Source organism: Paenibacillus sp. FSL K6-3182 (assembly GCF_037976325.1).
In the GTDB taxonomy this organism is placed as follows: Bacteria; Bacillota; Bacilli; order Paenibacillales; family Paenibacillaceae; genus Pristimantibacillus.
On sequence record NZ_CP150265.1, the window covers coordinates 6,875,001 to 6,931,242 of the forward strand.

Below are 56,242 nucleotides of genomic sequence, written 5' to 3' on the forward strand. Positions count from 1 at the left end.
CTCTCGGCTTACATTCCCTGTCTTAGATCTTGCAAATACAAGAGATCCGACCGCTTTGAAGATGAGTACTCCAAAACGCATGCCATAAGCACATGCAAAAATAATCGCGGGAATTTCCAGAATTCCGTGCGGCAGCAAACCTTTAACAATAAGCTCCATCACATACCCGCCGCCATGAAGCTCAGCTGTCGTTTTCAGTAAATAACCGATCATCATTCCATTTACAACTAAGAAAAAGAAAGGCAATACCCCAAACAAAGCACCTAAGTACATAACCAGTATCGATTTAACCGCATTATTCAAAAAAATGAAAATCATCATCGTTAACGTTGGATTTTTGGAATCATCGATCATTTCAGCGAGCTGTCCTAGCCCCTTCAGCTGTTCATCAAGAAAAGCTCTGAACGCTGGGTTCGTGCCTCCGATAACCATACCTGCTAAAAATAGTATGGATCCAAACGCTATATAGGGATTCATTTGTTTAAAATGCTCCCAAATCAAACGCCATTTAAACATTTTATCCCCTCCGCAGCTTGTAAGTTCGCAAGATGGATGAATATCTCTGTAGTACGAGCATAGATTGTACTACAAGCGTAAACGACGGCAGCCTTCGTTGGAGGCAAATACTCGTTTCGCAATTAAGGATAAGTGAAGTATAAAGGTCGGATTTATACTTTCTTATCTTTGTACAAGCTTCCATTAGAGAGGAGTGCCCTTCCCAATGAACGTTTTTTATGTTCTGAATGGCCGAAAGTTGAAAAGGTATTTCTTAATTGCTATCGCTGTCGTATTTTCAATTGGCATTATTTATGCCGAACGTGACAACATCACCGTCTTTGCTCCGCAGCAGCCGGCTGCAATCTACAGCGTACCCACTGACAAAAAGGTTGTTGCTCTTACCTTTGACATTAGTTGGGGCGATAAACGCACGGAACCCATTCTTAATGTGCTAAAAGAGAAAAACATTAAACAGGCTACCTTCTTCTTATCTTCACCATGGAGCCAGTCCCATCCCGAGATCGTCAGAAAGATTCAAGAGGCTGGTTATGAAATAGGCAGCCATGGCCACAAACATGATAATTACAGCAAGCTTAGCGATGAAGAAATTCGCAAACAAATTACGACTGCACACACCATTTTATCCGACGTAACGGGAAAACAACCGAAATTGATCCGACTTCCTAACGGAGATTTTGACAAGCGGGTTCTGCGCATTGCTGAAGAGCTGCAATATAAGGTAATTCAGTGGGATACGGATTCACTCGACTGGATGAACATCGGCACCGACAAAATTATTAATCGGGTCGTTACGCGTGCTCATCCTGGCGACATCATTTTGTTCCATGCGAGTGATTCCGTAAAGCAGACACATGAGGCGCTTCCGATCGTTATTGATCAGCTGCGTGAAAAAGGCTATGAGTTTGTTACGGTAACCGACCTCATCACACAAACTGAGGTTGACGGCAAAGCGGTGCAGGACAAGACATCCTCTACATTCCCGCAAATTAATGCTGCTGAACTAGAATATTAAGTTAAACGACCGGCTTCGCAGCAATCGCTGCTGAGTCGGTTGTTTGTTTTTTGACCAAACGGTGCATCATCATAATTTGGTATGCATTGCAGACGAATAAAGGAACCATCATAAATACAATAGCAGATACGTTCGTTTCACCTTGAAGTGCAGGCCAAGACTCAATGAATGTAATGAAGAACATCAAAAACATGGTTGGCACAAAAGCGGTTTTGTTCGTTTGCTTAACCTTGAACCATGATACTGCAACAGAAAATAGAAGCAGGGCAAGCGGCAATGTCCAGAAAAACCAGTTGTTCAGGCGCTGCTCATACAACATATACCCCAGTCCTATTGCTGCGAATAACGTCGTATAGCCTTGTAGCGCGTTCCATAAATATTTTTTGCCAAATACGCTAAGAGCGATGTAGTTTAACGTTAAATAAGCGAAAAAGCCCATTTGGCTAAATGCTCCAATCATTAAACCGACCAAACCCATCATTAATGCATTAAAGCCGACAGCTTTAAAACCTAAGAACCCAAACTCCGGATCTACCCAAGCCATCAACGCACCGGTAATTACGCAGGCAAGCCCGCCTACTACCATGCCGCTCCAAAATAAAAAGAACCACTTTTTTAAATTCACGTTCATTATCCTCCTGTTATCCACATTACCCTTTATTTTACCACGTTCACAATAAAAAGCTAAAGTCTGTCCATGATAATCCGGTGAACTTTGTACATAATAACTATACGATCCATCACTTTTCGAACGATTTGTTTATCCAAACGGTATGCAGCAGCAATGACATAGGAAGGAGCTTGCGAATCATGCGTAAGAGCTTTGCTTTATTTTCGATTATTTCAGCCATGTTATTTGTTTTATCCGGCTGTGGCGCCGAGTCCTCTGGAGGTAGTAATGAGCAGGTCAGCTACAAGGATTTAAAAACGATGGTTATTGATATCCTCAAAACGGAGGATGCCCAAAAAGCACTGCAGGAGTCATCACAGCAAATTTCCGGTTATAGTGGTCAAACCTCCAAGCTGCTGTCTGTGCAGGATCAAGAGGAGGTTCGCTTAGCGGTTAAGGATGTCCTTATTTCTCCTCAGTACGACAAGGTAATCAAAAAGCTTATGGTTGATCCACGTTTCGCGGGGGAATTTGCCAAATCCGTTAATAAGCAAAATAAACAAATCCATAAAGAACTAATAAAGGACCCCTCCTATCAAGCTGATTTAATTAAGGTGCTTAAAAACCCTGAAATGGACAAGATGATTCTTGAGGTGCTGCAAAGTACGCAATACCGCAAGGAAGTGATGTCCCTTATGCAGGATGCGATGCAAAATCCATTGTTTCGACTTGAAGTGCTTGATCTGATGAAAAAAGCGGTACAAGAGGAGCTTAAACCAAGCCCAGACCAGAAAGTAGATAAAAAGAAGGAAGAATCGGGCGGTGAGCAAAAATCCGATGAGGAAGGCGGCGGCGGGGACGATTCAGGCGGCGGAGATGAACAAGGCGGCGATTCGGCTATGTAGCGGTAGAAGTATTGTTTTCATCGCATAAAATGAATTCAAAAAAGCCCGAACAGGTTGTCCGCATGGCAGCAAGGATTAGCTGCCTTAGACAATGGTTCGGGCTTTTGTTATTTGACTATTTGCCGCATTTCGCTAATACGCTGTCTGCAAGCTCCAAGTACATCTTCCCTGTTTCAGTATCGGCTTTGTATACCGACGGTGCAAAGTCAGGCTCAGATACATGATTGTCTGGAGCCCCCAATGGAATTTGAGCAAGCAGATCTGAATGAAGCGTCTCTGCGAGGCGTGCGCCGCCACCGCGGCCAAATACATATTCTCTCTCGCCGGTAACTTTAGATTCGAAATAGGACATATTCTCGACGATTCCAATGATTTCGTGTTCCGTCTTAATCGCCATTGCTCCTGCCCTAGCTGCAACGAATGCTGCTGTAGCATGCGGGGTAGTTACGATAATTTCTTTGCTTTGCGGAATAATCTGATGAACATCAAGCGCTACATCTCCCGTACCCGGCGGAAGGTCTAGCAGCAGGTAGTCAAGCTCGCCCCATTCAATCTCTTGGAAGAAGTTGCGCAGCATTTTGCCAAGCATCGGTCCGCGCCACACGATTGGGCTGTTGTCCTCTACGAAGAAGCCCATGGACATCACCTTAACACCAAACTTCTCAATAGGGATGACCCGTTCATTCACAACATCCGGGCGCTCTTCGATCCCCATCATATCCGGCACGCTGAAGCCGTAGATATCCGCATCGATGATGCCGACACGCTTGCCCCTGCGGGCTAAAGCGACCGCCAAGTTGACGGTCACTGTCGATTTGCCGACGCCGCCCTTGCCGCTCGCGACGGCGATGAACTGCACCCCGCTGGCAGGATCCAGCAGCGGGTTAGCTAGGCCGGCCCCGTGCCCCTGAACGGGCGCTGGGCCGCTAGATTTGCCAGCACCGGCGCTAGCCGCAGCCGGTGCTGCAGCTGCCGCTGGCGGCGGCGTAGACGCGCCTGCGCCTGCGGCAGGCGCTGCCTCGGCCCGAAACCGGAAATGCACGGTTTCGGCGCCCAGGCGCGCCAGCGCCTCGCGGAGCGAGGCTTCCAGCGCGGGCTCCATTGCCGCGCCAGACCCAAGGACCGTCATCGAAACTTGACGGTCCCGAACCATTACATCGCGGATGGTAACCCCATCCGCTTTATGCTGTGCCGTCACGATTTCAACGGCCTCTATAACTTGCTCTCGTGTCAACATAGGTTGTGTCCCACCTTTATATAATTAAAACTATATAATAGTTAGTATAACACAGTAAGCCCATGAACCAAGTCATAGGGTGCAGCTTTGCTTCATTTTCGGCGAAAGGTTTCTTACTTGTCGGTTACCTCGTCTTGCAGCACGCTGCCGCTCAGCTTCTCCCCTGCAGTATATCTTAGAATCCCCTCATAGATAGAGGCAGCTACCGATCTTTGGTACTCCGTATCCGCAAGCCGCTGTGATTCCCCAGGGTTAGATAAAAAGCCCACCTCAACGAGTGCCGTCGGGATGTTCTCGATTGCTTTCAGCACATAAACATCCTTCACGGTAGCGGCAACTCTTGTCGTATTTTCTAAATTGCGTTTAATCTCATCTTGAATGAAGGTTGCGAGAATCCGATTGTCTGGGTGATTGTCCGGATGAAAAAAGGTTTGTGCACCCGTCCACTTAGCTGAAGGGATACTGTTCATATGTATGCTTATGACTGCGGCCGGATTGCTGTTTTTAATAAGGGACACTCGCTTCTTTAAATCCTCTGTCTTGCGCTTGCTATAGGCTCTTGAATCCCCTGTTGCAAGATCGTAATCCCCTTCCCTTGTCATAACGACGACCGCTCCAGCCTGCTGCAAATAATCGCGCAAATACAGTGCAATCGCTAAGTTTAAATCCTTTTCGATAATGCCCTGCTTACTGACCGCACCGCCGTCTGCCCCGCCATGCCCGGCATCAATGGCAATAGTCTTGCCCGACAAAGGCAGCGTCCAATAAGACCATGCTTTTTTTGAAGGCATCGATTGTGTAAGCAGTATGCCCGTTAGTGCAATAACCAGCAATCCGATACTGATGCGAATTAAGCCTTTATACGTCAACCAAATGACAACATGCCGATCAATTCGGCGCATAAAAAAACCACCCCGTTTTCCATCAAATGAATACATAGCAGCAAGCAGCTCAATCAAGCCAGATGCACACTTTCATTTATATGGGACGAGATGGTCGTTTATGAGACAAACCTTATGTTATTCGGTTAATTAAACTACTGGCTGCTCAGACATGCCTTCAATCAGTATTTTAGCAACCTCAGGACGGGAAAACTCAGGCGGCGGGCAAATGCCATCGCGCAGCAATGCGCGTACCTTCGTACCCGAAAGCGTCAAATGATGCTCCTTGTCATGAGGGCAAGTTTTTAATGTAGCCATGTTGCCGCACTCTTTGCAGAAGAAGCTGTGCTCGAAATAAAGTGGAGTAATGCCTAGATCTTCTACTGGAATCGTTTTGAGCAGATCCTGTGCTTCGTATGTTCCATAGTAGTCGCCTACACCGGCATGATCGCGTCCAACAATAAAATGCGAGCAGCCATAGTTTTTACGAACGAGAGCATGGAAGATCGCCTCACGAGGTCCAGCGTAACGCATAGCTGCCGGGAATACGCCAAGGAATACACGATCCTTCGGGTAATAGTTATCAAGCAGTGCGAGATAGCTCTTCATCCGTACATTCGCAGGAACATCGTCCGATTTCGTTTCACCAACGAGCGGATTGAGGAAAAGCGCATCAACGATTTCCATTGCTGTTTTTTGAATGTATTCATGCGCGCGGTGAACCGGATTGCGAGTTTGGAAGCCAACAACGGTTTTCCAGCCCTTTTCTGCAAATAGACGACGCGTTTCCGCTGGGTCAAAATAAAACTCGTTAAACTTCTCAGGCTGAGGACGGTTCAGCACCGTAATTTCTCCGCCTACATTTATGGAAGAGCGTTCGAACAGCTTTTGAACACCTGGGTGCTCCAAATCATCTGTCTTGAACACATTCACTGCTTCAACTTTATGGTCAACCGAATAAATGCTATCAATGCTGATAATGGCGTATGTTACGCCATCTTCACCGACTAACGCTGCGCGTTCCCCTGCGGACAACTCTGCTGCCTTCGCTTCTTCTACAGCAAGCGTAATAGGAATGCTCCATACCGTGCCATTTGCTAGACGCATGTCTTTCACAACGGACTGGTAATCAGCTTCGTTCATAAAACCAATAAGTGGGGAAAATGCTCCAACTGCGATCAAATCAAGGTCAGATATAGCCCAAGTGTTGATCGTAATCGATTTAAGGGTAGCAGCTTCAGCTAGTAATGCTTCACGTTGTTCGCCCGTAGCGACACGGTTAACGAGTACGCCGCCGTGCGGTAGAATTTGACTCATTGATATTGCTCCTCCTCGAGAGTGCTTATTTATGCAATCCGCATTCTGTTTTTTCTTGACCTGCCCAGCGTCCAGCGCGTGGATCTTCACCAGGCATTACTTTGCGCGTGCATTGCTCGCAGCCGATGCTCGGGTAGTTTTGATCATGCAATGGGTTGTAAATAACATCATTCTCGCGAATATAGTTCCATACGTCCTCGGATGTCCAGTGAGCGATTGGATTAAATTTAACGAGCCCGAATTTTGTGTCGTACTCAATTTTTTTGGAATTCGCACGAGTAGGTGCTTGATCGCGGCGAATACCTGTAATCCAAGCATCATATTTCGAAAGAATTTGGGTTAATGGTTTAACTTTACGAATGTTGCAGCATGCGTTCGCATCGGATTTCCAAAGCTCTTCACCAAACTGTGCAGCTTGCTCCTCAGGTGTAATTTCAGGCTTAACTTCTACGAATGGAATGCCTGGGTAGCGCTTAGCCATCAAATCACGAGTTTCATACGTCTCTTTGAAATGGTAATCCGTATCTAAATAGAAAATGTCCGTTTTTGGGCTAATTTTTTGCAGCATATCAACAAGCACAACATCTTCAGCACCAAAGCTGCATGCAAAAGTAATATTAGGGAAAGTTTCTACCGCAAACGCAATAATTTCTTCCGGTGTTGCGTTTTCCAGTTCTACTTCCTTTTGTTTGATAAGCGCTTCTTTTTCAAAAAGGTTCATTTTTTTTGCCCTCCGTTTTTAATTCCTAGTAAATTGCTCTGTATAAAAATTATACGTCCAAAAAGTGAAATGTTCAATATAAGTTTTAACCAAAATGAAATAAAGTTTGAAATTTTATTGGACACACCAAAAAACACCTTATGCGTCTTCCGATCAGCAAAGGTGTTTTTAAGGGAATAGCAGTAAAAAAGTCTACATTGGTTGTAGCTTTTCTTCTTTAAACAAAAAAATGCCCTCTCTGGCAAGCAGAGAAGACATTTTGAAGTATTAACGTTTCGAGAATTGTGGAGCGCGACGAGCCGCTTTAAGACCGTATTTTTTACGCTCTTTCATACGCGGATCACGAGTTAGGAAGCCAGCACGTTTTAGAGCCGGACGGAATTCAGGGTCTGCTTTAAGCAAAGCACGTGAAATACCGTGACGGATAGCGCCTGCTTGACCGGACATACCGCCGCCGTTAGCAATTACTAGTACATCGTAGTTAGACAATGTGTCAGTAAGGTTAAGCGGTTGTTTTACGATCAGCTTCAATGTTTCTAGACCAAAATATTCATTAAGGTCGCGTTTGTTAATAATGATTCGTCCTTCACCCGGCACAAGACGTACACGTGCAACAGAGTGTTTACGACGACCGGTTCCATAGTATTGCACTTGAGCCATGAAACTTGTCCTCCTCTTTATTACCCGCGAAGTTCGTAAACTTCAGGGTTTTGTGCTTGATGCGGATGTTCAGCACCTGCGTATACTTTAAGTTTAAGCTTCATTTTGTTACCAAGACGGTTCTTAGGCAACATGCCGTGTACAGCCAGTTCGATTACGCGTTCTGGCTTGTTTTTAATCATCTCTTGAGCCGGAGTGGATTTCAATCCGCCGGAGTACATGGAGTGACTGTAGTAAATTTTATCTGACATTTTCTTACCTGTCAGATGGATTTTTTCAGCGTTGATAACAACAACGAAATCGCCTGTATCAACATGTGGCGTAAATGTCGGTTTGTGTTTGCCGCGGATCAGGGCAGCAACTTCACTCGCCAAGCGGCCTAGCGTTTTGCCTTCCGCATCGACGACGAACCATTTACGATCAACTTCAGTTGATTTAGCCATATAAGTGGTACGCATGGATGATCCTCCTTAATTTCATACATTAATCGTTTTTATAACAACGTAAACGTTGATTTGTTTGTTCATTGTTGATAGCCAAGTTTGTGACAATCTCAGTCGGGGCTGTGGGTTAGCCACTTCGAAAGCACAAGTTATATTCTACTATAAAGAATAAGTAAGTGCAAGTAATTTATAGTGATTTATCCCTGTATTTCGCTGGAATATTCAACATCCATCAACATCAATCCATGCGGCATTGCCGTAGGACCAGCAAGCGAACGATTTCGCCCCTCAAGGATGTTTTTGATCTCCGATGAAGCCATCTTCCCTTCGCCAACCCATAATAAAGTTCCCATAATGACTCGAACCATATTGTACAGAAAACCATTGCCTGTCACGTACATATGCACGATTGGGCCTTCCTGAACAAAATCTGCTTCATAGATCGTACGAATATGATGAGGCTTGGTTGAATGTATCGATGTGAAGGAAGTAAAGTCATGTTTACCTACTAGGTAGCTGAGACCCTCCCGCATCGCATCCACATCAAGCGGCGTCGGATGATGAAAGCGATATTGTCGGCCAAATACATCAGGAAACTTACCAGTATCAATCGTATAGCGATACGTTTTGCGCTTAGCGGATCTTCTTGCATGAAAATGTTCTGGCACATCGAATGCTTCAATAATGACGATATCCTTCGGCAACCGCGTATTAAGCGCAATCGCCCATCTCTCTGTCGGAATCGTAGATTCCGTATAGAAATTGAATATTTGTCCCCGCGCATGCACTCCCGCATCTGTGCGACCCGAGCCAATAATAATGGTCGTCTCGCCCGTCAGCTTCTTTATAGCCTTCTCTATTTCACCCTGAACCGTTCTGCCGTAAGGCTGCGTCTGAAAACCGTTAAAGCCTGCCCCGTCATAACTGACCTTTACGCATATATTCCTCAACCTATCCCCCCCTTTAACTATAGGGATACCTAAACGTCCAAAATTCCCTCTTGCTAAGAGAACCTAAGATGCTAAGCCTTATGGACACCTGTAGGTATCACACAAGCTCATCTATTGCCCCTGGCATGAATAACAAATCATTCTTTTCAAACAAAAAAAGGTGGCCGCAAGGGTCCACCCTTTTCATTAAAATATAAGAAGTATAGGGAGACCCTAATACTTACTTATATTTTATTGCGTTGGCAGCTCATCCCCCACGTTGGCAGGCACAAGCCGTTTACCGCTCGCGTATAAAGCTTGGACAAGGTTTAACGCTGTGGACAAGCTTATACATTTCATTTATTAGGTAACCTACGCGCGGTCAACCAATTCTAGGTAAACCATAGGCGCAGCATCGCCGCGACGGGGTCCTAGTTTTAGAATACGCGTGTAGCCGCCTGCACGCTCCGCATAGCGAGGTGCTAGATCGGAGAATAGCTTTTGAATAGCGTCTTGTGTACCATCGACAGTTTCGCGACGAACATAAGCAGCTACTTGACGACGAGCATGAAGATCACCTTGCTTAGCTTTAGTGATCAGCTTCTCAGCGATTGAACGAACTTCTTTCGCTTTAGCTTCAGTCGTTTGAATACGCTCATAAAGGAACAAGTCAGTAACGAGGTCACGGAACAAAGCTTTCCGTGCACTAGCGTCACGTCCTAATTTTTGATATGCCATCTTGTTTTCCCCTCCCTTGCTCTTAAGTCTTCACTAGTTGGTTACTACTCTTCCATGCGAAGGCCCAAACCAAGCTCTTCAAGCTTCTCTTGAACTTCCTCGAGGGATTTTCGGCCTAGGTTACGGACCTTCATCATATCCTCTTCGGATTTCGTAATTAGCTCTTGAACCGTGTTGATTCCAGCGCGTTTCAAGCAGTTGTAAGAACGGACGGAAAGATCAAGTTCCTCGATCGTCATCTCTAGAACTTTCTCTTTCTTATCTTCTTCCTTCTCAACCATTATTTCAGCGTCTTTGGCTTCATCGGTCAATCCAACGAACAAGTCCAAATGCTCGGTCAAAATTTTAGCGCCGAGGCTCACAGCCTCTTCCGGTCTAATACTACCGTCAGTCCATACTTCAAGCGTTAGCTTGTCGTAGTTAGTTACTTGACCAACACGCGTATTTTCAACGCTATAATTTACACGAGTAATTGGCGTGTAAATCGAATCTACAGGAATTACACCAATCGGTTGTTCGTCTTTCTTGTTGCGATCCGCTTGCACGTAACCGCGTCCCCGATTAGCAAATACCCGCATATGGAGCCGCGCGCCGGAGGCCAAGGTTGCGATGTGAAGATCAGGGCTTAAAATCTCGACATCGCTGTCTGCTCGAATGTCGCCCGCTGTAATATTCCCTTCGCCATCCGCGTCGATTTCCAACACCTTTTCTTCATCGGAGTGGATTTTCAACGAGAGGCCCTTCAGGTTCAGAATGATTTCGGTAACATCCTCAATCACTCCGGGAACCGTAGAGAACTCGTGAAGCACTCCATCGATTTGAACCGAAGTTACTGCTGCACCCGGCAACGACGACAACAAAATTCGGCGAAGCGAATTCCCAAGCGTCGTGCCATATCCGCGTTCAAGCGGCTCGACGACGAAACGTCCGTAAGTTCCCTCATCATTCAGTTCTACGGTTTCGATTTTCGGCTTTTCGATCTCAATCACTAATAGTACCCTCCTTCAAACGTCGCTCCGTTAGCTTACGTTATTTTAAGTCAAACCTTGTAGTATGCCAAACCTTCACAACCATTATTCACAAGTTGTTGATATTTGATACCACATCAGATCCAACTATACGCGACGACGTTTCGGAGGACGGCATCCGTTATGAGGAACTGGTGTTACGTCTTTAATGAGGTTAACTTCCAATCCAGCAGCTTGAAGCGAACGAATCGCAGCTTCGCGGCCAGCGCCTGGTCCTTTTACCATCACTTCGACAGTTCTCATGCCATGCTCCATCGCAGCTTTAGCAGCTGTTTCAGCAGCCATTTGCGCTGCGAAAGGCGTGCTCTTACGTGAGCCTCTGAAGCCCATGTTGCCAGAGCTTGCCCATGAAATTGCATTGCCGTGAGGATCCGTGATCGTAACGATCGTATTGTTGAATGTCGAGCGAATGTGCGCAACGCCAGTCTCAATATTCTTCCGGTCGCGGCGTTTTGTACGAACGACTTTTTTTGGTTTAGCCATTGTCCATTATCCTCCCTTCTTATTTCTTCTTGTTAGCTACAGTCCGACGAGGACCTTTACGCGTACGTGCATTTGTCTTAGTACGTTGACCGCGAACAGGCAAGCCGCGACGGTGACGAAGTCCACGGTAGCATCCGATTTCAGTCAGACGTTTAATGTTAAGTGAAATTTCACGACGCAAGTCGCCTTCTACTTTAACAGATTTATCAATTGCTTCGCGAAGGCGAGCAAGTTCGTCTTCTGTCAAGTCACGAACACGAGTGTCGTAGCTAACTTCAGCTGTATTCAAAAGTTTTTGCGACGTTGTTTTGCCGATACCGAAAATGTATGTCAGGGCGATTTCGACGCGTTTGTCACGCGGCAAGTCTACACCAGCTATACGTGCCATAGGCTATATTCCCCTCCTTCTATCCTTGTTTTTGTTTGTGTTTCGGATTTTCACAAATCACCATAACGTTGCCTTTGCGACGAATGACTTTGCATTTTTCGCAGATCGGCTTTACCGAAGGTCTAACCTTCATTGTGATTACCTCCCGAATCTTTCGTAATAAGCTCCAAATTGAGCCTATTTACGATAGGTGATGCGCCCTTTTGATAAATCATAAGGCGATAACTGTATAACCACCTTGTCTCCTGTCAGGATGCGAATAAAGTGCATTCTGAGCTTACCGGAAACATGTGCGAGAATTTGATGACCGTTCTCCAGCTCCACCTTGAACGTGGCATTCGGCAACGGTTCAATAACCGTACCTTCGACCTCAATGATGTCTTCCTTAGCCAACCGTCATTCTCCTTTCGCATTTAAATACTTCTGAATTGCATAACGTAACTTTGCGTTGGTCACCCTGCCGGTCTCTTGCATACTGCTTGAAACCTCAGAACTAATTGCAGGCTGTAACTCGAGATGCAGAACGTTCTTTTTCTTCGGTCCATCGAATCGGCGCTTATGGCCATCGGCAATCATGACGAATCGCTCATCAACAATTGCGAGGATAACAGCATAGCTTTCCTCATCTTTACCGCGAAGTACTTTGACGAACTGACCAATCTGGGGACGAGCTTCCATCGTCATACTATGGTTGCTGCGGCAAAATGGTCAATATTTCAAAGCCGTCCTCTGTAACAGCTACTGTATGCTCGAAATGAGCACACCATGAGCCGTCTTCCGTTACAACCGTCCAATTGTCTTCGAGCGTCCGGACATATCGTTCACCGATATTAACCATTGGTTCGATTGCAAGCACCATTCCGGTCTTCAGACGAGGTCCGCGATCTGGTATGCCGTAGTTCGGTATTTGTGGTTCCTCATGGAGGTCCGCGCCGATTCCGTGCCCTACGTATTCCCGTACTACGGAGAATCCTGCATCTTCAATTACCTTTTGAATAGCATGCGAAATTGTATATAGCCTAATATCCGGTTTGACGAGCGCAAGCCCCGCATAAAGCGATGCTTCCGTCACATCGAGCAACTTCTGAACTTCAGGGGTTACAGCTCCTACCGCATAGGTCCAAGCTGAATCACCGTGATAGCCTTCAAATTGCGCACCGATATCGATACTAATTATATCGCCTTCGTTCAACTTGCGTGACCCAGGGAAGCCGTGCACCAGCTCATCATTCACAGAAGCACAAATGCTGGAAGGGAAACCATTGTAACCTTTGAAGGAAGGAATCGCATTTTGACTCTTAATGTACGTTTCAGCGATTTGGTCAAGCTCACGAGTAGTGATGCCTGGTTTCACAGCCTGCGCCATCAATCGATGCGTTTCCGCAACAATGCGTCCTGCTTCCCTCATATAACGCAGCTCCGATTCGGATTTGCATATAATCATTACAATGAACCTCGCAAGCAGGAAACGATGTCTGATGTTACAACATCAATGTCCTTCTCGCCGTCGACTTCGCGAAGGAGACCTTTAGCACTGTAGTAATCGAGTAGAGGTGCGGTTTTGGATGTATACTCATCCAAACGAGTTCCGACCTTTTCCTCTGTATCATCAGAACGCTGATACAATTCTCCGCCGTCTTTGTCGCAGATACCTTCGACCTTAGGTGGATTAAAGATTACATGATAAGTCGTACCAGTCGTTTTCGATATGCGTCTGCCCGTCAAACGAGCAAGCAGCAAGCTGCGATCAACTTTTAAATTTACAACATGGTCAATACTGCGTCCGAGCTCCGCAAGCATAACATCAAGTGCTTCTGCTTGCTGCAGTGTGCGAGGAAACCCGTCGAGCAAGAATCCATTTTTGCAATCGGCTTGTTCAAGTCTTTCCTTTACAATGCCGTTCGTGATCTCATCGGGAACGAGCAAGCCTTGATCGACATACTCTTTCGCTTTGATTCCAAGTGCGGTTCCTTGTTTCATAGCGAGGCGGAATGCATCACCAGTGGAAATGTGGGGAATACCGAACTCTTCTACGATCCGTTCAGCTTGTGTACCTTTACCGGCACCCGGAGGGCCCATGAATAAAATGTTCATTGCTGAGTTCCTCGCTTTAAGCACAATAGGCTCGGGCGGGCTGCCGCAGAGCGCCTGTTGACGAACGCGGAAGCCCGGTCAGAACCTATTGTTATTTATTGATAAACCCTTTGTAATGGCGTTTGATCAACTGGCTCTCGATTTGCTTCATCGTATCAAGTGCAACACCGATAACGATTAGTAATGAAGTACCACCTAGCTGCACTGACTTAGGTAATCCAGCAAGTGTCCCGAAGAATACCGGAATGATTGAGATAACGGCCAAGAAAATTGCACCTGTCAACGTAATACGCGACATAACGCGTGTTAGGTAAGACGAAGTTGGCTTTCCTGGACGAATACCTGGAATATATCCGCCATTTTTCTTCATTTGATCGGCCATTTGAACCGGATTAATCTGAACGAAAGTGTAGAAGAAGGTAAACCCGATGATTAACAATACGTACAATACCATACCAAGCGGCTGGTCATAGCTCATATTCTTAATAATCCAGTCTGCCCAACCCTGAGTGGACCAAAACTGAGCAATCGTAACCGGGAACATGATGAGTGAAACCGCGAAAATGACCGGAATAACGCCTGCGCCGTTCACTTTCATCGGAATGTGCGTCGATTGTCCGCCGTACATTTTCCGTCCAACAACACGTTTTGCGTATTGAACAGGAATTTTACGAATACCTTGCTGTACGAATATAACACCGACGATGATTGCGATAATCGCAATCAGAATCAGTACCATTTTGATAATGTTCAGGAACAGTTGGTCTTGAGCACCTACGAACTGATCTTCGACGATCGTACGAATGTGTCCAGGAATACCAGCTGCAATTGCTGCAAAGATAAGAATGGAAATACCATTTCCGATTCCTTTTTCCGTAATTTGCTCACCCAGCCACATCAAGAAAGCAGTACCTGCTGTCAAGATAATAGCGATAAGCAAGTAATCAACGAATGTTGCACCAACGATCATTTCATAACCGTATTGACGGTTAAAGCCGATCGCTGTTGCGAAACCTTGGATCATACCAAGAACAATCGTACCATAACGAGTGATTTGTGCGAGCTTACGTTTACCGTTCTCGCCTTCCTTTGCCCACTCAGCAAATTTCGGGATAACATCCATAGACAACAACTGTACGATAATCGACGCTGTAATATATGGGGTAATTCCGATTGCAAAGATAGAGAATTGGAACAAAGCACCGCCGGAAAACGTGTTAAGCAAGCCGAACAGTTCCGAACCGGCTGTATTAACTTGCTTAAACACATCTTTGTTTACATCAGGTACCGGAATAAAAGCACCGATGCGGTATATTAATAGGATGAAAAGGGTGAAGAGGATCCTTGTACGAAGATCCGCCACTTTCCAAATATTGGACACGGTCTTGAACAATTAGATCACCTCGGTTTTACCGCCGGCAGCCTGGATTTTCTCTACCGCAGATTGAGAGAACTTGTTTGCTTTAACAGTAAGTGTAACGCTAACTTCACCATTACCCAAAATTTTGATTCCTGCGAGCGGGTTCTTAACGATCCCAGTCTCGATGAGAACTTCTGGAGTGACTTCAGTACCTGCTGCAAAAGCATTTAGCTCTTCAATGTTGACAATTGCGTACTCTTTGCGGAACGGGTTGTTAAATCCGCGTTTCGGCACTCGACGATACAAAGGATTTTGTCCGCCCTCGAAACCAGGACGAACGCCGCCGCCGGAACGAGCGTTTTGACCTTTGTGACCTTTACCGGCGGTTTTACCGTTACCGGAACCGATACCGCGACCTTTGCGCTTTGGCGCTTGGGTTGAGCCCGGTGCTGGTGCTAGCTCATGCAATTTCATCGTTCGTGCACCTCCTTATTTAATTCTTAGAACAGCTATCTATTCTTGTACTTCTTCAACTTTTACCAAGTGACTAACAGTGTTAACCATGCCGCGGACAGCTGGGCTATCGTTCAAAACAACTGCTTGACGAATCTTCTTAAGACCGAAAGACTCAACCGTTGCACGTTGTTTCTCGTTGCGACCGATTAAACTGCGAACGAGGGTGATTTGCAATTTTGCCATCTTATTTCCCTCCTTAGCGTAACAGCTCTTCGACTGTTTTTCCACGAAGCTTAGCAACTTCTTCCACGCGTTTAAGACGGGAAAGACCTTCAAGCGTTGCATTAACCATATTCATGGAGTTCGAAGAACCTAGCGATTTCGTCAAGATGTCGCCGACACCAGCAAGTTCAAGTACTGCACGAACTGGGCCGCCAGCGATAACGCCAGTACCTTCTGAAGCTGGCTTCAAAAGAACTTCACCTGCACCGAAATGTCCGAGTACAAGATGGGGAATAGTCGTGCCAACGATTGGTACGTGGATCAGGTTTTTCTTAGCATCTTCAATACCTTTGCGGATTGCATCAGGTACTTCGCCTGCTTTACCGATCCCTGCGCCAACGTAGCCTTTACCGTCGCCGACTACTACTAGTGCACTAAAGCTGAAACGGCGTCCGCCTTTTACAACTTTAGATACGCGATTGATATTAACAACTTTTTCAGTCAGTTCTAACGTATTTGGATCTACACGCAAGTCGTTTAACCTCCTTATAAATAAAGTCGATTAGAATTCTAGGCCAGCTTCACGAGCTGCTGTAGCAAGTGCCTGAATTCTGCCGTGATACAAGTAACCGCCGCGATCAAATACTACTTGGGTTACACCCTTAGCTTGAGCGCGTTTCGCAATCAATTCTCCGACTTTGCTAGCTGCATCGATGTTACCACCGTTGCCAATTGCTTCAGTCAATTCTTTATCCTGTGTGGATGCAGAAACGATTGTTACTCCTGAAACATCGTCGATTAATTGAGCATACATATGCTTGGAGGAACGGAATACAGATAGACGCGGACGTGCAGCTGTACCGTTAATTTTTTTACGAACACGAAGGTGTCTTTTCAGACGTGCCTTGTTTTTGTCGCCTTTCGTAATCATACAAAGTTCACTCCTTTCTTTCAGCCTTAAGACGCTATCTTAAGCAAACGAACCGTTTGCTTATTTTTTCTTACCAGCTTTACCTTCTTTGCGGATGATGCGTTCGCCTTCATACTTGATACCTTTACCTTTATACGGTTCTGGTTCACGTACGGAACGAATTTTCGCTGCAGTTGCGCCAACTAGTTCTTTATCGATACCACGAACAGTAATCTTAGTGTTCGCAGGAACGTCGAACTCGATGCCGCTATCTGGAGTGATCTCAACTGGGTGAGAGTAACCAACGTTAAGTGTGATTTTGTCTCCAGTTTTGCTTGCACGGTAACCTACGCCAACTAGCTCCAAGTTTTTGGAGAAGCCTTCAGTAACGCCGCTCACCATGTTAGCGATGATGCTGCGAGTTGTTCCGTGCAACGAGCGATGCAATTTATTATCGGAAGGACGTTCTACTAGGATTTCAGTTTCAGTTACATTCACAACCATATCTTTGTGAATTTCACGGGAAAGTGAGCCTTTCGGTCCTTTTACAGTAATAACTGTGTTGTCCAAGCTGATTGTTACGCCGTTAGGCACTTGGATTGGTTTGCGACCAATACGGGACATTGTTACACCTCCTATCTTTGTGACTTGTTACTTACCAAACGTAGCAAACTACTTCGCCGCCAGATTTAACTTGGCGAGCTTCTTTATCAGTCATAATCCCTTTGGAAGTGGAAATAATTGCAATTCCAAGTCCACCGAGTACACGAGGGATTTCAGTTGATTGTGTATAAACGCGAAGGCCTGGTTTTGAAATACGTTTCAAGCCAGTAATAACGCGTTCTTGGTTAGGGCCGTATTTCAAGAAAATACGGATAATCCCTTGTTTGTTGTCTTCGATATATTCAGCGTCGCGGATAAAACCCTCGCGCTTCAAAATCTCAGCGATTTGCTTCTTCATTTTCGAAGCGGGCATTTCCACGGTCTCGTGACGAACGACATTCGCGTTACGAATACGCGTCAACATATCTGCAACCGGATCAGACATAACCATTGTGTTAACCTCCTTCCCAAACTAGGCTGATTACCAGCTTGCTTTTTTAACGCCAGGAATCTGGCCCTTATGTGCTAACTCACGGAAACAAATCCGGCAAACTTTAAACTTTTGCAAAACAGAATGCGGACGGCCGCAACGCTCACAGCGCGTATACGCGCGCACTTTAAATTTCGGTGTGCGTTGTTGCTTCACTTTCATCGAAGTTTTTGCCACTGGGTATTACACCTCCTAAAAGTGGATTACTTCGTAAACGGCATGCCCATTTGGGTCAGCAGTTCACGAGATTCTTCGTCCGTTTTTGCCGTCGTGACGATGACGATGTCCATACCGCGCACTTTATCGACTTTGTCGTACTCGATCTCTGGGAATATCAATTGCTCTTTCAAACCAAGCGTATAGTTACCGCGGCCATCAAAAGCTTTGTTTGATACACCGCGGAAGTCACGTACACGCGGAAGAGAAATGTTGAACAGTTTATCAAGGAAATGGTACATACGCTCACCGCGCAAAGTAACTTTAACCCCGATTGGCATGTTCTCACGAAGCTTAAAGCCTGCAATAGACTTCTTCGCACGAGTAACGACTGGTTTTTGACCGGAAATGATACGTAGTTCTTCAACAGCTACATCAAGGATTTTCGAATTGGAAACCGCTTCGCCTACCCCCATGTTGATAACTACCTTCTCAATTTTCGGCACTTGCATAACAGACGTATAGTTGAACTTCTGCATAAGAGCAGGAGTTATTTCGTTTAAGAAACGACCTTTCAATCTTGCTGCCATTGATCATGGACCTCCTTTCCTACCGTAACGATTAGTCGATTACTTCTCCGGAACGTTTCGCGATCCGAACTTTCTTGCCGTTGTCTAGCACTTTGTATCCGATACGTGTTACTTTACCGCTCTTCGGATCGATATGCATAACGTTTGATACGTGAATTGGTGCTTCTTGTTCGATAATACCGCCCTGTGGATTAGCTTGTGATGGACGAGTATGTTTCTTAACAGTATTTACACCTTCTACAAGAACGCGATTTTCACGCGGGTATGCAGCGATAACGCGGCCCTTCTTACCTTTATCTTTACCGGTAATTACGATAACCGTATCGTCTTTTTTCACGTGCAATTTGTTGTTATGGGATTCGAGTACTTTTTTCAGCCTTGGCATGAGTTACACCTCCTGCACGCTTGTGCTTTCAAGCTTATATAGGTTGTTAGATTACTTCTGGAGCAAGCGATACGATTTTCATGAAATCTCTATCGCGAAGTTCACGGGCAACTGGTCCAAAGATACGTGTGCCACGTGGGCTTTTGTCTTCTTTAACGATAACAGCTGCGTTTTCGTCAAATGCGATGTACGAACCGTCTTTACGACGAACCGAACGTTTTGTACGAACGATAACCGCTTTAACAACGTCACCCTTTTTGACAACGCCGCCTGGTGTTGCTTGTTTTACTGAGCAAACGATCAAATCGCCGATGTGTCCAACGCGACGTCCCGTTCCACCAAGTACACGGATACACATCAATTGTTTTGCGCCAGAGTTGTCAGCAACCGCTAAGCGCGAAAATGGTTGAATCATTTCAACGTCCTCCTTTCGGAAAAATGCTCAGATACTGCATACGCTCATTAGATAATTACAGCAACTTCAACAACTTCCACAAGTCTGAAGCGCTTATCTTTCGATAGCGGACGAGTCTCCATGATTTTCACGATGTCGCCAATCTTCGCTTGGTTATTTTCATCGTGCGCCTTAAATTTTTTCGTAACTTTAATGCGTTTATGGTACAATTCGTGTTTTTTATATGTTTCAATAGCAACTACGATTGTTTTATCCATCTTGTCGCTTACCACTTTGCCAATTAACACTTTGCGGGCATTGCGTTCGCTCATGTTCTTCCTCCTTCCTTCAGCCATGATTATGCATTCATGTAAGGGATTTACTAGCTGCTAATTCCGAGTTCTCTTTCACGCAAAATCGTTTTAGCACGAGCGATTCCTTTACGCACATCACGGATCCGAGTCGGGTTATCCAATTGGCCAGTAGCCAGTTGGAAACGAAGATTGAAAAGCTCTTCTTTAAAACCAGCGACCTGTTGTTCAAGCTCAGCAGAGGTTAGGTTTCTAAATTCACTAGCTTTCATTTGCTTCACCACCCACTTCTTCACGCTTCACGAATTTAGTCTTGATTGGCAATTTATGAGCCGCAAGACGCATCGCTTCACGAGCGGTTTCTTCGGATACACCAGCAAGTTCAAACAGGATTTTACCTGGTTTAACTACGGCTACCCATTTCTCAACGTTACCTTTACCACTACCCATACGCACTTCAAGAGGCTTTTGAGTAATAGGTTTTGCAGGGAAAATCTTGATCCAAACTTTACCGCCACGTTTGATGTAGCGAGTCATAGCGATACGAGCCGCTTCAATCTGACGGTTTGTGATCCATGATGGTTCTAGAGCTTGTAGACCGAATTCACCGAATGCTACTGTAGTGCCGCCTTTAGCGCGACCCTTCATATGACCGCGTTGTTGTTTGCGGTGTTTGACACGTTTAGGTACCAACATGATTAGTTGCCTCCTTCCTGGGGAGCTTTCTTCTTAATCGGAAGGACTTCGCCGCGATAGATCCATACTTTAACGCCGATACGGCCGTATGTTGTAGCCGCTTCAGCCGTGCCATAATCGATATCTGCACGTAGTGTATGAAGTGGTACTGTTCCTTCGCTGTAGCCTTCCGAACGTGCGATTTCCGCGCCACCGAGACGACCGCTAACTGCGGTTTTGATCCCTTTAGCACCTGAACGCATGGAGCGTTGAATTGCTTGCTTCAATGCGCGACGGAAAGATACACGACGCTCAAGTTGTTGTGCAATGCTTTCAGCTACAAGAATAGCGTCAAGATCTGCATGTTTGATTTCAGAAATGTTGATGTGAACTTTTTTGCCTTTAGAAATTTTACCAAGCTCAGTACGTAGGTTTTCTACCTCAGAACCGCCTTTACCAATAACCATACCTGGTTTTGCGGTTTGAATCGTAACGTTCACGCGGTTAGCTGCACGTTCGATCTCGATGTGAGAAACTGCTGCGTCTTTCAGCTTGTTTTTCAAATATTCACGGATTTTAACGTCTTCCATAAGAAGATCGCCGAAATCTTTGCCAGCGAACCATTTGGACTCCCAATCACGGATAACACCGACCCGGAAGCCTATTGGATTTACCTTTTGACCCACACGTATTCCCTCCTTATTTTTCAGATACCACCAAGGTAATGTGGCTGGTTCTTTTATTGATCCGGCTTGCGCGACCCATCGCACGTGGACGGAAACGTTTCATCGTTGGCCCTTGGTTAACAAAGGCTTGCGAGATAACCAATTTGTTCACGTCAAGCTGGTAGTTATGCTCAGCGTTAGCAATCGCAGAGTTCAACAGCTTCTCCAAAATTGGGGATGCAGACTTAGGCGTGTGACGCAAAATCGCGATTGCTTCGCCAACTTGTTTACCGCGAATCAAATCCGCAACAAGCTGTGCTTTACGAGGTGCAATACGAATATATTTAGCGTGCGCTTTAGCTTCTGGCATGTAGGAACCTCCTCTCGTTCAGTTAGAGATGTTTAAGGGCAAATTAACGTCTGCCCGTTTTTTTGTCTTCACCGGCATGGCCTTTATACGTACGAGTTGGTGCAAATTCACCAAGCTTGTGTCCAACCATATCTTCCGTTACATATACAGGCACGTGCTTGCGTCCGTCATATACCGCAAACGTGTGACCTATGAATTGTGGGAAAATGGTCGAGCGGCGGGACCAGGTTTTGATAACGACCTTTTTCTCAGCTTCGTTCAATACCTCGACTTTTTTAAGCAGGTATCCGTCAATAAACGGACCTTTCTTTAAACTGCGACCCATTTGTGTTCCTCCCTTCAAATAAGCGGTAGCGATACTTTCGTATCACGCGGTTTTTATCAAGCAGCTATTATTTCGTGCGACGACGAATAATGTATTGGCTTGATGCTTTTTTCTTCTTACGTGTTTTGTAACCAAGAGTTGGTTTACCCCATGGTGACAACGGAGATTTACGTCCGATTGGAGCACGGCCTTCACCACCACCGTGTGGGTGATCGTTAGGGTTCATGACAACACCACGTACAGTAGGACGATTGCCTAACCAACGGTTACGGCCGGCTTTACCGATTTTCACGAGTTCGTGATCTTCGTTACCAACAGAACCAATTGTTGCACGGCAAGTGTTCAAGATACGACGAACTTCACCTGAAGACAAACGAACGGATACATAGTTTTCTTCTTTACCAAGAAGTTGAGCACTAGTACCAGCTGCACGAACAAGTTGTCCGCCTTTGCCTGGTTTCAATTCGATGTTGTGGATAACTGTACCGACAGGGATATTAACAAGCGGCATTGCATTGCCGGGTTTAATATCAGAGCCTACTCCAGATACCACTTGATCTCCAACTTTCAAACCTTTAGGAGCGATGATATATGCTTTTGCACCATCAACATAATGGATCAAAGCGATGTTGGAAGAACGGTTTGGATCATACTCGATCGTAGCTACGTTACCAACGATACCGTCTTTAGTACGTTTGAAGTCGATGATACGGTATTTACGTTTGTGTCCGCCGCCATGGTGACGAACCGTAATTTTACCTTGGTTGTTGCGTCCAGCTTTTTTGAAAAGTGGAGCAAGCAACGATTTCTCCGGTGTACTTGTCGTGATCTCTTCGAAAGTCGAGACCGACATGTTACGACGTGCAGGAGAGGTCGGTTTGTACTTTTTAATAGGCACTTTGATTTCCTCCTTTTCTAAACAGACGTTTCAAAGAATTCAAGTTCTTTGCTATCAGCGCTCAATTGAACGATGGCTTTTTTCCAATCCGGTCTGTATCCGCTATGTTTACCATAACGTTTCGGTTTACCCGCAACACGCATTGTGTTAACGCCGGTTACTTTTACTTTAAAGATTGATTCAATCGCAAGTTTGATTTCAGTTTTGTTTGAACGAAGATCAACTTCGAAAACATACTTTTTATCAACCATGTAATCGCTCGTACGTTCCGTGATAACCGGGCGCTTGATAATATCGCGTGGATTTTTCATTACGCAAGCACCTCCTGTACTTTCTCTACTGCTTCTTTAGTGATGATAAGGTTGTCATGCACCAAAACATCCAGAACATTGATGCCGTCAGCTGCAACGAACTTCACACCTGGGATGTTACGAGCAGACAATGCTACGTTATCTTCATAATTAGCCGTTACTACAAGAGCTTTGCGGCCAACTTTAAGGTTGCTTAGAATTGCTGCGAATTCTTTCGTCTTAGGAGCTGCAAATGTCAGTTGATCCAAAACGATAATCTCGTTTGCAATCACTTTCGAAGACAATGCTGATTTAATCGCTAGACGACGAACTTTCTTAGGAAGTTTGAAGCCATAAGAGCGTGGAGTAGGTCCGAAAACCACACCGCCGCCAACCCATTGCGGGGAGCGAATACTACCTTGACGAGCACGGCCAGTACCTTTTTGTTTCCAAGGTTTACGACCGCCACCACGTACTTCGGAGCGTCCTTTAGTTTTGTGATTGCCGAAGCGTTCAGATGCTTGTTGATTAACAACAGCACTGTGCAAAACGTGAACATTTGGTTGAATTCCGAAAACCGTTTCAGCCAGTTCAAGTTCGCCCACTTGCGCGCCACTCACGTTATATACTGTTACTTTTGGCATTTCCTGTTCCTCCTTTCTTTAAGATCAATTATTTCTTAACAGTTTGCTTAACTTTTACGAATCCGTTTTTCGGGCCCGGAATCGAACCTTTTATTAGAAGAACGTTACGTTCTACATCTACACGGATAACTTCAAGCTTTTGAATCGTAATTGTTTCGTGACCCATATGTCCTGGAAGGCGTTTGCCTTTCGGTACACGGTTCGCTTGGATAGAACCCATCGAACCTGGTCCACGGTGGTAACGGGAACCGTGAGACATAGGACCCGTGCTTTGTCCCCAACGTTTGATAACGCCGGCAAAGCCTTTACCTTTTGAAATACCTGTTACGTCAACGAATTCGCCTTCTGTGAATAGGTCAGCTTTAACTTCTTGGCCAACTTCATAATCACCTAGATTAATTCCGCGAATTTCACGAACGTAGCGCTTAGGTGTTGTGTTAGCTTTTTTAGCGTGACCAGCTTCTGGCTTGTTCGATCTGCTCTCCTTCTTATCGGAGAAACCGAATTGAACTGCTTCGTAGCCATCGTTTTCTTGGTCTTTCTTTTGAAGTACTACGCAAGGTCCAGCTTCGATAACCGTTACAGGAACGACATTACCTTCAGCAGTAAACACTTGAGTCATACCAAGTTTTTTTCCTAAGATACCTTTCATGTTGACACCTCATTTCCTTTCTATAATCGCATATGCTGATATTACAGTTTGATTTCGATATCTACACCGGATGGTAAATCCAGGCGCATCAACGCATCAACCGTTTGCGGCGTTGGGTTTACAATGTCGATCAAACGCTTATGAGTGCGTTGTTCGAATTGCTCCCTAGAATCCTTGTACTTGTGTACCGCACGGAGAATGGTGATGATTTGCTTTTCCGTTGGCAACGGAATCGGCCCGGATACGCCTGCACCGGAACGTTTTGCAGTTTCAACGATTTTCTCTGCGGATTGATCAAGAATCCTGTGATCGTATGCTTTCAAGCGGATACGAATCTTTTGCTTTGCCATATAAGTCCCTCCTTCTTTCGCCCAATTTATTATCGGACATACTCCGTGAGAAAACCCTGCACATGCCCCATGGCAAAGGGGCCGGGTGTGTCGGCAACCTCTCACATCATCGCAACGTCAGACCAACAGTCAATATTATACCGAATCTAATAGGCAAATGCAACATAAAGTTTCTTCTTTCTTTATACCCTCATACAACTGCGGAAAGATCGTCAATAATGCATTGCAATCTATCCTTACATTCGCCCATTATGTCCCTTATTACAAGTATCTAGTACACTATCATTATAATAACGGACTTAATGGGCGCTATATGATTATATACATCATCCGGATGAAAATACACCACCAAATAACGCCAACCTTCACATTTACAAAAAAAACACGCAGCGACCACATGTCGCTGCGTGTTTTCCTTCTATAATAACAGAGTTGAAGTGAAGTATCCGCAGGCTCTGATTCTACTTGTTTAGAAGGTGCAGGCAGCTATGACTTTTCTAACAGAGCTGCACACTCTCCATCCAACACTTCATATTCAGAGTTATAACGCCCTAACCAAGTACGATACGATCATCCGCAAGTTTCTTTCCGCTTATCAACTCAAACTCACCTAGCAGTTGTTGTACAGTAAGATCCTTTTTGCGTTCTTCTGGTACATCAAGTATAATCCGGCCTTTGTCCATCATAATAAGTCGATTGCCTAGGCGTATAGCCTGCTCCATATTATGAGTAACCATAAGCGTGGTCAAATTCATCTCGCGAACTAGGTTTTCCGTTAAAGTCGTAATGAGCTCCGCTCTTGAAGGATCAAGCGCTGCCGTATGTTCATCAAGCAATAAGATTTGCGGTCTTGTAAAGGTAGCCATTAATAGGCTTAACGCTTGGCGTTCTCCACCTGACAATAAACCCACCTTTGCCCCAAGTCGATTTTCGAGACCTATACCGAGGCGCTGCAGCTCTTTCTTAAAAATGGCACGTTTTGCGCGTGTTACACCAAAGGAAAAACCACGTGACTTTCCACGAGCATAAGCTATCGCTAAATTTTCTTCAATGGACATACGTGGCGCTGTTCCTGCCATCGGATCCTGAAATACTCGGCCAATCCAGCGGCTGCGCTCATATTCCGATAGATGACTTATATCGTTGCCGTCAATTCGCACTTCGCCCGCGTCCGGCTTCATCACGCCGGATATAATGTTCATTAATGTAGATTTGCCTGCTCCGTTACTACCGATAACCGTAATAAAATCGCCTGGCTTCATAATAAGATTGGCACCTACGAGCGCTGTCTTCTCATCAACGGTACCAGGATTAAACAGCTTGGACACTTTAGCGATCTCCAACATTAGCGTCCACCTCCAGGTTGAATATTATCCAAGGATGCCAGCATTTCTGCCGTTCGTCTTTTGGCTATATTCTTTTGCTTCCATGTTCTTCTTATCGTAGGTATGATCAATGCAAAAATGATAATTACTGCTGTAATAAGCTTCATATCAGAAGCATCCAACCATTCAACACGTAGTGCAAATGCATAAATAATTCGATAAATAATCGAACCAAGTATAACAGCCAAAGTTGCTCTAAAGATTGTGCGGGATCCGAATATCGCTTCACCAATTATTACGGATGCAAGACCAATAACGATCATTCCAATACCCATGCTATTATCCGCATATTTATTGTAATGTGCGACTAATGCACCTGAGGTTGCAACTAGTGAATTCGACAAAGCTACGCCAAAAATCGTCGTAACATCTGTATTTGCACCAAAGCTGCGAATCATTCGAGAGTTATCCCCAGTTGCACGAAGACTCAATCCGAGATCCGTTCGGAAAAATAGATCGAGAACCAACTTAACCACAACGACAAAAATGATCATAACAACTAATGTGGATACATTACTAAATAGATTTTCCTGTCCCCTTAAGGAAACGTTTGGTTTTCCCAAAATTCTTAAATTGATTGAATACAGTGCTATCATCATAATAATGCCTGACAATAGTCCGTTTATTTTACCCTTTGTATGGAGTAAGCCTGTACATGTACCCGCTATAGCCCCACCTGCAAATGCACACAATACCGCAATCCATGGAGCTGTTCCATTAACCGTCATAACCGTACCGATAGCTGCGCCTGTTGTAAAGCTGCCATCTACCGTCAAATCCGGAAAATCAAGAATTCGAAACGTTATATATACTCCAAGTGCCATAAGCGCATACAATAATCCACTCTCTAAAGCTCCCTGCATTGATACGAGCATATGACATACCTCCTTTTTCATAACAAGGGGGTGAACGAGTAGCCCGGTCACCCCTTTTGAACTTATGAGCCTATTATTTTTAGCAAATGAATTTTAATTTACTCGATAATGTTGTTTGCTTGATCTTTAACGAATGCTTTCATCTCGTCAGTAACTGTAATGCCTTGCTCAGCTGCTGCTTTCAAGTTGAAAATGAAGTCAAGCTTCTGTGGCACTGTAACATCCATGTCTGCTGGTTTTTTACCATTTTTCAAAATCTCTACTGCCATTTGGCCAACTTCATAACCATGATCGTAATATTTGAAGCCTACTGCCGCAAAAGCACCTTTTTCTACCGTATCACGGTCAGCAGAGAAGAATGGAATATCATTTTTATTAGCCACTTCAATAATAGCATCAACGCCGCTAACAACCATATTATCCAAAGTGATGTAGATAGCTTCTACACGGCCAACTAGTGATTCTGCCGCTTGTTTAACATCTGAAGAGTTCGCTACCGAAGCTTTAACGAGCTTAATGCCATGTTCAGCAAGTGCCTTTTCAGCAATGTCGCCCATTACAACCGCATTTGGTTCTCCTTCATTAATAACAAGGCCCACATTTTTTACATTAGGAAATTGAGCAGCGATAAAATCCATCGTTTGTTTAATGGCATCTGGATTCGTATCAGAAGCACCAGTAACATTTCCTCCTGGAGCTTTCAATTGTGTAACGATTCCTGCATCAATTGGATCTGTAACTGCAGCGAATAATACAGGGATGTCCTTGACTTCATCAGCCAAGCTTTGTGCAGTCGGAGTTGCAATTCCTAATGCAAGGTCACTTTTACTTGATTTAATCTTTTGTGCAATTGTAGCAATATTCGCTTGCTCACCTTGCGCATTATTGAAGTCGATTTTAAGATTTTTGCCTTCTTCAAATCCACCATCTTTTAGTGCTGCAATAAAGCCTTCGCGCGTTGCATCCAATGATGGGTGCTCAACAATTTGTGAGATCGCGATCGTATACTGTTTCTCACTGTTGCCTGAGCCCGATTTATTTCCTTCGTTCTCTGTGCCTGCTTTACCTGAGTTTGCACCACATGCTGCTGTTACTACCATAACTGAAGCTAATACCAAGCTAAGTATAAATTTTCTGTTCATTCTTCAAACCCCTCTCATCATATAAATTCTCTTGTAATGAAGCCGTTTGCAAAAAAACATGTACAGCAAAGCATTATCGCTTTCTATCATTAAAGCCTATTTCGGTGCGGAATGACTTCAATTAATAAGTGAAGGACAAGCTCTACCTACTATTCCTTAATATTAAATGGGCTTAAGGCATACAGTCAATGAATAGTTATTTGTAAAATTAAGTAAGAAGCCCTATTGACCGTTATACATAGAAAAATAAAAAGCCCTCACCGAAGTGAGGGCTTTTGTCATTCATAGCGGCTAAGCCGCAATGAATTATTTTTGGATAGAAGCTACAGCGCCAGCGCCTACAGTACGGCCACCTTCACGAATAGAGAAACGAGTTCCCTCTTCAACAGCGATTGGAGCGATAAGCTCAACCGTTACAGTGATGTTGTCGCCAGGCATAACCATTTCAGTACCTTCTGGCAAGTTGATGATACCCGTTACGTCAGTTGTACGGAAGTAGAACTGTGGACGGTAACCAGTGAAGAAAGGCTTGTGACGGCCACCCTCTTCTTTAGTTAGAACGTAGATTTGAGCAGTGAAGTTAGTGTGTGGTTTAACCGAACCCGGTTTAGCCAAAACTTGACCACGCTCGATGTTGCTGCGGTCTACACCACGAAGCAAAGCACCTACGTTGTCACCAGCTTGAGCGGAGTCAAGCAATTTACGGAACATTTCAACGCCTGTTACTACGGACTTACGGGATTCTTCAGCAAGACCGATAATTTCGATCTCGTCGCCAACTTTGATAACGCCACGCTCAACACGACCTGTAGCAACAGTACCACGGCCAGTGATTGTGAATACGTCCTCGACAGGCATAAGGAAAGGCTTAGCAGTATCGCGCTCAGGAGTAGGGATATAAGTATCCACTTGCTCGAAAAGCTCGATGATTTTTTCAGCCCAAGGACCATCTGGGTTAGCAAGTGCTTCACGAGCTGCACCACGGATGATTGGAGTGTCGTCGCCTGGGAACTCATACTCAGAAAGAAGGTCACGAACTTCCATTTCAACTAGCTCAAGAAGCTCTTCGTCTTCAACCATGTCGCATTTGTTCAAGAATACAACGATGTAAGGTACGCCTACTTGTTTCGAAAGCAAGATGTGCTCACGAGTTTGTGGCATAGGGCCGTCAGTAGCGGAAACTACAAGAATAGCTCCGTCCATTTGAGCAGCACCAGTGATCATGTTTTTTACATAGTCGGCGTGACCTGGGCAGTCAACGTGTGCGTAGTGACGAGCAGGCGTCTCATACTCAACGTGAGCTGTCGAGATCGTGATACCACGCTCGCGCTCTTCTGGAGCTTTATCGATTTGGTCGAATGCGATTGCTGCACCGCCGTATTTTTTGGAAAGTACAGTTGTGATAGCTGCAGTCAAAGTCGTTTTACCGTGATCGACGTGACCGATAGTACCGATATTAACGTGCGGTTTGTTACGTTCAAATTTTGCCTTAGCCATTGAACTTGAGCCTCCTCAATTTAACATCATATTTTTTATGTGTGGCCGACATTTGGCTCGCAAGCAAACCAAAATGACGGCAAAAGCAATTTGTTGAGCGCTAGTCCAAAAACGATTACTCGCCTTTGTTTTTAGCAATAATCTCATCAGAGATTGATTTTGGAACTTCTTCATAGTGAGAAAGCTCCATAGAGAATACGCCGCGTCCTTGTGTACCGGAACGTAGTGTAGTGGAATAACCAAACATCTCGGAGAGAGGTACCTTGGAGCGGATAATTTGTGCACCTGCACGAGTATCCATACCTTCGATACGACCACGACGGGAGTTAAGCATACCCATAACGTCGCCCATGTACTCTTCTGGAACAGTAACTTCAACTTTCATGATTGGCTCAAGAAGAACTGGCTTACATTTTTCTTTGGCAGCTTTAAGCGCCATCGAACCTGCAATTTTAAACGCCATCTCCGAGGAGTCAACATCATGGTAAGATCCGTCAACAACAACAGCTTTAACATCAACGAGCGGGAAGCCGGCTACAACACCGTTCTTCATTGACTCTTCGATACCAGCTTGGATTGGAGCGATAAATTCACGAGGAATTGATCCACCAACTGTTTTGTTTTCGAATATGAAGCCTGTACCAGGCTCAAGTGGTGAAAACTCAACCCAACAATGACCGAATTGACCTTTACCACCGGACTGACGAACGAACTTACCTTCAACCTTCGCAGCTTGACGGAACGTTTCACGGTAAGCAACTTGTGGTTTACCAACGTTTGTCTCAACTTTGAATTCGCGGAACATACGGTCAACAAGGATCTCAAGGTGAAGCTCACCCATACCAGAGATAATTGTTTGGTTTGTTTCTTCATCCGTATGTGCACGGAAAGTAGGGTCTTCTTCAGCAAGCTTGGAAATAGCGATACCTAGTTTGTCTTGGTCAGCTTTCGTTTTTGGTTCGATAGCAACCGAGATAACCGGCTCAGGGAAGTTCATCGATTCAAGAACGATGATGTGCTTCTCATCACAAAGTGTATCACCAGTAGTAGTATCTTTCAAACCTACAGCTGCAGCGATATCGCCGGAATAAACTTCCGTGATCTCTTGACGGCTGTTTGCGTGCATTTGAAGAATACGTCCAATACGTTCACGTTTGCCTTTTGTTGAGTTAAGGACATACGAACCGGATTTTAGTACACCAGAATACACACGGAAGAAAGTAAGTCTACCAACATAAGGGTCAGTCATGATTTTGAATGCCAAAGCCGCGAAAGGCTCTGTGTCTGAAGATGGACGTTCTCCTTCTTCACCGTCTTCAAGAGTACCTTTGATAGCTGGTACATCAAGAGGTGAAGGTAGGTAATCCACAACAGCATCCAACATCGGCTGAACACCTTTGTTACGGTATGAGGAGCCAGCTACAACAGGGAAGATTTTAACTTCGCAAACACCTTTACGGAGTGCTGCTTTAATTTCTGGAATAGTGATTTCTTCACCTTCCAAATATTTCATCGTTAATTCTTCATCCAATTCTGCTACTTTCTCAATCAATTCCGTACGTAGTGCATCTACTTGCTCTACATACTCAGCTGGAACTTCAACTTTTTCAGGGTCTTTACCAGTATCGTCTTTGTAGATATAAGCTACACGTTCAACGATATCGATAATACCTTTAAAGTCGCTTTCCGCGCCGATTGGAATTTGAATTGCTACGGCATTGGCACCAAGACGCTCACGCATGTCTTTGATTACGTTTAGGTAATCTGCACCAATGATATCCATCTTGTTTACGTAGGCAATCCGAGGTACGTTGTAACGGTCAGCCTGACGCCATACGGTTTCAGACTGTGGCTCAACGCCTTCTTTTGCACTGAAAACCCCAACGGCCCCGTCCAATACGCGTAGGGAACGTTCAACTTCAACAGTGAAGTCAACGTGTCCCGGGGTGTCGATAATATTAATGCGGTGTCCATGCCATTGAGCAGTCGTCGCGGCAGACGTAATTGTAATACCGCGCTCTTGTTCTTGTTCCATCCAGTCCATCGTAGCTGCACCTTCGTGCACCTCTCCGATTTTGTGAGTACGGCCCGTGAAGAACAAAATCCGTTCAGTAGTTGTGGTTTTACCGGCATCAATATGCGCCATAATCCCGATGTTACGCGTATTTTTCAAGGAGAACTCTCTTGACATAAAATTGTCTCCTCTCGAATGTAAAAATTCTACCAGCGGTAGTGAGCAAACGCTTTGTTCGCTTCAGCCATTTTGTGAGTATCTTCGCGCTTTTTAACAGCTGCGCCAGTGTTATTGGAAGCATCTGTGATTTCAGCAGCTAAACGCTCTTCCATCGTTTTCTCACCGCGGTTACGTGAGTAGTTCACGAGCCAACGGAGACCAAGTGCCGTACGGCGCTCTGGTTTAACTTCGATCGGCACTTGATAGTTTGCACCGCCGACACGGCGTGCTTTAACCTCAAGTACAGGCATAATATTTTTCAAAGCAGCTTCGAACACTTCCATCGGATCTTTACCCGTGCGTTCTTGAATCAGTTTGAAAGCATCATACAATAGTGTTTGTGCAACGCCTCTTTTACCGTCAAGCATAATGCGGTTGATTAGGCGCGTTACCAGTTTGCTATTATATAGCGGATCTGGAAGCACATCGCGTTTCGTTACAGGACCTTTGCGTGGCATGAGAAAGTCCCCCTTTCTTCTAATAGTTGCTATTTCTAGCATTTCAATAACCTGTTAAGGTTATGATTATGATTTTTTAACTTTCGGACGTTTCGTACCGTATTTCGAACGAGCTTGCATACGGTTGTTTACACCTGCAGTATCAAGTGCACCGCGAACGATGTGATAACGTACTCCTGCTAAGTCTTTTACTTTACCACCACGGATCAAAACTACGCTATGCTCTTGCAAGTTGTGTCCGATACCTGGAATGTAAGCCGTAACTTCTAAGCGGTTCGTTAAACGAACACGAGCATATTTACGAAGTGCGGAGTTCGGTTTCCTTGGAGTCATTGTACCTACACGAGTGCACACACCGCGTTTTTGAGGAGCGCTGATGTTTGTAGCTTCACGTTTCAATGCATTGAAACCTTTTTGCAATGCCGGCGATTTCGATTTAACGACTTTCGCTTGGCGTCCTTTACGGACTAGCTGGTTAATAGTTGGCATGTTGCCACCCCCTTCCCTATATTCATGTCTTTTGAAAATATAAGCATTTATAAAGAAGTTGTTTATAAATCAACTTATATTCTTTCGCGTAAGCGGGCTCTTCCCACCAAAAGACGGCAATAGCTGTTTACGCATGTATGGTAGACATTTTACCTAAAATTAAGCCCACAGATCCAGGCGGATCATAAAAGAACAAACAAAAGTTCTCGCCAGCTAATCATCGCTAAATAATCAACTAACAAAAACGGCTATTGCGTTATTCTTCTTCGGTTACGAGCGCTGCCATCGCGGCCCCGACATCGATGCCACAGGTTTCCCCAAGCTCTATCATCGTGTCGATCCATTTCATTGGAACTCCCGCCCGCTCACATAGATGAACAATCTTCTCTTTCATCTGCGGATCTGCATCTCGTGCGATATAGACTTTAATGGCTCTTTGTTGCTCGAGCATCTTCGTCGTTTGCTTCGCGCCGACTTTGAATTGCATGATAATCACCTTCAATTCTTCCATTCAGCGAACACACAATTAGGCACACTTCGATATAGTATCACCTACTATGTGCTTGTGTCAAGAACCTTCTAGGATAATCACTTGTAAACTTTTTGTAAATGAATCTCATACTGTAAACATATAAAAGAGCGGTCATCTTCCGCTTCCAAGGAAACGGAAGATGTGACGCTCCTTCGATATTAGTTAGTATCCGGTTTTAAGAACATAATCTCTTCAAGCCGACTAGTCGACTGTTACAGCTTCTGTTTCTAGTTCGCCTTCAACTGCAGTAGTTGTTTCATCTTCAAGTCCAGCAAAACGAATGTTACGATAACGGGCCATTCCAGTACCTGCTGGAATCAACTTACCGATAATAACATTTTCCTTGAGTCCAAGCAACTGGTCAACTTTGCCTTTAATAGCTGCATCAGTCAATACACGAGTTGTTTCTTGGAAGGAAGCTGCTGACAAGAACGAATCTGTCTCAAGCGATGCCTTCGTAATACCGAGCAAAACTGGTTTTGCAACAGCTGGTTCGAGATCTGCGAAAATCGCAGTGCGGTTTTGAGCTTCATATTCATGAATATCAACGAACGCACCAGGAAGCAACGTTGTGCCGCCTGCATCTACGATACGAATTTTACGGAGCATTTGTTTAATCATGACCTCAACGTGCTTGTCATTGATTTCTACCCCTTGATTTCGGTAAACGCGCTGTACTTCTTGCAAAATGTAGTTTTGAACGCCACGGATACCTTTGATACGCAGCATATCTTTAGGGTCAATTGAACCGTCAGTCAGCTCATCGCCGGCTTCGATTTGTTGACCTTGCGTTACGCGGATACGCGAACCATAGGTAACAGCATACACTTTCGATTCCGCTTCACCTTGAACCTCGATTTCACGACGGTCCTTAGCTTCACGGATTTCTTTAACCACACCATCAAGCTCAGAAATAATCGCTTGGCCTTTCGGATTACGCGCCTCAAACAACTCTTGGATACGCGGCAAACCTTGTGTGATATCATCTCCCGCAACGCCGCCCGTATGGAACGTACGCATTGTGAGCTGTGTTCCTGGCTCACCGATGGATTGAGCTGCGATAATACCTACCGCTTCCCCAATCTCAACATGTTTACCAGTTGCAAGGTTACGTCCGTAACAGATCTTACATACGCCATGACGAGCACGGCAGCTTAGTACGGAACGAATTTGCAGTTTTTCAACACCAGCGTCGATAATTGCATCCGCTTTGTTAGAGTCAATCAACTCACTGCGGTTAACAATAATCTCGCCTGTTTTTGGATTACGAACCGTTTCAAACGCATAGCGGCCTTCAATACGGTCATAAAGATCTTCAATAACCTCTTTACCGTCTTGAATTTTGCTTACAGAGAAGCCTTTATCGGTACCGCAATCTTCTTCACGTACGATTACGTCTTGTGCAACGTCAACAAGTCGACGAGTCAAGTAACCGGAATCGGCAGTACGAAGGGCAGTATCGGCAAGACCTTTCCGCGCTCCGTGAGTAGAAATAAAGTACTCGAGTACTGTAAGACCCTCGCGGAAGTTCGATTTAATTGGCAACTCGATGATACGACCGGATGGATTGGCCATCAAACCACGCATACCGCCAAGCTGTGTAATTTGAGATTTGTTACCCCGTGCTTTGGAGTCCACCATGAGCATGATGTTGTTGTAACGATCCATCGATTTCATAAGAACTTCGGTGATCTCGTCTTTACATTTACCCCAAATTGTAATGATCCGGTCATAGCGCTCTTCGTTTGTAATCAAACCACGACGGTATTGATTCATAACGGTAGCAACCTTCTCATCGGAGCGCTTCATGATTTCGTCTTTCTCTTTCGGAATGATAACGTCAGCTACGCCGATCGTAATACCAGCCTTAGTTGAGTAAGTGAAACCAAGCTGCTTAATGCGGTCAAGAAGCATCGCAGTAAGCGTAGTGTGGTATTGGCGGAAACATTCTGCAATAACTAATGCAAGATAGTCTTTACCTACCGCACCAGGCGTTTCGATTGCATCCAAGAATTTAGGAAGATCTGCGCCTTTTTCGTAAACGAAATATTTATCTGGTGTACCGTGCAATAGGTTCGTTTTCGTTGCTTCGTTGATATAAGGGAAATCTTCAGGGAAAATTTCGTTGAAGATGACTTTACCAACTGTCGTAACGAGTAACGAGTTTTGCTGCTGCTCGGTGAAGTTAACTTTTTTAAGCACACGAACCGGAATGAAAATTCTGGCGTGCAAGGAAACAATACCACGTTGGTAAGCAGAGATCGCTTCGTTAATGGTACCAAATACGGAACCACTGCCTTTAGCCTCTTTGTTATCCATCGTCAAGTAGAAGCTTCCTAGTACCATATCCTGTGAAGGAGTAACGACCGGTTTGCCGTCTTTCGGGTTAAGGATATTGCCTGATGCAAGCATTAGCAAACGTGCTTCTGCTTGTGCTTCAGCAGACAACGGAACGTGAACGGCCATTTGGTCACCGTCGAAGTCAGCGTTGTAAGCTGTACATACGAGCGGGTGAAGCTTAATTGCGCGACCTTCAACCAAGATAGGTTCAAATGCTTGAATACCTAGTCTGTGAAGCGTCGGGGCACGGTTAAGCAATACTGGGTGCTCCTTGATTACTTCCTCAAGAACATCCCATACCTCAGGGCTTACGCGTTCAACCTTGCGCTTCGCACTCTTAATGTTATGTGCTAGGCCTTTATTAACAAGCTCTTTCATAACGAAAGGCTTGAACAATTCTAGTGCCATTTCCTTAGGAAGACCGCACTGGAACATTTTGAGGTTTGGACCTACTACGATAACCGAACGACCAGAGTAGTCAACCCGTTTACCGAGCAAGTTCTGACGGAAACGTCCTTGCTTACCTTTCAGCATATGGCTGAGGGATTTAAGCGGACGGTTACCCGGACCTGTAACAGGGCGACCGCGACGACCGTTATCGATCAATGCGTCAACCGCTTCTTGCAGCATCCGTTTTTCATTTTGCACGATAATATCAGGAGCGCCCAGATCAAGCAAACGCTTCAGACGGTTGTTACGGTTAATAACACGACGATACAAATCATTGAGGTCAGAAGTCGCAAAACGACCGCCATCAAGCTGTACCATCGGACGAAGCTCAGGAGGGATGACAGGAAGCACGTCTAGAATCATCCATTCCGGTTCGTTGCCGGAATTGCGGAATGCTTCTACTACTTCAAGACGTTTGATCGCACGATTGCGTCGTTGTCCTTGAGCAGTACGCAGTTCTTCTTTCAATTGCTCCAATTCTTTGTCAACGTCGATATCTTGCAAAAGTTTTTTAACAGCTTCGGCACCCATACCAGCATGGAATCCATACCCGTATTTCTCACGGTAGCTGCGGTATTCTTTCTCCGATAGAAGTTGTTTCTTCTCAAGTGGGGTATCACCTGGATCCGTTACGACATAGGATGCAAAATAAATGATCTCCTCAAGCGAACGAGGCGACATATCAAGTGCAAGGCCCATACGGCTTGGAATCCCTTTGAAGTACCAAATATGAGAAACTGGAGCTGCTAGCTCGATGTGACCCATACGTTCGCGGCGAACTTTAGCGCGAGTTACTTCAACGCCACAGCGATCACAAACGACGCCTTTATAGCGTACACGTTTGTATTTGCCGCAATGACATTCCCAGTCTTTTGTAGGTCCAAAAATTTTCTCGCAGAAGAGTCCTTCCTTCTCCGGTTTTAAGGTCCTATAGTTGATCGTCTCCGGTTTTTTAACTTCTCCGCGGGACCACGAGCGAATTTTATCCGGCGAAGCCAGACCTATCTTCATATACTCGAAGTTGTTCACGTCCAACAAGGAGCAACCCTCCTCCGTCATGTATGACAATGTCTATCTAATCAGCTAGATTCCGTCATAGGCGCGTGACCATTTGACGGAATCTAGCAACTAGTTTATTCAGCAGCGCCGACTTCGGCACCTTCTATATTGAGGTTAAGCTTATCGCCTGTTGCCTCGTCTTCATCATCCATTTCCTTCATTTCGATCTCTTCTTCATTCTCGGATAGAATTTTAACGTCCATACCCAAACTTTGAAGCTCTTTGATCAAAACTTTGAACGATTCCGGAACACCTGGCTCTGGTACGTTTTCGCCTTTAACGATGGATTCGTACGTTTTAACACGACCAACCACGTCATCGGATTTAACAGTCAATATTTCTTGAAGCGTGTATGCAGCGCCATATGCCTCAAGCGCCCATACCTCCATCTCCCCGAAACGTTGTCCACCGAACTGTGCTTTACCACCGAGCGGCTGTTGTGTAACGAGTGAGTAAGGACCAGTGGAACGGGCATGGATTTTATCATCGACCATGTGCGCCAGTTTAATCATGTACATGACCCCAACTGTAACTTCACGTTCGAAATTCTCGCCTGTCCGTCCGTCATACAGTACGGTTTTACCGTTACGCTGCATGCCTGCTTCTTCCATCGTATCGAAAACGTCATTCTCGCGCGCGCCGTCAAATACTGGCGTAGCAGCGTGGATGCCGAGATGCTTACAAGCCATACCCAAGTGAACTTCAAGCGCCTGACCGATGTTCATCCGCGACGGTACGCCGAGCGGGTTAAGAACAACTTCTACAGGTGTGCCATCCGGTAGGAAAGGCATATCTTCTTCAGGCATGATACGAGCGATTACACCTTTGTTACCATGACGTCCGGCCATTTTGTCGCCTTCGGAAATCTTCCGTTTTTGAGCAATATAAGCACGAACGAGCTGGTTAACGCCTGGTGGCAATTCGTCGCCATTCTCCCGCGTAAATACTTTAACGTCAACAACGATACCGTCTGTACCATGCGGCACGCGTAGCGATGTATCACGTACTTCACGAGCCTTCTCACCAAAGATAGCGTGCAGCAATCTTTCTTCCGCAGTTAGCTCTGTTACACCCTTAGGCGTTACTTTACCAACTAGGATATCGCCAGCGCCGATTTCAGCTCCGACACGAATGATTCCGCGCTCATCTAGGTTGCGAAGAGCTTCTTCTCCGACATTCGGAATGTCGCGTGTAATTTCTTCAGGTCCAAGCTTCGTATCACGAGCCTCAGACTCGTATTCCTCGATGTGAATGGATGTATAAACATCCTCTTTCACTAGCTTTTCACTTAGCAGGATCGCATCCTCATAGTTGTAGCCTTCCCACGTCATGAATGCAACAACGACGTTGCGTCCAAGAGCCAATTCGCCTTTTTCAGTGGAAGGACCATCCGCAAGGATATCACCTTTTTTAATAACGTCACCTTTACGTACAAGCGGGCGTTGATTGATGCACGTTCCTTGGTTAGAGCGCATAAACTTGTGTAGTTTATGTTTTACCAAGTCACCAGTAACCGGCTTGCCATCGATTTGCTCGACGCGACGAAGCCAGATTTCATTAGCGGAAGAACGTTCGATTATACCGTCATGCTTCGCTACGATACAAACGCCTGAGTCTTTCGCTGCCTTGTGCTCCATACCTGTACCAACAAGTGGTGATCTAGGGATAAGAAGCGGTACCGCTTGACGTTGCATGTTGGATCCCATGAGGGCACGGTTGGAGTCATCGTTTTCCAAGAAAGGAATTAACGCTGTCGCAACAGATACTACCTGTTTAGGCGATACATCCATGTAATCAACGCGATCACTAGGCATAGTCAAAATGTTATCGGCTTGTTTATTGTAACGAACGATCGTATTCTCTTCTGCAAACTTGTCGTCTGGAGTCAGCTTCGCATTCGCTTGCGCGATTACGTAGTTATCTTCCTCGTCAGCAGTCAGATATGCGATTTGTTCTGTAACAATTCCAGTCTTCGGATCTACCCAACGATATGGTGCTTCAATAAAGCCATATTCGTTAATACGAGCAAAGGAAGACAAGGAGTTGATCAAACCGATATTCGGTCCCTCTGGCGTCTCGATCGGACACATCCGCCCATAGTGGGAGTGATGGACGTCACGAACTTCAAAGCCCGCGCGTTCCCGAGTCAAACCGCCGGGTCCAAGTGCTGACAAACGACGCTTATGCGTCAATTCAGCAAGCGGATTCGTTTGGTCCATAAACTGGGACAGCTGCGAGGAGCCGAAGAACTCTTTTATAGATGCAATAACCGGACGAATGTTAATTAGCGCTTGCGGCGTAATTGCATTCGCGTCTTGAATGGACATTCTCTCACGCACAACGCGCTCCATACGAGACAGACCGATACGGAATTGGTTTTGAAGCAGCTCGCCAACAGAACGCAGACGACGGTTGCCTAGATGATCGATATCATCCGTGCTGCCTACGCCATGAAGCAAGTTGATAAAGTAGTTAATGGAAGAAATGATGTCCGCAGGCGTGATATGCTTGACGGATTTATCAATAATGCCATTCGCAATAACTTTAATTACTTTGCTTTCGTCATATGGTGAGAATACGCTGATCGTTTGTAGTGGAATACTATCAGCATCAAGAACGCCATTAGCAACATGATACGTTTTGAAACCAACATCCTTCTCAAGCTTCTCGAGAATTTCATCAAGCAAGCGGCGGTCAATCATTTGTCCGGACTCAGCAATAATTTCGCCAGTCGCAGGATCAATTAGATTTTCCGCAAGACGTTGATTGAACAAACGGTTCTTGATGTGAAGTTTTTTGTTTATTTTGTAACGGCCTACGTTGGCCAAGTCATAACGTTTTGGATCAAAGAAACGAGCAACTAGCAAGCTCTTCGCATTATCCAAAGTCGGAGGCTCGCCTGGACGAAGACGCTCATAAATTTCAATAAGCGCTTTTTCAGTCGAATCCGTGTTATCTTTGTCTAGCGTGTTCCGAATGTACTCATCATGGCCTAGCAGTTCAAGAATCTCAGCGTCAGTACCGAATCCAAGCGAACGCAAAAGTACCGTTACCGGTATTTTCCGGGTCCGGTCAATACGAACGTAGATGATATCTTTAGCATCCGTTTCAAGCTCTAGCCAAGCGCCACGGTTAGGAATAACAGTAGCTGTGTAGTTTTTCTTCCCGTTCTTATCGACCTTCGTGCTGAAGTACACACTCGGGGATCGAACCAATTGGCTGACTATGACACGTTCGGCTCCGTTAATAATAAACGTGCCCGTCTCTGTCATAAGCGGGAAATCACCCATGAAAACTTCTTGTTCCTTTACTTCGCCAGTTTCCTTATTGAAAAGTCGCACCTTAACGCGTAAAGGAGCTGCATACGTCACATCGCGCTCTTTTGATTCATCGACCGAATATTTCGGTTCGCCCAAGCTATAGTCGATAAACTCAAGCGATAGATTGCCCGTAAAGTCCGAAATCGGAGAAATATCTTGGAACAACTCAATTAGGTCGCTGTCCAAAAACTTCTCATACGATTTTTGTTGGATTTCAATCAGGTTCGGGACTTCCAGCACCTCGTTGATCCTGGCGTAGCTTCTGCGCGCGCGCCGACCATACTGAACAAGTTGTCCTGCCAACTTAACCTCACCCCTCATGTCTGTATCACAGCATCGATAATCACTGCGTCACTATAGACGAACCAGCCGCCTATATAGTCAAATAAAGAAAAGCCCTTATCGAATGGTTCGAAAAAAGAGCATGTTCCGGCAGTTAACTAATCACAGCGCGGCCGTGACAGTCTCATATCAAATAATTTTGCCCAAAACGTAAACATTATACGTCAAATGTGTAAAACTTATGCATTCCGCGCTTTAAATTTACACTTGACATTTTAGTTAACTAAAGAGATCGAGCCCAATTTAATGCTGACATTTTATAATCTTACCATATCGCAAATGTCAAGTCAATAAATATTATTCAGTTTTCAAACATATTTTCAAAACATATTTTTCTCTAATTTTCTAAGCTTTTACAGCTCGGAAAATACGGTAGCCTTTATCCTTTGTTACTTCCTCTACATCTGCAAATAATGACTCTAATTTAGCTTTCGCCGAAGGCGCCCCTTGCTTCTTCTGTATGACAACCCACATGCTGCCGCCTTGTTCGAGCAATTCATAACCTTCTTCAAAAATCCGATGAACGACTGACTTCCCCGCCCTGATAGGCGGATTTGTAACGATGACATCGAACTTCATTTGCTTAACTGCTTCAAATAGATCACTTTGCAAAACGGTAACATTAGATATCTGGTTAAGCTTTGCGTTCTCACGCGAAAGCTCTACCGCTCTTTCATTTATATCAATCATCGTTACTTGCCCATGCTCAGCGAGTTTTGCTGATGTTAATCCAATAGGACCATAACCACAGCCAACATCAAGAATGTTTGCATTTGCATTCAGCTCCAAAGCATCGATCAATACCTGACTCCCGTAATCAACTCCTGATTTCGAGAATACGCCGGCATCCGTCATAAACTTCAAAGAAAAGCCTCGGAGAATTGCTTCATGAACTTGACGATTATGCTTAACATCTGGGCTCTGTGAGTAATAGTGATTCGACATTATTCATCACTCCCCGCTATTCCATATTGCATCGAGTATTTTGATATCGCCTTGCTTCAGCGAAAAGATACTCGATTCTCGTTGAAGGATAAGAATGGACAAGCCAAAAACTTGCACATTCTTATCCTTCAACATACAACGAACCCCTTGAAACCTGACGTTTCAAGGGGCTCGCCGGCCGATTCATCATTCAATCGCATGATCAGCTTATTTTATTGAAAGAAATACTACTTAACTTCTACGGAAGCGCCAGCTTCAGTAAGCTTAGCTGCAACAGCTTCTGCTTCTTCTTTAGCAACTTTCTCTTTAACTGCTTTAGGAGCGCTATCAACCAAGTCTTTCGCTTCTTTCAGGCCAAGACCTGTGATTTCGCGAACAACTTTGATTACGTTGATTTTTGAAGCGCCAGCGCCGTTAAGGATAACGTCAAATTCAGTTTGCTCAGCTTCTACAGCTGCGCCAGCACCTGCTGCTGCTACTGGAGCTGCTGCAGTTACGCCGAATTCTTCTTCAATTGCTTTAACAAGATCGTTCAGTTCAAGAACGTTCATAACTTTAATCGCTTCTAAGATTTGTTCTTTAGACATGATTATACCTCCGGGAATATGGTTTATTTTTTTTGGTTTATCCTACAGCCGACTTGCGTCGGTTCATTACTATAAGGGACTCTTGAAAAAAATTAAGCTTGTGCTTCTTGTTTCTCGCCGACTGCTTTAACTGCAAGCGCGAAGTTGCGCACTGGAGCTTGCAATACGCTGAGGAGCATAGAGAGCAAACCGTCGCGGGACGGAAGTTCCGCAAGAGCTTTAATTTCTTCTTGAGATACGACTTTACCTTCAACAACGCCGCCTTTAAGTTTCAAAGCATCGTTTTTCTTAGCGAAATCGTTCAAAATTTTAGCTGGAGCAACAGCGTCTTCTTTACCGAATGCAATTGCTGTAGGACCTGTAAGAATGTTGTTCAATTCTACATAATCCGTACCTTCAGTTGCGCGACGAACGAGCGAGTTTTTAAGAACTTGGAATTCAATTCCTGCTTCACGAAGTTGTTTCCGAAGTTCAGTTACTTGAGCAACGTTCAATCCACGATAGTCAGCTACTACTGTGCTAGAGCTATTAGCAATTTTTGCCGCGATTACGGCAACTGCCTCTTGTTTCTCTTGGATGATATTTGCGTTAGCCAAACTGTACACCTCCCGTAATAGTATACATTCCGTTAATTACGACGGGCTTTCCACGCCTCGATGCATGAGAAAGGCCTTCGCAGACACTGCGAAGGCCATGATGTCGTTATCGCGCATCAACCCTAAAGGATCGAATATTGCTTACAAACGTTTTATCATAACACCTCGGTAGGAAATTAAGCCTTATGGCACCTACTGTCTACGGTATGCGTATTCGAATTTAGTTCCGTTCTTCTTAGCGGTAAGCCGCTGTAGAAACACGAGCGCCAGGGCCCATTGTTGAAGAAACGGCAATGTTTTTCAGGTAAACACCTTTTGACGCAGCCGGTTTAGCACGATTAAGTGCATCGATCAATGATTTGAGGTTCTCGTTGAGTTTCTCAGCATCGAAAGATACTTTACCGATTGGCGCATGGATTTGACCTGCTTTATCAAGACGGTATTCAATCTTACCGGCTTTGATTTCTTGAACGGCTTTAGCAACGTCAAACGTTACTGTACCAGCTTTAGGGTTCGGCATCAAGCCTTTACCACCAAGGATACGTCCAAGTTTACCAACTTCAGCCATCATGTCCGGCGTTGCTACGCAAACGTCGAATTCGAACCAGCCTTGTTGGATTTTGTTGATCATGTCTGCATCGCCGACAAAATCAGCACCTGCAGCTTCCGCTTCTTTCACTTTTTCGCCTTTTGCGAAAACGAGAACGCGTTTTGTTTTACCAGTGCCGTGTGGTAGTACAACTACGCCACGAACAGCTTGGTCTTGTTTACGTGGGTCTACACCCAAACGAACTGCTACTTCAACGGACTCGTCGAATTTAGCTGTTGCAGCCTTCTTAACAAGCTCAATCGCTTCTAGAGGCTCGTAAGTTGCTTCGCTATCAAATAGCTTAGCAGCTTCTACATATTTTTTACCTTGTTTAGCCATTGTAATTTCCTCCTCATGTGGTTGTAGCGGAAAATCCTCCTAGGGATGATCCTCCCACTCGCGAAAGCCGAAGCTAACGCAAAGCAAGCTACCTCGCGGTATTAGTCAACAATAGTTACGCCCATGCTGCGAGCAGTACCTTCAACCATACGCATTGCCGATTCTACAGACGCTGCGTTAAGATCCGGCATTTTTTGCTCAGCGATTTCGCGAACTTTGTCACGTTTTACAGTAGCGACCTTTTTCTTGTTCGGTTCGCCTGAACCCTTTTCGATACCAGCTGCGACGCGAAGCAATACTGCTGCCGGCGGCGTTTTTGTTTCGAAAGTGAAAGAACGGTCTTCAAATACTGTAATAACAACCGGAATAATCAAGCCTGCTTGATCTGCGGTACGAGCATTAAACTCTTTACAAAACGCCATGATGTTAACGCCTGCTTGACCAAGTGCTGGACCGATCGGCGGCGCTGGGTTTGCTTTACCTGCAGGAACTTGCAATTTGACCATCTTGATGACCTTTTTTGCCATGCCTGACACACCTCCTTACCCTTTATTCCATGCGTAAATAGCATCCGCCTCCGCAAGGGGGCATTGCTATTTCGCGTCCAAACCACCACTAGTTTAACCCAGTGGGTTCGGAAACCAGATATTATATCTTTTCCACTTGAGTGTAATCCAGCTCTAGTGGGGTCTCCCTGCCAAACATGTTTACATGAACCTTCAACTTCGCTTTGTCCAGCAAAATTTCTTCTACTGTACCAACAAAATCTGCGAAAGGACCCACTTTGACGCGAACCGTTTCTTTCAAATCGAACTCGATTTTCGGTTTTGGTTCTTCCATGCCCATGTGTTTGAGTATTTGCTCAACCTCATCTGGCAATAGAGGAATCGGTTTTGAACCGGAACCTGTTGATCCTACGAATCCAGTTACACCTGGTGTATTTCGAACAACGTACCATGAATCGTCGGTTTGAACCATTTCCACAAGAACATAGCCGGGGTAGACCTTACGTTGGACAGTCTTCTTCTTACCATCCTTCTCTACCACTTCTTCTTCCATAGGAACAAGCACACGGAAAATCTTATCTTCCATGCCCATTGATTCAACACGGCGTTCCAAATTGGCTTTCACCTTGTTCTCATAACCTGAGTAGGTATGCACGACGTACCATCTTTTTTCCATCACAAATCCACCTTTGGACCCTTCTTAAACAATGAGTTCAACCAGAGACGAGATCCCGATGTCAAGAAGCCAAAAGTAAATAGTCACAAGCGTAATCGTGAGCAAAACCACGATCGAATAGCTTGTCAACTCTTTACGGCTTGGCCAGCGAACCTTCTTAAGTTCCGCCCAGCTGTCGGCAAAAAAACTAAACGTTGTACCAAAGCTTTGCTTTAGTTTAGCCAAAAATGCCACGTTCACACCTCCAATTGACTATCTCGTCTCGCGATGAGGAGTCTGCTCGTTACAGAACTTGCAAAACTTCTTCAACTCGATGCGGTCGGGGTGATTGCGTTTGTTCTTGCTGCTCGCATAGTTTCTCTGTTTGCAGTTTGTGCATGCCAACGTGATAATTACCCGCATTGAATTACACCTCCCGAACTGCTACAAAATACGAATCATGAAGCTCTATATGAAAGTTCATTGATTCCAACGCCAAAACGAAATAAAACCTCGATTTTAGGCCTACCTAAACACTTTATCATACAGCAATTTTGATGTCAATGTAAAAGATAAGTGTTAAGCCTGTGAATGATTGGAAACAAAAGCGCCATCGGTCTCGTATCTACCAGTATAGTCTACTTTTGTCCGTTTAAAACTAAAAGGACCGTATATTCCACCTAGACACCGCCAGATGGAAGACAGTCCTCGTAAAAATGATTTACGTATAAATGCGGCTAGCCGCTAATGTCTCTGACTTCCAAGTAACGTTCGAGCTTGCGTTTCACCCTTTGAAGAGCGTTGTCGATAGATTTCACATGTCTATCCAAATCAACAGCAATTTCCTGATAGGACCTTCCATCCAAATAAAGCATAAGCACCTTGCGTTCAAGGTCGCTTAATATTTCGGACATCTTATCTTCAAGGCCAATGAATTCTTCTTGATTAATAATTAATTCTTCTGGATCAGATACTCGCGTACCACAAATGACATCCAGCAGTGTGCGATCCGAATCTTCATCATAAATGGGCTTATCTAGCGAAACGTAGGAATTTAGCGGAATGTGTTTCTGACGCGTGGCTGTTTTGATGGCGGTAATAATTTGCCTGGTTATACACAATTCAGCAAAGGCTTTGAAGCTTGCTAGCTTGTCCCCTTTAAAATCACGAATTGCCTTATAAAGACCAATCATACCCTCCTGCACGATATCTTCACGATCCGCACCGATAAGAAAATACGAGCGCGCTTTGGCTCTCACAAAATTCTTATACTTGTTTATCAAATATTCCAACGCTATGCTATCACCATTGCGGACCGCTTCGACGATATCCTCGTCCGTACTGCTGTCATACTCGAGCGTACTCCATTCTTTGAGGTCGATACTCACGAACTATCCCTCCGGCCTGCAAGGCGTACACCGCTAGATTCTTATTCACGCAAACCTATCTGATTGAACTCAAAGTCTGAGCTCAACAGTGTTTCACGTCGAAAGATAAGAATGTATACTGAACAAAATCAACACGTTCTTATCGCTAATAATAGAGTCAGTATACATTATGTAACCTTACACCGTCAACCAATCTGAGCCCCGGCAACCACAGATATACTGGGAATTTTGTAACTTAGTGGAATGATCCGAGTCAATCATTCTATATCTATTTGAAGATTATCGCTTTTCCAATCTTTTATTTCTCTCCGCGCCGAAGTTTCTCCAGCTGGCTTCGAACCTCTAAACTAATTCTGCCGTCTACTGAATTCCGTTTTCCCGGCTGTTCCTCACGGAGTGTCTGCTCGATATTTTTGCGATTCTGGCCTATATCAATAAGCAGTTCCCGTGCTGATACACGAAGCGCACCTTTGCCGAATGCCACATGCTGCTCGACCAAATCCGAAGTGGCTACATATATATTTCTACGTCTGAGGAACAGCTCCGAGCATAAACGCTCGATGCATTCATCAGCTGTTTCCTTCTCTTTTGTGTAAACGATAGTCAGCCTGTGGTGCCTGTAAGTAGCGCCTAATCCAGGCACCTGATGCGCATCAAACACGACATACACTTTCATTCCTGTAAAACCTTGATAATCCGCCATTAAATCGAGCAATTTATCCCGCGCTTCTTCCAGATCATGTTCCTTCAGCTTCTCGAGTACCGGCCAAGCTCCAATTATGTTATAACCGTCGACTAATAAAATATCGTCGCGCCGGTTCATAACCTAAATGCTCCGGCGCTGCCGAACGACCTCATACATAAGAACACCAGCTGCAACGGAAGCATTTAGCGAGTTCAACTGACCAAGCATAGGAAGTTTAACGAGAAAATCACATTTCTCCTTAATAAGTCTTCCCATGCCTTTACTCTCGTTGCCTATAACGACAACCAGCGGCATGTCGAATTTCATTTTATAAACATCCTGTTTTGCACTTACATCGGTTCCCGCTACCCATACGCCCGCTTCCTTCAGCCTATCGATCGTTTGCGCCAAATTAGTAACGCGTGCAACCGGCACATGCTCAGCAGCACCCGCAGATGTTTTAAGAACCGTAGCCGTCAGCCCTGCTGCACGACGTTTTGGAATGATAACGCCATGTACGCCTGTGCATTCCGCTGTCCGCAGTATAGAGCCCAAATTATGAGGATCTTCGATTTCATCCAATAGCAAAATAAATGGAACCTCGTCCCGTTGTTTTGCTCGTTCCAGAATGTCCTCAACATCCACATAAGCGAAAGCCGCTGCCTGAGCGACAACTCCCTGATGTGTAACTCCAGGGGCTAAGCTGTCGAGCTTCCGCTTGTCGACAAACTGTACGATGATACCGGATTTCTTAGCTTCCGCTACAATGGGCTGCGTCAACGTTTTTTGAGCACCGTCAGCAATCCATATTTTATTAATTTCTCGTCCGGAACGCAGTGCTTCCAACACAGGATGTTTACCGGCTATCATTTCATCTTGATCTTGAATCGTTTCTTCTGTCATCGGTAACCCTCCTTTATTTTTTCATTTACAAATAGTTTCATGAGCCTTGTTAATTCTCATGCTTCTTAATTGCAATGGCAAATAGTTCATGTATTCTTTCGATTCGGCCTTCATAATAAAGATATCCAACCAAGCTCTCCAACGCTGTTGCTAGACGATAATCAGCCAAATCAGCGTTTTTGGGAGGCGCTCCCGATTTTGAATTGCGGCCTCGGCGGACGATGTCCGCCTCCTCCTCGGTTAAATGCGGCTGCCAGAGATCCAATGTTTTCTTTTGTCCTTTGGCAGAAACAAATTTTGTTGCCTCACGGTGAAGGTGATGTGATTTCTGATTCGGCAGTGAAATAAAATATTGTCTTACAAGAAGCTCAAACACAGCATCGCCCATATAAGCGAGAACGACCGGATTCATCAGCTGCGGTGACTTGGACGGCGGGTAAAAGAGCAAGCGGTTTGTATCGATATGCTCGCTCATTTACGCCGCCAGCGGATACCTTGCGGTGTATCCTCAAGGACGATGTTTTTCACTATGAGCAAATCACGAATTTCATCCGCTCTAGCCCAATTTTTGGACTGGCGAGCTTCGGTCCGCTCCACTATAAGCTGTTCGATATCCGCATCCAGCAGTTCAGCGTCCGCTTGTTGCTGCGGCAGCAAGCCAAGTACAGCATCCATACGCTCAAACAATGTAAGCAATGCATAAATCGCTTCTGCAGAGGCGTCTGCACGATTCAAATATTGATTAGCCTCAGCTACCAAATCAAACACAGTTGTAATCGCATCAGGCGTGTTGAAATCATCGCTCATTTTGGCATGGAATTGTTCATGAATCACTTTTAGTCTTGCATCCAGCGCTTCGTCGCCAGAATGGACAAGTCCGTTGCCACCACCTGCCGCCTCATTTAGCTTGCCTTCAAATGATGAAAGCCTATGCTTTAGATTCGCTGCACTGTTTGCAATCCGCTCTACGCTGTTCTCAGCTTGTGCAACCGTGTCATCACTGAAGTTGAGTGGACTGCGGTAGTGTGTAGAGAGCATAAAATAACGAATCGCATGAGGTTTAACCCGCTTCACCAGCTCATGCACCGAAATGCCATTGCCAAGCGATTTGGACATTTTCTCATTATTTATATGAATATAGCCGTTATGCATCCAATAGTTCGCCAGCGGTTTGCCTGTCAGCGCCTCAGATTGCGCAACCTCGCATTCATGATGCGGAAACTGCAAATCATGACCGCCGCCATGGATATCAAGAGTATCCCCAAGGTATGCGCGAGCCATAGCCGAGCATTCGATATGCCAGCCTGGGCGTCCATCGCCGAAAGGGCTTTCCCATTTGATTTCGCCCGGCTTAGCGCCTTTCCATAATACAAAATCCTGTTGATTCTCTTTGCGGTCGCCAATTTCAACTCGAATACCGAATTGAAGCTCTTCAATATTCTGATGAGAGAGCTTGCCGTAATCCGCGAATGCAGACGTACGATAATAAACGTCTCCGTCACTCATATAAGCATAGCCTTTATCTATCAAGCCTTGAATAAAGGCAACGATTTGTGGAATATGCTCCGTTACCCTTGGATTAAGTGTCGCCTTATGAACACCCAGCGATTCGATATCTGCATAAAATGCCGCAATAAATGTCTCCGCTACTTCAGGGACTGTCGTACCAAGCTGTTCTGCTTTACGAATCAGCTTATCATCGACATCTGTAAAGTTAACCACATATTGAACTTCATTACCTACATCCTCCAAATAACGACGAACAACGTCAAAGAAAATAACCGGACGAGCGTTTCCAATATGAATATAGTCATAAACGGTTGGTCCGCAAACGTACATTTTCACCTTACCTGGCTCTTGCGATACAAAAGGTTCTTTTAGCCGCGATACTGTATTATAAATGGATACTGTCATTTTCGTATTTCTCCTCCAGCTACAGGATTCCGAAGCTTATCGAGCTCGGATTTTAATTCGTCTATTTCCTTCTGCATTGTACGGAACATTTCGATGACCGGATCGGGCAGCTTCGTATGATCAAGTCGATCGCCTACACGCTCGCCGTTTCTTTTGACCACGCGTCCCGGGTTTCCAACTACCGTACAATTGGCAGGAACCTCTCTGAGTACAACCGCGTTTGATCCTATGTTAGAAAATTCGCCCACTTGAAATGAGCCGAGCACCTTCGCTCCTGAGCCAATAACTACATTATTGCCAATTGTCGGGTGACGCTTCCCTTTTTCTTTACCCGTTCCGCCAAGAGTTACTCCCTGATAAATAACGACATCATCGCCAATCTCACAGGTTTCACCAATGACGACACCCATGCCATGATCGATAAACAATCGCTCGCCGATACGGGCACCTGGATGAATTTCGATGCCAGTCATAAAGCGGCTAACCTGGGAGATCAAGCGCGCTGTAGTATACCAACCTCTACGGTATAAGGGATGGGCAATGCGATGCGCCCAAATTGCGTGCACACCTGAATAGGTGAAAATAACCTCGAAGCGACTGCGAGCAGCCGGATCATTCTCAAAAACAGCTAGTATGTCCGATCGAAAATGACGAAACATAAACAATGCTCCTTTTTCCTACGCTCATAAATTTCTAATAAAAGAAAAGCCTCTGCAGCATAATATGCTGCAGAGGCGTGTGATCTCGCGGTTCCACTCTGCTTGAATAAATCGACAGCTATCCTCGCTGAAGTTTATTCACCTTAAGGTCTTTAACGCAGACGATACGTTGCTGCCTACCCTGTCCAGCCAAATATATGCCAATATAGCCGATTAAGCGTCGCCGCCATCCTCATCATTGCGCATTACCTGCTGACACAGCTCGGAACAAAGCTCCCAGGTGCATATTTCCGTTCGGCGGACCAGACAACTTGCAGCCCCATTACGTTTCCTCATAGTCACATGGTGATGCGACTCCGACTCGAATGACGGTTGTCCTCTCTGCGAATCCACAAGCAAACGTACTTCTCCTGTTCATGGCCGTTTGATTCATTCATTTATTAGTCATAGTATACCGAATACCCAAAAATGTGACAAGGGCATTATGCATACTCTCATTTACAAGAATTAAGCTAAAGATTCTGCCAAGCGCGCACGCAGACGATCAGCAACCTTATCTTTGCCTAGCAGAGCAAGTGATTGGTTCAAATCAGGACCATGCGTTTGTCCAGTAAGGGCTGCACGAATCGGCATGAACAGCTGTTTGCCTTTAAATCCAGTTTCCTTCTGTACAGCTTTGATCATCTCTTTGATGCCATCCACTTCAAAGGCTGTTTCTCCCGCTTCGATTTTTGATAGGAAGGCCTGCAAAACAGTCGGCACTTGCTCTTCGGCAAGAACCTCTACCGCTTCGCTTTCATCCTCTACCGTATCACGGAAAAATAGCTCTGTCATTGGAACGATTTCTGAGGCGGAACGCAGTTTGTCCTGATGCAGCGCTACTAGCGCAGTCACCCAGGCTCTGCCTTCTGCATCAAGTTCAGCAGCGACACGACCCGCATTTTGCAAATGTGGCAGGCAAAGATCAACAACGCGGTTCAAGTCAGCTTTTTTCAAATATTCATTGTTCATCCAGCTAAGCTTCTGCGTATCGAATACGGCAGGGCTTTTGCTTAGACGTTCAGGATTAAACACATTAACCAATTCTTCGCGAGTAAACATTTCCTGCTCACCCTCAGGCGACCATCCAAGCAATGTAATAAAGTTAAACATCGCTTCCGGCAAATAACCGAGATCGTCATACTGCGAAATAAACTGAATGATGGACTCATCTCGTTTACTTAGTTTTTTGCGCTGCTCATTCACAATTAGCGTCATATGGCCGAATTTTGGAGCTTCCCAGCCAAAAGCTTCATAAATCATCAATTGGCGCGGTGTATTCGAGATATGGTCTTCTCCACGCAATACGTGACTGATTTTCATCAAATAATCGTCCAGTACTACAGCGAAGTTATAAGTTGGGATACCGTCTTTCTTCACGATGACGAAATCGCCCATCTCTGTTGTATCAAAGCTGATTGAGCCTTTTACGATATCGTCAAAAGCATAGGTCCGATTCTCCGGTACACGGAAACGAATACTCGGCACACGTCCTTCCGCTTCGAAAGCTTGGCGCTGTTCTTCCGTCAGATTGCGATGGCGTCCGGAATAACGAGGCGTTTCGCCGCGCTCCGTTTGCTCTTCCCGCTCCTTCTCAAGCTCCTCTTCCGAGCAGTAGCAGCGATAAGCAAGACCACGATCAAGCAGTTCTTGCCAGTACTTGTTGTATATATCAAGACGCTCAGTCTGACGGTAAGGTCCGTACCCGCCGCCAATATCGATGCTCTCATCCCAATCCATGCCCAGCCATTTCAAGTACTTAAGCTGGCTCTCTTCTCCGCCCTCAACATTGCGCTTTACATCCGTATCTTCGATCCGAATAATAAATTTACCGCCTTGGTTTCTCGCGAACAAATAATTGAATAAGGCCGTTCTTGCATTACCAATATGTAAATGACCCGTTGGGGATGGGGCATAACGTACACGAACTTCTGCAGTCATATAAATAACCTCCTAAAAGTTTTGCGAAGCATATGCTGATTAATGAATAATCCCGATCATAGCACATCCTTGATTAGACAGACAACGGATTGCGCTGCAATTCCTTCACCGCGTCCTGTGAATCCAAGCTGCTCGGTTGTCGTTGCTTTCACATTCACCTGTGTTACATCAGCCTCAAGCGCCTTCGCTATAATTTCAGCCATTTGCGGAATATAAGGCAGCATTTTTGGCTTTTGAGCAATAATCGTGGAATCAATGTTCCCAAGCTTATATCCGCGCTCACGCACAAGCTTCCATACTTCCTCCAGCAGCTTTAAGCTGTCGGCATCTTTAAAAGCAGCATCTGTATCCGGAAAGTGTTTGCCGATATCGCCAAGTCCAAGCGCACCCAGTACTGCATCCGTTATGGCATGCAACAGAACATCCGCATCGGAATGGCCTAGAAGCCCCTTCTCATATGGAATCGTTACTCCCCCAATAATGCATGGACGTCCTTCTACCAATTGATGCACATCAAATCCATTTCCAACTCGAATCATCCTTGCTCACCATTCCCCTCTGCCCTATCGGCATGACGCTTCGCAAGCAAAAATTCCGCCCACGGCAAATCTTCAGGCGTCGTAATTTTAATATTTGTATATTCGCCTTCTGCAACAGTAACGCTTGCGCCCATGCGCTCTACAACCATTGCGTCATCTGTTCCAATGAACTCTTCTGCAAGTGCACGCTCATGCGCCTCCTGCAGTAGAACACGTCGAAAAGCTTGCGGCGTTTGTATCGCCCACAAGCTTCGGCGGTCCGGAGTCGAAACGATAACTCCCGCTTCATTGACTTGTTTAATCGTATCCTTTACTGGAACAGCCAGCACAGATGCACCGCTCTGCTCAGCCTGCGAACAGCAAGCACGGACGGCATTCGCCGATACCAGCGGACGTACACCGTCATGCACCATCACCCAGTCGTTCTTTAGCTCCTGCAGACCTAAGTATACCGAGTGCTGTCGTTCTTTCCCCCCGGCAACTATAGCGGTTACCTTCGTTATGCCATATAGGGAAGCCCAATTGCGGCAACGCTCCACGTCCTCGCTGCCTACGACCAGAACCACTTCATTTACCAAATCCATCGATTGAAACAGCTCTAGCGTATGCACAAGAATAGGCTTGTCCGCCAGCTTCAAATACTGCTTGCTTTCTTTCGTTCCCATCCGCGTGCCTCGTCCGGCCGCTACGATGATAACTCCCCAATCTGCTCCCATGCCTCGACCCGCCTCACACTGAGTTAAAACATAAGTATTTATAAACCTAGCTTCTTATAAATAAACTTACGTTTCTCTGCGAAACGAGCTTGTGCCGTCTTTTGTCGACGTTAGCCGTTTGCGCTATAACAATAGTACTATCATACCTTGTTACTGCGCTTTTTCCAACAGCTTCGGCTTTGCAAATATCATTCGGCCCGCAGAGGTTTGAAGCACGCTCGTTACAAGCACTTCCATTGTTGTCCCGATATATTCACGTCCGCCCTCAACGACGATCATCGTGCCATCATCCAAATATGCGACACCTTGTCCATGCTCTTTGCCGTCTTTTATCACTTGTACGATGATTTCTTCTCCAGGTAGAACAACCGGCTTCACAGCATTAGCCAAATCATTAATATTGAGCACCGACACGCCTTGAAGCTCACATACTTTGTTTAAGTTGAAGTCGTTGGTAACAACTTTACCATGAAGCGCCTTAGCCAGCTTGACCAGCTTGCTGTCTACTTCTCCGATTTCTTCAAAATCCCCTTCATAAATAAGAACCTTTACGTCCAGCTCTTTCTGAATCTTGTTCAAAATATCAAGTCCACGGCGTCCTCTATTGCGCTTCAATAAATCAGATGAATCAGCAATATGCTGCAGCTCCTCAAGCACAAACTCAGGAATGACTAACGTGCCTTCAATAAATCCAGTTTTACAGATGTCTGCAATACGGCCGTCAATAATAACGCTGGTATCGAGTATCTTATGCTCCTCGTAACCACCCGCCTCATCTACAGGCGCGACTCTCCGTTTCTCCAGCAGAGCTGCAAAACCTTCTGCCAGCTCCTCCTGCTTATGCAGACCAATTCGCATGCCCAAATAACCGAAGCATAACATCATAGCAGCAGGAAGGAGACTTCCTATACCATCTAGACCCGATACTGCGGGATAGATCAGAACAGTAAGCAATAAACCTGCTAGAAGACCGCCAGCTCCAGCAATCAGCTGCTGCATAGGAAGCGCTGCGGTTTGCTCCGCACCCTTCTGCATATAGCGAATGACTTGCCCTGCAACCATCGTTGCTACAACTACACCAAAAACCGCGCCAATTGCTACATTCATGTAATAAGTGCCGGATCGCTGTAGCATTCCGAAGGATGAGCCAGACCATACGGCCGCTCCATTTATCCATCCGTATACTTCACCGCCTGCCATACCACCGAACAACATACCCAATATTTGAATTATTCGTCTAACCATTATGGTTCACCTCCACTATAATTATGTTCCAATAATTGGATCGCTAACCGTGGGGGCACGGATTAATTGAAAACATTTATAATTTTTAATAATTCACATTTTGTAAAAGGGGGATAGGAGGCTTATAATGGATATTAGGAAGAAAACATAAGAGGTTGGTGAAAGAGGTGGAACCGATGAGCGCTCCTACACTGGATCAATTTCAGCAGCAAGTATCCGAATTGTTGCTTCGGCACCGCAGCTTGCTAGATGTTATGTCCAAATTTGGACAGTCAGGCGCTTCGGTAAATCGTGCAGTCACGAAAGCAGTCACAGACTGTGGATGTATTGAACTAAATGCCCGCAAACAACAATACTCGGACGAACTAAATCTTGAAAATGCGAAAACGACGCTGCAAAGTCATCTCACTGGAGCCGTATGCGAGCATTGCCGCGATGCGCTCAAGGCCGATCTTGGCCGCAACTTGTTTTATATGACTGCTTTATGTAATTTGCTGGACATTCAACTGGATGAAGTTATTGCTGATGAATACGACAAATGCTCAACTTTAGGCCTGTTTAACTTAACGTAAATATGCAACATATGAATCGCGCAGGAAAGAGACTATAGCTATCTCTTCCTCCCGAGCAACGAGTAACACAAGAGGCCTCCCATATTGGGAGGCCTCTTTTTTAGCGTTAACAGTGCTACTTCTGTTGCATGAATCCAGAAACAATAACATCTAACGGGCGTGTAAGAAGAGAATATAAAATAGCAGCTTCCTCTTGGCGGTTCAGAACTTTCTTAGAAGCGTAATTGAAAACACCTTTCTCTGGCTCTTGAACCTCTGGTCCAAAAATGCCGAGCTTAACGATCATCTTAACAGCTGGCAACGCCCATTTATCAGTCTCACCGGAGAGCTTAACCGACTCGAACAATTCTGCTGGATACTGCTGAGAGAAGACGCGCCACATCATAACAGCGGCTTCTTGGCGAGTAATGTTGCGATCCGGTTCAAACAGATTCGTTGTTGTACCTTTGACCAGCCCCAGCTCATACGCTTGCTGAACAAAAGCAGCGGCCGAATGGCCTTCCAAATCCGTAAATACGAGTTCTTCCGTACTGCTTCCTTTTAATCCGCTAATCTCCATAAGATGCTTAACAAATTGTCCCCGAGTAACTG

73 protein-coding genes and 1 other annotated feature (2 of these 74 only partly in view) are annotated in these 56,242 nt (G+C 45.2%); of the genes, 3 read left to right on the forward strand and 70 right to left on the reverse strand.

From position 1 onward, the window contains the following. Positions 1–516, reverse strand: the 5' portion of a protein-coding gene (locus MHH56_RS30045) for a stage II sporulation protein M (RefSeq protein WP_339205274.1). 111 nt of this gene lie to the left of the window's left edge; the window shows 516 of its 627 coding nt (coding positions 1–516); it begins with the start codon at positions 514–516; its stop codon lies off the left edge, out of view. A gap of 205 nt (positions 517–721) precedes the next feature. Here MHH56_RS30045 and pdaB point away from each other — a divergent pair, with 205 nt between their 5' ends. Continuing rightward, entirely contained in the window at positions 722–1,531 is an 810-nt protein-coding gene (gene pdaB, locus MHH56_RS30050) for a polysaccharide deacetylase family sporulation protein PdaB (protein ID WP_076271411.1), read from the forward strand. A gap of 1 nt (position 1,532) precedes the next feature. Here the strand turns inward: pdaB and MHH56_RS30055 are convergent, their stop codons facing one another. Further along, positions 1,533–2,156 (reverse strand): KinB-signaling pathway activation protein, encoded by a 624-nt coding sequence (locus MHH56_RS30055; protein ID WP_339205276.1) that lies wholly within the window; start codon positions 2,154–2,156, stop codon positions 1,533–1,535. Positions 2,157–2,341: 185 nt separating this feature from the next. Here MHH56_RS30055 and gerD point away from each other — a divergent pair, with 185 nt between their 5' ends. After that, the gene (gerD, locus tag MHH56_RS30060) at positions 2,342–3,046 is read left to right on the forward strand and encodes a spore germination lipoprotein GerD (RefSeq protein ID WP_339205278.1); all 705 of its coding nucleotides are present in this window, start codon (positions 2,342–2,344) and stop codon (positions 3,044–3,046) included. A 115-nt stretch (positions 3,047–3,161) separates the two neighbouring features. Here gerD and MHH56_RS30065 read toward each other — a convergent pair whose 3' ends face one another. The 67 genes from MHH56_RS30065 to MHH56_RS30395 all read right to left on the reverse strand — a co-directional run bounded on the left by MHH56_RS30065 (position 3,162) and on the right by MHH56_RS30395 (position 55,079). Then, the gene (locus MHH56_RS30065; RefSeq protein WP_076271414.1) at positions 3,162–4,283 is read right to left on the reverse strand and encodes a P-loop NTPase; all 1,122 of its coding nucleotides are present in this window, start codon (positions 4,281–4,283) and stop codon (positions 3,162–3,164) included. Between the two features lie 113 nt (positions 4,284–4,396). Continuing rightward, entirely contained in the window at positions 4,397–5,185 is a 789-nt protein-coding gene (gene cwlD / locus MHH56_RS30070; protein WP_076271459.1) for an N-acetylmuramoyl-L-alanine amidase CwlD, read from the reverse strand. Between the two features lie 129 nt (positions 5,186–5,314). After that, positions 5,315–6,481, reverse strand: coding sequence for a sulfate adenylyltransferase (sat, locus tag MHH56_RS30075; protein ID WP_339205280.1), 1,167 nt, complete (start codon positions 6,479–6,481; stop codon positions 5,315–5,317). A gap of 25 nt (positions 6,482–6,506) precedes the next feature. Next, positions 6,507–7,202: a phosphoadenylyl-sulfate reductase gene (locus tag MHH56_RS30080; protein ID WP_076271416.1), complete on the reverse strand. Its 696-nt coding sequence runs from the start codon at positions 7,200–7,202 to the stop codon at positions 6,507–6,509. 267 nt (positions 7,203–7,469) lie between these two features. Then, positions 7,470–7,862 (reverse strand): 30S ribosomal protein S9, encoded by a 393-nt coding sequence (rpsI, locus tag MHH56_RS30085; protein ID WP_054025303.1) that lies wholly within the window; start codon positions 7,860–7,862, stop codon positions 7,470–7,472. A 20-nt stretch (positions 7,863–7,882) separates the two neighbouring features. Further along, positions 7,883–8,320: a 50S ribosomal protein L13 gene (gene rplM / locus MHH56_RS30090; RefSeq protein WP_054025304.1), complete on the reverse strand. Its 438-nt coding sequence runs from the start codon at positions 8,318–8,320 to the stop codon at positions 7,883–7,885. Positions 8,321–8,502: 182 nt separating this feature from the next. Next, positions 8,503–9,255 carry a tRNA pseudouridine(38-40) synthase TruA gene (truA, locus tag MHH56_RS30095; protein ID WP_054025305.1) on the reverse strand — a complete coding sequence of 251 codons (753 nt, stop codon included), beginning with the start codon at positions 9,253–9,255 and terminating at the stop codon, positions 8,503–8,505. A 351-nt stretch (positions 9,256–9,606) separates the two neighbouring features. Beyond that, on the reverse strand, positions 9,607–9,972 hold the full coding sequence (gene rplQ, locus MHH56_RS30100; protein ID WP_076271417.1) for a 50S ribosomal protein L17: 366 nt from the start codon (positions 9,970–9,972) through the stop codon (positions 9,607–9,609). A gap of 44 nt (positions 9,973–10,016) precedes the next feature. Beyond that, complete coding sequence (locus tag MHH56_RS30105) at positions 10,017–10,961, reverse strand: DNA-directed RNA polymerase subunit alpha (protein ID WP_053373922.1); 945 nt, start codon at positions 10,959–10,961, stop codon at positions 10,017–10,019. Positions 10,962–11,087: 126 nt separating this feature from the next. After that, on the reverse strand, positions 11,088–11,483 hold the full coding sequence (gene rpsK, locus MHH56_RS30110; protein ID WP_054025307.1) for a 30S ribosomal protein S11: 396 nt from the start codon (positions 11,481–11,483) through the stop codon (positions 11,088–11,090). Between the two features lie 19 nt (positions 11,484–11,502). After that, entirely contained in the window at positions 11,503–11,871 is a 369-nt protein-coding gene (gene rpsM, locus MHH56_RS30115; protein WP_054025308.1) for a 30S ribosomal protein S13, read from the reverse strand. A gap of 19 nt (positions 11,872–11,890) precedes the next feature. After that, the gene (gene rpmJ / locus MHH56_RS30120) at positions 11,891–12,004 is read right to left on the reverse strand and encodes a 50S ribosomal protein L36 (RefSeq protein WP_003333770.1); all 114 of its coding nucleotides are present in this window, start codon (positions 12,002–12,004) and stop codon (positions 11,891–11,893) included. A 44-nt stretch (positions 12,005–12,048) separates the two neighbouring features. Then, entirely contained in the window at positions 12,049–12,264 is a 216-nt protein-coding gene (gene infA, locus MHH56_RS30125) for a translation initiation factor IF-1 (RefSeq protein WP_053373919.1), read from the reverse strand. 3 nt (positions 12,265–12,267) lie between these two features. Beyond that, complete coding sequence (locus MHH56_RS30130) at positions 12,268–12,549, reverse strand: KOW domain-containing RNA-binding protein (protein ID WP_144376900.1); 282 nt, start codon at positions 12,547–12,549, stop codon at positions 12,268–12,270. A gap of 7 nt (positions 12,550–12,556) precedes the next feature. Continuing rightward, positions 12,557–13,315 (reverse strand): type I methionyl aminopeptidase, encoded by a 759-nt coding sequence (gene map / locus MHH56_RS30135; RefSeq protein WP_339205286.1) that lies wholly within the window; start codon positions 13,313–13,315, stop codon positions 12,557–12,559. Further along, entirely contained in the window at positions 13,315–13,965 is a 651-nt protein-coding gene (locus MHH56_RS30140; protein ID WP_076271420.1) for an adenylate kinase, read from the reverse strand. The genes map and MHH56_RS30140 overlap by 1 nt, the downstream gene beginning before the upstream one ends. A gap of 91 nt (positions 13,966–14,056) precedes the next feature. Further along, positions 14,057–15,358 carry a preprotein translocase subunit SecY gene (gene secY / locus MHH56_RS30145; protein WP_076271421.1) on the reverse strand — a complete coding sequence of 434 codons (1,302 nt, stop codon included), beginning with the start codon at positions 15,356–15,358 and terminating at the stop codon, positions 14,057–14,059. After that, positions 15,359–15,799, reverse strand: coding sequence for a 50S ribosomal protein L15 (rplO, locus tag MHH56_RS30150; protein ID WP_053373914.1), 441 nt, complete (start codon positions 15,797–15,799; stop codon positions 15,359–15,361). Positions 15,800–15,838: 39 nt separating this feature from the next. Beyond that, positions 15,839–16,024, reverse strand: coding sequence for a 50S ribosomal protein L30 (rpmD, locus tag MHH56_RS30155; RefSeq protein WP_076271422.1), 186 nt, complete (start codon positions 16,022–16,024; stop codon positions 15,839–15,841). Positions 16,025–16,037: 13 nt separating this feature from the next. Then, positions 16,038–16,535: a 30S ribosomal protein S5 gene (rpsE, locus tag MHH56_RS30160; protein ID WP_054025314.1), complete on the reverse strand. Its 498-nt coding sequence runs from the start codon at positions 16,533–16,535 to the stop codon at positions 16,038–16,040. A 30-nt stretch (positions 16,536–16,565) separates the two neighbouring features. After that, positions 16,566–16,934: a 50S ribosomal protein L18 gene (gene rplR / locus MHH56_RS30165; RefSeq protein WP_054025315.1), complete on the reverse strand. Its 369-nt coding sequence runs from the start codon at positions 16,932–16,934 to the stop codon at positions 16,566–16,568. A 60-nt stretch (positions 16,935–16,994) separates the two neighbouring features. Continuing rightward, positions 16,995–17,537, reverse strand: coding sequence for a 50S ribosomal protein L6 (gene rplF / locus MHH56_RS30170; RefSeq protein WP_076271423.1), 543 nt, complete (start codon positions 17,535–17,537; stop codon positions 16,995–16,997). A gap of 31 nt (positions 17,538–17,568) precedes the next feature. Then, positions 17,569–17,967: a 30S ribosomal protein S8 gene (gene rpsH / locus MHH56_RS30175; RefSeq protein ID WP_053373909.1), complete on the reverse strand. Its 399-nt coding sequence runs from the start codon at positions 17,965–17,967 to the stop codon at positions 17,569–17,571. 30 nt (positions 17,968–17,997) lie between these two features. Next, on the reverse strand, positions 17,998–18,183 hold the full coding sequence (locus tag MHH56_RS30180) for a type Z 30S ribosomal protein S14 (protein ID WP_054025317.1): 186 nt from the start codon (positions 18,181–18,183) through the stop codon (positions 17,998–18,000). Between the two features lie 26 nt (positions 18,184–18,209). Next, on the reverse strand, positions 18,210–18,752 hold the full coding sequence (rplE, locus tag MHH56_RS30185; RefSeq protein ID WP_053373908.1) for a 50S ribosomal protein L5: 543 nt from the start codon (positions 18,750–18,752) through the stop codon (positions 18,210–18,212). Positions 18,753–18,783: 31 nt separating this feature from the next. Continuing rightward, positions 18,784–19,137, reverse strand: coding sequence for a 50S ribosomal protein L24 (rplX, locus tag MHH56_RS30190; RefSeq protein WP_076271424.1), 354 nt, complete (start codon positions 19,135–19,137; stop codon positions 18,784–18,786). Between the two features lie 46 nt (positions 19,138–19,183). Then, entirely contained in the window at positions 19,184–19,552 is a 369-nt protein-coding gene (gene rplN, locus MHH56_RS30195) for a 50S ribosomal protein L14 (protein WP_076271425.1), read from the reverse strand. A 47-nt stretch (positions 19,553–19,599) separates the two neighbouring features. Continuing rightward, a complete protein-coding gene (gene rpsQ / locus MHH56_RS30200) occupies positions 19,600–19,863 on the reverse strand; it encodes a 30S ribosomal protein S17 (protein ID WP_076271426.1) in 264 nt (87 codons plus the stop codon). A 50-nt stretch (positions 19,864–19,913) separates the two neighbouring features. Beyond that, positions 19,914–20,114, reverse strand: a complete 201-nt coding sequence (rpmC, locus tag MHH56_RS30205) for a 50S ribosomal protein L29 (protein ID WP_053373905.1) — start codon at positions 20,112–20,114, stop codon at positions 19,914–19,916. Next, positions 20,104–20,538, reverse strand: coding sequence for a 50S ribosomal protein L16 (rplP, locus tag MHH56_RS30210; RefSeq protein ID WP_028609647.1), 435 nt, complete (start codon positions 20,536–20,538; stop codon positions 20,104–20,106). The genes rpmC and rplP overlap by 11 nt, the downstream gene beginning before the upstream one ends. A gap of 2 nt (positions 20,539–20,540) precedes the next feature. After that, complete coding sequence (rpsC, locus tag MHH56_RS30215) at positions 20,541–21,203, reverse strand: 30S ribosomal protein S3 (RefSeq protein WP_054025321.1); 663 nt, start codon at positions 21,201–21,203, stop codon at positions 20,541–20,543. 13 nt (positions 21,204–21,216) lie between these two features. Further along, positions 21,217–21,552, reverse strand: a complete 336-nt coding sequence (gene rplV / locus MHH56_RS30220) for a 50S ribosomal protein L22 (protein ID WP_076271427.1) — start codon at positions 21,550–21,552, stop codon at positions 21,217–21,219. Positions 21,553–21,595: 43 nt separating this feature from the next. After that, positions 21,596–21,877: a 30S ribosomal protein S19 gene (gene rpsS / locus MHH56_RS30225; protein WP_053373902.1), complete on the reverse strand. Its 282-nt coding sequence runs from the start codon at positions 21,875–21,877 to the stop codon at positions 21,596–21,598. 67 nt (positions 21,878–21,944) lie between these two features. After that, on the reverse strand, positions 21,945–22,775 hold the full coding sequence (gene rplB / locus MHH56_RS30230) for a 50S ribosomal protein L2 (RefSeq protein ID WP_076271428.1): 831 nt from the start codon (positions 22,773–22,775) through the stop codon (positions 21,945–21,947). Between the two features lie 17 nt (positions 22,776–22,792). Continuing rightward, positions 22,793–23,086, reverse strand: a complete 294-nt coding sequence (gene rplW / locus MHH56_RS30235; RefSeq protein ID WP_054025324.1) for a 50S ribosomal protein L23 — start codon at positions 23,084–23,086, stop codon at positions 22,793–22,795. Beyond that, positions 23,086–23,709: a 50S ribosomal protein L4 gene (gene rplD / locus MHH56_RS30240; RefSeq protein WP_053373899.1), complete on the reverse strand. Its 624-nt coding sequence runs from the start codon at positions 23,707–23,709 to the stop codon at positions 23,086–23,088. Before rplD ends, rplW begins: the two co-directional genes overlap by 1 nt. Before the next feature lie 28 nt (positions 23,710–23,737). After that, on the reverse strand, positions 23,738–24,361 hold the full coding sequence (gene rplC / locus MHH56_RS30245) for a 50S ribosomal protein L3 (RefSeq protein ID WP_076271429.1): 624 nt from the start codon (positions 24,359–24,361) through the stop codon (positions 23,738–23,740). A 41-nt stretch (positions 24,362–24,402) separates the two neighbouring features. Beyond that, positions 24,403–24,711, reverse strand: coding sequence for a 30S ribosomal protein S10 (rpsJ, locus tag MHH56_RS30250; protein WP_017692074.1), 309 nt, complete (start codon positions 24,709–24,711; stop codon positions 24,403–24,405). Between the two features lie 551 nt (positions 24,712–25,262). Next, positions 25,263–26,057, reverse strand: coding sequence for an ABC transporter ATP-binding protein (locus tag MHH56_RS30255; RefSeq protein ID WP_339205289.1), 795 nt, complete (start codon positions 26,055–26,057; stop codon positions 25,263–25,265). Beyond that, on the reverse strand, positions 26,057–26,971 hold the full coding sequence (locus MHH56_RS30260; protein ID WP_339205290.1) for an ABC transporter permease: 915 nt from the start codon (positions 26,969–26,971) through the stop codon (positions 26,057–26,059). The genes MHH56_RS30255 and MHH56_RS30260 overlap by 1 nt, the downstream gene beginning before the upstream one ends. A 98-nt stretch (positions 26,972–27,069) precedes the next feature. Further along, positions 27,070–28,113, reverse strand: coding sequence for an ABC transporter substrate-binding protein (locus tag MHH56_RS30265; RefSeq protein WP_339205291.1), 1,044 nt, complete (start codon positions 28,111–28,113; stop codon positions 27,070–27,072). A 306-nt stretch (positions 28,114–28,419) separates the two neighbouring features. Next, entirely contained in the window at positions 28,420–29,610 is a 1,191-nt protein-coding gene (gene tuf / locus MHH56_RS30270; protein WP_076271433.1) for an elongation factor Tu, read from the reverse strand. Positions 29,611–29,725: 115 nt separating this feature from the next. Continuing rightward, positions 29,726–31,801 (reverse strand): elongation factor G, encoded by a 2,076-nt coding sequence (fusA, locus tag MHH56_RS30275; RefSeq protein ID WP_339205292.1) that lies wholly within the window; start codon positions 31,799–31,801, stop codon positions 29,726–29,728. Between the two features lie 29 nt (positions 31,802–31,830). Beyond that, complete coding sequence (gene rpsG / locus MHH56_RS30280) at positions 31,831–32,301, reverse strand: 30S ribosomal protein S7 (RefSeq protein ID WP_028609662.1); 471 nt, start codon at positions 32,299–32,301, stop codon at positions 31,831–31,833. A gap of 66 nt (positions 32,302–32,367) precedes the next feature. Continuing rightward, positions 32,368–32,790 (reverse strand): 30S ribosomal protein S12, encoded by a 423-nt coding sequence (rpsL, locus tag MHH56_RS30285; protein WP_054025332.1) that lies wholly within the window; start codon positions 32,788–32,790, stop codon positions 32,368–32,370. A 256-nt stretch (positions 32,791–33,046) separates the two neighbouring features. Next, positions 33,047–33,277: a ribosomal L7Ae/L30e/S12e/Gadd45 family protein gene (locus tag MHH56_RS30290; protein ID WP_339205293.1), complete on the reverse strand. Its 231-nt coding sequence runs from the start codon at positions 33,275–33,277 to the stop codon at positions 33,047–33,049. Between the two features lie 246 nt (positions 33,278–33,523). Continuing rightward, positions 33,524–37,150: a DNA-directed RNA polymerase subunit beta' gene (gene rpoC / locus MHH56_RS30295; protein ID WP_076271436.1), complete on the reverse strand. Its 3,627-nt coding sequence runs from the start codon at positions 37,148–37,150 to the stop codon at positions 33,524–33,526. Between the two features lie 95 nt (positions 37,151–37,245). Beyond that, positions 37,246–40,794: a DNA-directed RNA polymerase subunit beta gene (rpoB, locus tag MHH56_RS30300; protein ID WP_076271437.1), complete on the reverse strand. Its 3,549-nt coding sequence runs from the start codon at positions 40,792–40,794 to the stop codon at positions 37,246–37,248. Positions 40,795–41,178: 384 nt separating this feature from the next. Beyond that, entirely contained in the window at positions 41,179–41,778 is a 600-nt protein-coding gene (locus tag MHH56_RS30305) for a class I SAM-dependent methyltransferase (protein ID WP_339205294.1), read from the reverse strand. Between the two features lie 6 nt (positions 41,779–41,784). Then, positions 41,785–41,913: a hypothetical protein gene (locus tag MHH56_RS30310; protein WP_339205295.1), complete on the reverse strand. Its 129-nt coding sequence runs from the start codon at positions 41,911–41,913 to the stop codon at positions 41,785–41,787. Between the two features lie 92 nt (positions 41,914–42,005). Beyond that, entirely contained in the window at positions 42,006–42,365 is a 360-nt protein-coding gene (gene rplL / locus MHH56_RS30315) for a 50S ribosomal protein L7/L12 (RefSeq protein ID WP_076271439.1), read from the reverse strand. 92 nt (positions 42,366–42,457) lie between these two features. Continuing rightward, a complete protein-coding gene (rplJ, locus tag MHH56_RS30320; protein ID WP_054025338.1) occupies positions 42,458–42,961 on the reverse strand; it encodes a 50S ribosomal protein L10 in 504 nt (167 codons plus the stop codon). A gap of 57 nt (positions 42,962–43,018) precedes the next feature. Continuing rightward, positions 43,019–43,184 (reverse strand) — a sequence feature (ribosomal protein L10 leader region). Between the two features lie 12 nt (positions 43,185–43,196). After that, the gene (rplA, locus tag MHH56_RS30325; RefSeq protein WP_076271440.1) at positions 43,197–43,889 is read right to left on the reverse strand and encodes a 50S ribosomal protein L1; all 693 of its coding nucleotides are present in this window, start codon (positions 43,887–43,889) and stop codon (positions 43,197–43,199) included. A gap of 101 nt (positions 43,890–43,990) precedes the next feature. After that, entirely contained in the window at positions 43,991–44,416 is a 426-nt protein-coding gene (gene rplK, locus MHH56_RS30330; protein ID WP_054025340.1) for a 50S ribosomal protein L11, read from the reverse strand. 121 nt (positions 44,417–44,537) lie between these two features. Next, entirely contained in the window at positions 44,538–45,071 is a 534-nt protein-coding gene (gene nusG / locus MHH56_RS30335) for a transcription termination/antitermination protein NusG (RefSeq protein ID WP_054025341.1), read from the reverse strand. A gap of 24 nt (positions 45,072–45,095) precedes the next feature. Then, positions 45,096–45,305, reverse strand: a complete 210-nt coding sequence (gene secE, locus MHH56_RS30340; RefSeq protein WP_053373883.1) for a preprotein translocase subunit SecE — start codon at positions 45,303–45,305, stop codon at positions 45,096–45,098. Between the two features lie 18 nt (positions 45,306–45,323). Continuing rightward, positions 45,324–45,473 (reverse strand): 50S ribosomal protein L33, encoded by a 150-nt coding sequence (rpmG, locus tag MHH56_RS30345; RefSeq protein WP_015847242.1) that lies wholly within the window; start codon positions 45,471–45,473, stop codon positions 45,324–45,326. Positions 45,474–45,787: 314 nt separating this feature from the next. Next, positions 45,788–46,438: an RNA polymerase sporulation sigma factor SigH gene (gene sigH, locus MHH56_RS30350; RefSeq protein WP_053373882.1), complete on the reverse strand. Its 651-nt coding sequence runs from the start codon at positions 46,436–46,438 to the stop codon at positions 45,788–45,790. Positions 46,439–46,736: 298 nt separating this feature from the next. Then, a complete protein-coding gene (locus tag MHH56_RS30355; RefSeq protein ID WP_339205296.1) occupies positions 46,737–47,261 on the reverse strand; it encodes an NYN domain-containing protein in 525 nt (174 codons plus the stop codon). Positions 47,262–47,264: 3 nt separating this feature from the next. Then, positions 47,265–48,026, reverse strand: coding sequence for a 23S rRNA (guanosine(2251)-2'-O)-methyltransferase RlmB (gene rlmB / locus MHH56_RS30360; RefSeq protein ID WP_076271442.1), 762 nt, complete (start codon positions 48,024–48,026; stop codon positions 47,265–47,267). Between the two features lie 49 nt (positions 48,027–48,075). Further along, positions 48,076–48,501: a ribonuclease III domain-containing protein gene (locus MHH56_RS30365; RefSeq protein WP_339205297.1), complete on the reverse strand. Its 426-nt coding sequence runs from the start codon at positions 48,499–48,501 to the stop codon at positions 48,076–48,078. Further along, positions 48,498–49,940 (reverse strand): cysteine--tRNA ligase, encoded by a 1,443-nt coding sequence (gene cysS / locus MHH56_RS30370; protein WP_339205298.1) that lies wholly within the window; start codon positions 49,938–49,940, stop codon positions 48,498–48,500. Before cysS ends, MHH56_RS30365 begins: the two co-directional genes overlap by 4 nt. Beyond that, positions 49,937–50,599 (reverse strand): serine O-acetyltransferase, encoded by a 663-nt coding sequence (gene cysE / locus MHH56_RS30375; protein WP_076271445.1) that lies wholly within the window; start codon positions 50,597–50,599, stop codon positions 49,937–49,939. Before cysE ends, cysS begins: the two co-directional genes overlap by 4 nt. 507 nt (positions 50,600–51,106) lie before the next feature. Continuing rightward, positions 51,107–52,579 (reverse strand): glutamate--tRNA ligase, encoded by a 1,473-nt coding sequence (gene gltX, locus MHH56_RS30380; RefSeq protein WP_339205299.1) that lies wholly within the window; start codon positions 52,577–52,579, stop codon positions 51,107–51,109. 56 nt (positions 52,580–52,635) lie between these two features. Continuing rightward, on the reverse strand, positions 52,636–53,118 hold the full coding sequence (ispF, locus tag MHH56_RS30385; protein WP_339205300.1) for a 2-C-methyl-D-erythritol 2,4-cyclodiphosphate synthase: 483 nt from the start codon (positions 53,116–53,118) through the stop codon (positions 52,636–52,638). After that, positions 53,115–53,834 (reverse strand): 2-C-methyl-D-erythritol 4-phosphate cytidylyltransferase, encoded by a 720-nt coding sequence (gene ispD / locus MHH56_RS30390; RefSeq protein ID WP_339205301.1) that lies wholly within the window; start codon positions 53,832–53,834, stop codon positions 53,115–53,117. The genes ispF and ispD overlap by 4 nt, the downstream gene beginning before the upstream one ends. Positions 53,835–53,984: 150 nt before the next feature. Then, complete coding sequence (locus tag MHH56_RS30395) at positions 53,985–55,079, reverse strand: PIN/TRAM domain-containing protein (RefSeq protein ID WP_076271450.1); 1,095 nt, start codon at positions 55,077–55,079, stop codon at positions 53,985–53,987. Between the two features lie 176 nt (positions 55,080–55,255). Between MHH56_RS30395 and MHH56_RS30400 the strand changes: the two genes are divergently transcribed. Further along, the gene (locus MHH56_RS30400) at positions 55,256–55,651 is read left to right on the forward strand and encodes a hypothetical protein (protein WP_054025352.1); all 396 of its coding nucleotides are present in this window, start codon (positions 55,256–55,258) and stop codon (positions 55,649–55,651) included. Positions 55,652–55,766: 115 nt separating this feature from the next. Here MHH56_RS30400 and MHH56_RS30405 read toward each other — a convergent pair whose 3' ends face one another. Beyond that, positions 55,767–56,242, reverse strand: partial view of a serine hydrolase gene (locus MHH56_RS30405; protein WP_339205302.1) — the 3' portion only. 1,612 nt of this gene lie beyond the right edge of the window; 476 of the gene's 2,088 nt are visible here — the last part of the coding sequence; its start codon lies beyond the right edge, outside the window; it ends in the stop codon at positions 55,767–55,769.

Coding starts and splice junctions, on each gene's coding strand:
- cysS (WP_339205298.1), bottom strand. CDS start 49,940: ATGACAGTATCCATTTATAATACAGTATCGCGGCTAAAAGAACCTTTT.
- rplV (WP_076271427.1), bottom strand. CDS start 21,552: ATGCCAGAAGCTAAAGCGCACGCTAAATATATTCGTATTGCACCTCGT.
- rplF (WP_076271423.1), bottom strand. CDS start 17,537: ATGTCCCGTATTGGTCGCAAACCAATCCAAGTGCCTAACGGCGTAACA.
- rpmJ (WP_003333770.1), bottom strand. CDS start 12,004: ATGAAGGTTAGACCTTCGGTAAAGCCGATCTGCGAAAAATGCAAAGTC.
- rpmC (WP_053373905.1), bottom strand. CDS start 20,114: ATGAAAGCTAGTGAATTTAGAAACCTAACCTCTGCTGAGCTTGAACAA.
- MHH56_RS30400 (WP_054025352.1), top strand. CDS start 55,256: ATGAGCGCTCCTACACTGGATCAATTTCAGCAGCAAGTATCCGAATTG.
- MHH56_RS30140 (WP_076271420.1), bottom strand. CDS start 13,965: ATGAACATTTTATTCATGGGCCCTCCGGGTGCCGGTAAAGGTACACAA.
- rplD (WP_053373899.1), bottom strand. CDS start 23,709: ATGCCAAAAGTAACAGTATATAACGTGAGTGGCGCGCAAGTGGGCGAA.
- MHH56_RS30305 (WP_339205294.1), bottom strand. CDS start 41,778: ATGTCGAATCACTATTACTCACAGAGCCCAGATGTTAAGCATAATCGT.
- rpsI (WP_054025303.1), bottom strand. CDS start 7,862: ATGGCTCAAGTGCAATACTATGGAACCGGTCGTCGTAAACACTCTGTT.
- cysE (WP_076271445.1), bottom strand. CDS start 50,599: ATGTTTCGTCATTTTCGATCGGACATACTAGCTGTTTTTGAGAATGAT.
- rpsJ (WP_017692074.1), bottom strand. CDS start 24,711: ATGGCAAAGCAAAAGATTCGTATCCGCTTGAAAGCATACGATCACAGG.
- map (WP_339205286.1), bottom strand. CDS start 13,315: ATGATTATATGCAAATCCGAATCGGAGCTGCGTTATATGAGGGAAGCA.
- ispF (WP_339205300.1), bottom strand. CDS start 53,118: ATGATTCGAGTTGGAAATGGATTTGATGTGCATCAATTGGTAGAAGGA.
- rplK (WP_054025340.1), bottom strand. CDS start 44,416: ATGGCAAAAAAGGTCATCAAGATGGTCAAATTGCAAGTTCCTGCAGGT.
- MHH56_RS30260 (WP_339205290.1), bottom strand. CDS start 26,971: ATGCTCGTATCAATGCAGGGAGCTTTAGAGAGTGGATTATTGTATGCG.
- MHH56_RS30355 (WP_339205296.1), bottom strand. CDS start 47,261: ATGAACCGGCGCGACGATATTTTATTAGTCGACGGTTATAACATAATT.
- tuf (WP_076271433.1), bottom strand. CDS start 29,610: ATGGCTAAGGCAAAATTTGAACGTAACAAACCGCACGTTAATATCGGT.
- rplP (WP_028609647.1), bottom strand. CDS start 20,538: ATGTTGGTACCTAAACGTGTCAAACACCGCAAACAACAACGCGGTCAT.
- MHH56_RS30310 (WP_339205295.1), bottom strand. CDS start 41,913: ATGTTGAAGGATAAGAATGTGCAAGTTTTTGGCTTGTCCATTCTTATC.
- rplM (WP_054025304.1), bottom strand. CDS start 8,320: ATGCGTACCACTTATATGGCTAAATCAACTGAAGTTGATCGTAAATGG.
- rpsH (WP_053373909.1), bottom strand. CDS start 17,967: ATGGTTATGTCTGATCCGGTTGCAGATATGTTGACGCGTATTCGTAAC.
- gltX (WP_339205299.1), bottom strand. CDS start 52,579: ATGACTGCAGAAGTTCGTGTACGTTATGCCCCATCCCCAACGGGTCAT.
- MHH56_RS30365 (WP_339205297.1), bottom strand. CDS start 48,501: ATGAGCGAGCATATCGATACAAACCGCTTGCTCTTTTACCCGCCGTCC.
- rpsK (WP_054025307.1), bottom strand. CDS start 11,483: ATGGCTAAACCAAAAAAAGTCGTTCGTACAAAACGCCGCGACCGGAAG.
- MHH56_RS30265 (WP_339205291.1), bottom strand. CDS start 28,113: ATGAACAGAAAATTTATACTTAGCTTGGTATTAGCTTCAGTTATGGTA.
- rplE (WP_053373908.1), bottom strand. CDS start 18,752: ATGGCAGCAAGATTGAAAGGTCGTTTCTTAAACGAAATAACTCCTGCT.
- rpmG (WP_015847242.1), bottom strand. CDS start 45,473: ATGCGGGTAATTATCACGTTGGCATGCACAAACTGCAAACAGAGAAAC.
- rplW (WP_054025324.1), bottom strand. CDS start 23,086: ATGAAAAATCCACGCGATATTATCAAGCGCCCGGTTATCACGGAACGT.
- rpsS (WP_053373902.1), bottom strand. CDS start 21,877: ATGGGTCGCAGTTTAAAGAAAGGTCCGTTTATTGACGGATACCTGCTT.
- rplR (WP_054025315.1), bottom strand. CDS start 16,934: ATGATTACGAAAGGCGACAAAAACAAGGCACGTCTGAAAAGACACCTT.
- MHH56_RS30130 (WP_144376900.1), bottom strand. CDS start 12,549: ATGGAAGCTCGTCCCCAGATTGGTCAGTTCGTCAAAGTACTTCGCGGT.
- rpsQ (WP_076271426.1), bottom strand. CDS start 19,863: ATGAGCGAACGCAATGCCCGCAAAGTGTTAATTGGCAAAGTGGTAAGC.
- gerD (WP_339205278.1), top strand. CDS start 2,342: ATGCGTAAGAGCTTTGCTTTATTTTCGATTATTTCAGCCATGTTATTT.
- MHH56_RS30255 (WP_339205289.1), bottom strand. CDS start 26,057: ATGTTGGAGATCGCTAAAGTGTCCAAGCTGTTTAATCCTGGTACCGTT.
- rplC (WP_076271429.1), bottom strand. CDS start 24,361: ATGAAAGGTATCTTAGGAAAAAAACTTGGTATGACTCAAGTGTTTACT.
- MHH56_RS30080 (WP_076271416.1), bottom strand. CDS start 7,202: ATGAACCTTTTTGAAAAAGAAGCGCTTATCAAACAAAAGGAAGTAGAA.
- rpsG (WP_028609662.1), bottom strand. CDS start 32,301: ATGCCACGCAAAGGTCCTGTAACGAAACGCGATGTGCTTCCAGATCCG.
- rplN (WP_076271425.1), bottom strand. CDS start 19,552: ATGATTCAACCATTTTCGCGCTTAGCGGTTGCTGACAACTCTGGCGCA.
- rpmD (WP_076271422.1), bottom strand. CDS start 16,024: ATGGCAAAATTGCAAATCACCCTCGTTCGCAGTTTAATCGGTCGCAAC.
- MHH56_RS30395 (WP_076271450.1), bottom strand. CDS start 55,079: ATGGTTAGACGAATAATTCAAATATTGGGTATGTTGTTCGGTGGTATG.
- rplL (WP_076271439.1), bottom strand. CDS start 42,365: ATGTCTAAAGAACAAATCTTAGAAGCGATTAAAGTTATGAACGTTCTT.
- MHH56_RS30065 (WP_076271414.1), bottom strand. CDS start 4,283: ATGTTGACACGAGAGCAAGTTATAGAGGCCGTTGAAATCGTGACGGCA.
- rplX (WP_076271424.1), bottom strand. CDS start 19,137: ATGCCAAGGCTGAAAAAAGTACTCGAATCCCATAACAACAAATTGCAC.
- pdaB (WP_076271411.1), top strand. CDS start 722: ATGAACGTTTTTTATGTTCTGAATGGCCGAAAGTTGAAAAGGTATTTC.
- cwlD (WP_076271459.1), bottom strand. CDS start 5,185: ATGCGCCGAATTGATCGGCATGTTGTCATTTGGTTGACGTATAAAGGC.
- fusA (WP_339205292.1), bottom strand. CDS start 31,801: ATGTCAAGAGAGTTCTCCTTGAAAAATACGCGTAACATCGGGATTATG.
- rlmB (WP_076271442.1), bottom strand. CDS start 48,026: ATGACAGAAGAAACGATTCAAGATCAAGATGAAATGATAGCCGGTAAA.
- rpsM (WP_054025308.1), bottom strand. CDS start 11,871: ATGGCACGTATAGCTGGTGTAGACTTGCCGCGTGACAAACGCGTCGAA.
- rplA (WP_076271440.1), bottom strand. CDS start 43,889: ATGGCTAAACAAGGTAAAAAATATGTAGAAGCTGCTAAGCTATTTGAT.
- MHH56_RS30290 (WP_339205293.1), bottom strand. CDS start 33,277: ATGCAATTCAAAGTCGGCGCGAAGCAAACGACGAAGATGCTCGAGCAA.
- rplQ (WP_076271417.1), bottom strand. CDS start 9,972: ATGGCATATCAAAAATTAGGACGTGACGCTAGTGCACGGAAAGCTTTG.
- nusG (WP_054025341.1), bottom strand. CDS start 45,071: ATGGAAAAAAGATGGTACGTCGTGCATACCTACTCAGGTTATGAGAAC.
- rplO (WP_053373914.1), bottom strand. CDS start 15,799: ATGAAATTGCATGAGCTAGCACCAGCACCGGGCTCAACCCAAGCGCCA.
- rpsL (WP_054025332.1), bottom strand. CDS start 32,790: ATGCCAACTATTAACCAGCTAGTCCGTAAAGGACGCCAAGCGAAAGTC.
- ispD (WP_339205301.1), bottom strand. CDS start 53,834: ATGGGAGCAGATTGGGGAGTTATCATCGTAGCGGCCGGACGAGGCACG.
- sat (WP_339205280.1), bottom strand. CDS start 6,481: ATGAGTCAAATTCTACCGCACGGCGGCGTACTCGTTAACCGTGTCGCT.